The sequence below is a fragment of the Flammeovirga yaeyamensis genome (assembly GCF_018736045.1).
GTDB classification, from domain to species: Bacteria; Bacteroidota; Bacteroidia; order Cytophagales; family Flammeovirgaceae; genus Flammeovirga; species Flammeovirga yaeyamensis.
In genome coordinates this window covers 57,672-115,342 of the sequence record NZ_CP076133.1, presented here as the reverse complement: position 1 = coordinate 115,342, position 57,671 = coordinate 57,672, and the positions used below count along the sequence as shown (strand labels likewise).

Here is a 57,671-nt window from a genome sequence, read left to right as displayed (position 1 = left end):
AAGGACAAGCAGACAACTTGGCTTTAGAAAGTTGGGACAATGGTGGTTCTTGGGTACAATCTAGAACAACATTTGGAGTACAAGATGGACATGGAGTTCATGTTATTCCATCCAATCCAGCTATTGTTTTAATGGATGCTGCTTCTGGTTTCGGAGGAGGTAATCCTGCTGCTAATTCCAACTTATTGTACAAAGTAATTGATAAAAATGCACCGGATCACAATTGGCAAAGATTAGCATTTGGTACTTCAGCAACAGATAAAAAAGGATTACCTAAGAATCGTATTTGGCAATTCCATGCCGATCCGAATGATTACAAAAGGTTATATGTGATCACGCATACGGGATTATACTTATGTGATGATATTGTAAGTTTAATCAACACCGGAGCTCCTTATTTTAGAAAAATACATACAGGTTCGACTTTGGGAGCTGGTTTTTCTATCAATTCATCGAACACCAATGAAGTTTATTATAAAGATAATTCTGGAGTGTATAAAGGTACTCGTAATGGAAATGGGGAGTATTCTTGGACGCAAATGTCAAGATCATCAGGACAAACAAACAACTTACAATGGGGTGGTGTGGCAGTCATCAATAAAGGAGGAAATAAGTATGTTTATACTTACGAACGCTATAAAGGTATTGTAAGAGCGGACAATGGTGCTACTCAATTTGGAGCAAGTGCAGTGCTTTGGGATGCCGATCTATTTAATTACTTGGAAGAACCTGCATGGTACGATCCTGCACATCATATTATTCAAACAAGTGCCATGTATACCGATGGAGATGACCTGTATATCACTTACCATGTATGGGAAGATGTTCGTTGGGGATATGGTATAATGAAAGGTACAGTACAGAACGATGGTAGTGTGAATTGGCAAGATTGGACATCAGATTTACATTATAGTACGACAAAACAAATCAAGAAAATTGGTAGTAAATTATATGTCGCTACACAGGGATCCGGGATTTTTACAAGAAAACTGAACGGTGGACAAGCGGATGCTTTACCTCCAATAGATGAGCAAGGATGGGAAAGTCCTAACGCAAATCAATATTTTATTTTTAGTGATGCAGCCAAAGCTAACGACCTTTCATGGGACGCTTCAGGTAATGTTTTATCATCATTTAGTTCTGGTCAGGCTATTGAAGGAACCGAATCTCGTTATGTTGAAGGTTTGGATCAGTCGGTGGCTCCAGGTGCGGATCATTCATTAGTCATCAATTTCTCTAGCTTAAATGCAAGTGGTGGTACGCTAAACCTAAGTGCTTATGGTATTGGTGGTAGTTTAAGTAACATCAATATTAAGATTGGAAGTACAGACGGAGGATACCATGATGTATTGAACAATACCATTTCGGCCAACTCTTGGTCAGATATCTCTATTCCTTTATCAGGAGGAACTTTTGATGCCACTAATTTTAATAAGATTATTATTGAAAGATGGGGTGGAGGCGTAAGCAAATTCTATTTGGATAAGATTTTTATTAATGGTACCGAAGTATCTGATGGAACTGGAGGAGGAACTACACCACCACCGACAGGTAATGGTGATTGTGATGCTGTTTCTAGTGCAGGGAAACCAAATCCTCCATGTCAGGTTTGGGTAGAGTCTACTGGAGCGACAACTGCCAAATTACATTGGAATGATAATTCTGATAATGAAACTTATTTTGATATTCAAGCACAACTTGTAGGAGATAGCTACAGAGCATCAGGTATGCCTGATGGTGGAGCAAATGCTACTTCTGTAGATATCTCTGGATTAGTTGAAAATGGGACCTATACTTTTAGAATAAAAGCCGTTAATGGCAATGGTGGTTCTGTTTGGGTGGAAACGGATCAAGTAACGTTGGGAGGAGGATCTTCTAACGTACCGGTGACTGGGGTGACTTTATCAGACTCTCAATTGAGCATTGAAGAAGGCAATACGGATATTGTAGTCGCTTCTGTTTTACCAAATAATGCAAGTAATACCAATGTCACTTATTCATCAAACAACACTTCAGTGGCAAGTGTCAATAACTCAGGTTTAATTACCGCTGTTAATGCAGGTACGGCAGTGATTACGGTAACAACTCAAGATGGAGGTTTTACAGATCAAGTAAATGTCACTGTGACTTCCGCTTCAACACCACCAACTGGAAATGGAGACTGTTCTGCCACCTCTGGCGGGGGAAAACCGAATCCTCCTTGTGGCGTTTGGGTAGAAGCAACCTCTGCAACAACGGCTATACTTCATTGGAACGACAACTCTGATAATGAGACTTATTTCGATATCCAAGCTCAATTGGAAGGCGATAGCTTTAGAGCATCAGGTATGCCTGATGGCGCAGCCAATGGAACTAGTGTCGAAATCACTGGATTGACTGCAGGTGCGAAATACATTTTCAGAATCAAAGCAGTGAATGGAAGTGGAGGTTCTGTTTGGGTAGAAACCGATCAAGTACAATTATTCTCTGGAGGTAGATTGGCTGGACAAGAACATGTGTTTGATAAGATGGTGATTGCTCCTAACCCAAGCAATGGACAATTCACTATTCAAAGTGATACAGCAGGCACTGGGTTTATTGTAAATCAGCTCGGTGTGAAAGTAAGTGATGTCACATGGCAAGAGGGAAGTACCTCATTTAGTCTGTCATTAGCATCCGGAATGTATGTTTTAGTATCAAATGACTCGAATGAAAGGAAGAAATTGATAATTAGATAGTTAGAAATCGGGGCAGGGTTAATTCTCTACCCCTTTTTATTTAATTTTCTGAATCAAAAGAAAAATATCAAAAAATAAAAGTCCATAAAAGAGAGAAAAGACCACATTTGAATACAATCAGCAATTACCTTAAAACTGAAGTTTGACGAAGGGAGAATTTTTCCAAGAGTCAGATCAATAACTACACACATTATTACTTTTTACGACTGAATTTAAGGGCAGTTTAAATATCAAAACACTTTATTCTTATGAAATGGATGAACACTATAGCTATACTACTAATTTGTTCGATTAGTGTGATAGCCAACGATTTTGATCACGAAAAACCAACACCCTACATTAAGTATTTAAATACGTTGGATGGTCTTAGTACTTTCGATATCAATACGATTGATGAAGATCGTCAGGGAAGAATTTGGTTTGGAAATAAAGGCGGAGCCAAAGGTTTTGATATTTATGATGGAAAAAAATTCGAGAAATGGTCTACCGTAAAAAATAATTATTTGATAAAAAACGCCTTAAAATCACATCAAATTAAGAATGGTAAAATTTGGATTCTGTATCAAAATTTTGGTAACCAAGGTTCTTTAGCTGTTTTAGAACCTATTAAAAAAGAAGTGCATTATCATCACATTATCAAAGATCAGAAAGGAGAAGAAAAAGACTTAAAGCAAATTAAATTTATTGATATGTTCTTCACGAATAGTGAGGACGCGGTGTACTTACTGGACAATCAGAAAAAGTTATATAAGCTAACGCTTGATAAGAATGCAAAGCCTGAATTTATATCAGAAATTAACTCACCTATTGATGCTTCTAAAGCAAAATATGCTCAGACAAGTGTCTATGTGGATTCAAAAGAAACACTATGGCTTTCGCATGGTTTTAAATTATTCATGAAGAAAGAAAGTGATGTAAAATTTAAAATGATCCAATCGGATCACATGAACAAAGATTACATTATCAATAGGTTCTATCAGGACAATAATGGCAAAATGTTAATCCTTACCAATTTTGGTTTGTTTACTGTTCATCGAGGAGTGATGGTTCCCGTAATTAAAGACAGTAAACATCCAATTAATAAGACAAGAATTACAGCAATGTACCATGATGAACTGGGCAATTATTGGTTGGGAACATGGGACGGTTTGTACAGATCCGGTGGTTTAACAAAAACATCAAAGTTTGAGCTGATAGATAAGAATATTAAATCAAAGGTTTTCAATTGTATTACGGGTGATTCTTTTGGTGGTATTTGGTTCTCTGTAAAGGATTTTGGTGTGGGATACATCGATTTATACAATACTACTTTTGGGATTATTCGTAATAAAGATAAAGAAGGAAAGAGCAAGAATGTCAACTACTATTTTAAAGATTCAAAAAACAGAGAATGGATACTTACGAGTCAGGGTTTGAGTGTAAGGGATCTAAAAACAGGAAAGAAAGGGGAGTATAAAAAGCAACAGAAAGAATCGCATAAAACATTACCACAGACAGATGCCTTAGGTGTTTTCGAAACGTCAAGTGGTGAAATTTGGGTCTACTTTGTCAATCTCTATTTATGTAGAGTGGTGGGGAATGATGTAACCAACCTACATTTAGATTTCAGATACTTGAACATGAATATTGTGCGTAATATTTCGGGTATTGAAGAAGATGAAAATGGTGTTTTCTGGGTTTCTTCTGTAGATAAAGGTGTTGCCTCTTATAATCCAAAATCTTTTAAACTAGATAGTCAGCCTTACGATGAGTTTAAGAAGGGAAGTTTATCTATTGTTAAAGACCCACGAAGTAACAAAATGTGGTTTAGTACTTCGAAAAAAGGAGTTTTTAGTTTTGAAATTGATAGGAATAGTAAAGTAGGAAAAATCGAAAATTTCAAAGTAATAAACCAAGAAAATAAGGAGAATCTACCCATTCGTTTCTTACAATTTGATGAAGATTATACCTTATGGGGAGGAAATAGAAATAAGAAAGTTTTTTACAAAAAGGATGAGGAGAAAGAGTTTACTACTTTAGCTCAATTTGATCAGATAAAAGATCCTGTATTTAATAATATCAAGGTAGACGGAAGAGCTATTTGGATTGTAGGGGATCACTTAAATTATTTTGATCTTGATGATGAACACTTGATATCGTTTTCATCAAATAGCACTAAAAACAACTTATTTAGTAAATATGAGATAAATCAAAATCATAATGGAGATATATTCTTCTGTGGAAGCAATGGAGTATTATTTACCAATAAAAAGAACATCAAGTTCTCTCCTTATCAACCTAAAGTATTCTTTAATGGTCTTCAGGTAAATGGAGATTGGGTAGATGTGGGCGAAGAAGTAAATGGCAGGGTTTTACTTTCTACTTACCTAGATCATTCTAAAAAATTAGAGTTAGCTTATGCAGAAAATGAAGTGGCTATTTCTGTGAGAGGGATTTACCCACCTGCTCCTAATAAAATAACGTACAAGTATCGATTGAAGAAAGAGAACAACAAGGATCAAAAATGGCTGACAACTAAAAATGAGGACATCAATTTTGGTTCGGTAGTTCCTGGTACTTATGAAGTAGAGATTTTTGCAGAAGATCATCAAGGGAATGTATCGAAAAAGAATGTACTCTCACTAAAGGTGAAAAAGCCTTGGTGGATGTATCCAATAGTTTGGGTAGCCTTTATGATCTTGTTTATGTTGATAGGTATTATCATCTATAAATCTAAAGTGAAGCAACACAAAGAGAAAGCGAAACTTTTGGAAAATATTGTTCAGGAAAGAACCAAAGAAATTCAGATGCGAAATGAAGAATTGCATCAGCAATCTGAGGAATTAGAGCAACAAAGAGATCACTTATTTGAAGCTAATCAAACCATCTCAACAAAAAACGAACTGATCACTCAGAGTTTGAATTATGCTAAAACAATTCAAGAGACTATTCTTCCGATTGATGATCAGATGGAAAGTAGTTTTACAGATCACTTTGTTTATTATCGACCAAAAGATATCGTTTCAGGAGATTTTTACTGGATGGCAAAAGAAGAGAATAAGACCATTATTGCTTGTGTAGATTGTACAGGTCATGGTGTCCCTGGAGCGTTAATGTCGATGGTTGGAAATGCTGTATTAAATCAGATTGTTAAAGAGAAAAAAATCTTTTCGCCGAAAGTAATTTTGGAAGAATTAGATAGTCGAATTAAGAAAATCCTTAAACAAGAAAAAGGGTTTAATGATGACGGAATGGATTTATCAATTTGTTGTTTGGAGAGACAAGAACAAAAAATAAAACTGACTTTCAGTGGTGCGAAAAATGACTTGTATTATGCAAGAAGTTTTGAAAATGAAGTATCCGTAATCAAAGGTACCAAGAGACACATAGGAGGAAAAATTGCTTCCTCCAAAGAATTTGAGGAGGAGTCGATGTACTTCCTTCCTGGAGATAGAATTTACCTATTTACAGATGGAATTATTGATCTTCATAATGGGGAAAGAAGACGTTTTGGAAGAAAAAGACTAATTGAGTTAGTAGAAAATACATTAGATACTCCTGTTTCTATACAAGGAGAGAAAATTGTGAAACATGTAGAGGAATATTCTGAAAATCAATTACAAAGGGATGATATTACCTTTATGGCTATGGCATTGTAAATTCTTTTGATTTATCTAATATTCTTACAATTTACAATTCAAAAGACTTTTAGAACATCGAATGTCTATATTTAATATTAGGATTAATATCCTCAATTGGCTGGTAATTATTTTTGTATAACAATGTAGTTAAAGTTATGGTTATACGAGCGAATTATTGATGTACTTATCCAACATACTGAATTGAAATTATTAAATAAAATAGAGATAAAAGAAGCACTAAACGGCACAAATGAGTTTCCAAATGAAGCTGTACCCAAACATAAACTGAAAAGTATTGGTAGTTTTATTGGGGTGGTAATTGGTGAACATACCACTGCTACCGAATTTGTGATTGGGCCTTTATTTGTCTTGCACGGTGCCAGTGTTTCCGATGTGTTTTTAGGCCTCCTTTTAGGGAATTTAATGGCCATGCTTTCTTGGGCATTAATTTGTGCTCCGGTGGCTGTGAAGACCAGGCATACGATACACATTGAATTAAGAAGAATTGCTGGAACAGGACTTCTAACCATATACAATATCATAAAAGCAATGATGTTCTGTGTGGTTGTTTCCGCCACGTTAATCGTTTCCGCATCAGCAGTTGGGCCCTTTTTAGGGGTAACTCCTCCTGGACTTACCGATTTACACATTTCAAGTTTTAATTGGGTTTGGCTTATTCTTGCGGTAGGAACAGTCGTGATGTTTATTTCAGTTTTAGGATTTGATTATATCGTAAAGTTTGCCAATGTATTTGCACCATGGATACCATTGGTATTTATAGGATCGGGTATTGCCATTTTACCCAAATTGGGAGTACATAATCTCGAAGACTTTTGGAGGGTAGCCAATGAATCTATTTGGACGGGAAATCCGGTGACAAAAGAAACCAATTATTCGTTAATTCATATTTTTATTTTCTCTTGGTTATGTAATAGTACCATGCACTTAGGTCTATCTGATATGTCCATTTATAGATTTGCTAAAAAGTCCTCTTATGGATTTATATCTGGTTTAGGTGTATATATTGGTCATTTGCTCACTTGGTTATCTTCAGGAATACTTTGTGCAGTAGCCATTAAGCAAGGGAATAACAATCCATCACCAGGCGAGTTAGCCTATCTCGGAGCTGGTTTTACAGGGATCGTTTGTGTTATTTTTTCAGGATTTACATCTGCCGTGCCTACGATGTATAGAGTAGGTTTGGCGGTTCAAAGTTCTTTAAAAAGATTCAAGTTTTGGCAAATCACTTTATGCATGAGTATCATAAGTATTGTCTTGGCATGTTTCCCTGTTGTAGTAGCAAAATTGGATCATATTTTAGGTATAGGAGCATTAATTCTATCACCTTTGGGAGCCGTTATTTTTGCAGATCACTTTATCTTACCTAAGTTGGGTCTAAAAACATTTGGAGCAGAGAGGGATAAGATATACATCAACCCGCCAGTAATGAGTGCGTGGATTGGTAGCGTATCCATCAGTTATGTGATTTTTAATTTTTTAGGTTTAGATTATTACTTCTTTGTTGCCTTCCCTTGTTGGGTATTCTGCTTGTTCCTATACGTTGGCCTAACACATATCCAACAAAAATACATGGCTAAGAAACCAACATTTGATGTGTTTATTAATAACGATGATAAAGTGATGATGGAATAGTCATTTTTCCCTTGTATGTACGGACGTTGCACTGCAACGTCCCCACGTCCAATTAGCCTGTATCTCCCCTTACACGTCAAAGTTTCTCCTAACTATTGCTTATAATCAAAATATCATATACCCCTCCTTTGTACGGACGTTGCAGTGCAACGTCCCTACGCCCTATTAGCCTGTATCTCCCCTTACATGTCAAGGTTTCTCCTAACTATTGCTTATAATCAAAATATCATATACCCCTCCTTTGTACGGACGTTGCACTGCAACGTCCCTACGATCTGCCCGGCCAGAATAATCAGCCCATCACCACACAGAAAAAGGCTACCTCATATATCTGAGATAGCCTTTAGATAGATAGTAATAGTAAGTTATAGTTAATGTTTTATCCTGTCATCAAAGACATGCCTTGTCCTTGTTCTTTCAGTTTAATTCTGAATTGTCGAGGTGTCATACCTGTAATTTTCTTAAAGTTGATATAGAATACCGATTCAGATCTGAATCCGCAATCAACTGCAATAGCGAAGTTGGTTAACTTCTTATCCGTATCGCTAGCAATAATTTTCTTTGCTTCTTCCACACGTTTCTCGTTAAAGAATTCACTAAAGGATTTGCCAATATGATCATTTAACAAGCGTGATAACATATATGAAGGGATGCCTAAACGTTCAGAAAGCAATTTTTCGTTCAATTCAGTATTGATATGAATTTGTTCTACATCGATCAATTCGTTTAGCTTTTCCATGTAGCTATTCATTATCGTTTGGTCTGTCTTATCCATTTTCACCACCAAAGTATTACCTGATAAAGCCTTAGGGAATTTAAGTGCAAAATAAATGGTGATTAAGATAATACTACTATTGAATAAGATGTAGTTGATTTGAATGATATTCCAAACAAATTCAGAAGCATTGAGCGGAAATACGACTGTTCTATAAACAAATTGAAGTAAGGCGATATAAAATGTTACACCGATAAAAGACCCCAATACCTTTGGCCAGTGTAAATCGTTGGCTTTTTTGCTGTCATTTTTCTTTGGTTCTAAAGATTGGAACTTCTTGAAGATCTTAAAACCGATGACTCCTCTCCAAACCACAATACTACCTAGCAGCATCAAATGGAAAGGGGTACCGATAAAAGAATCATAAACGAATGTTTCAAAAGAAGCGATATAAAAAACGCCTGATATTAAAGCGATAGTGGAAGGAATAAAGTACCATGCCTTCTTCTTGTCAATTTTATCGCCAAATAATTCATCCAAATACCACAGAATTAGTGCAGGTTGTAGTAAGTCCAGCACATCAGAAACAAAAAGTAATTCCGGAAGGATAAACTTCACATCAGTATATCTAAAAAGATATTGAAATAGAATGTTGATAGACATTGTGAAGAAAACCCCAGACAAGATGGAGTTTGATCTTGATTTCTTTAAAAAACCAATAGCAAAACTCATTAATAAGCTTTGGACAAATGCCCATAAAAATAATACATTAGCCATAGTTTATTTAAATAGATTGTGTTGATGGTAATTGTTCACCATATGATAATTATTTCATTTCGATTATAACAAGAGAAAAAATGTAATCTACCTACTTGTTATGCTTAGTAGTTATCTAAATATCAGATTAATTTTTGAAAAGCACAAATTAAATGTATTAGATACACTAATGTGTGTTTTGCAGTTTTTTCTCTATTCCCAACATATATAATTCACTTCTAAAAATACTTTCAATTCTTTAAATAAAAGAAAATAGCTAGAAATTGAAAATTATAAATTATTGATAATAAATAAGTTAAAAATATATTGTCTAGTAGATAATTCATTTTTAAAGAAAAAAATCGGTAAGAAAAAAATAAGCGTAATTGTAACATATAATTTCACTTGTTTTTTGAAATAACAGTTTTGTCAAATTCTTTTCGTCAACATTTGGTTTAAGACGAGGTCAACTCTTCAATTTAAAAATGGTGGTCAGCCAGGTTTATTTCAACTTTAAACTAATTGTAAAATGATTATCAAAAAACGATTGTTTTATCTATTACTCTTGATGCTATGTTGGGGAACAACACAAGCCCAAGACAAAATGGTCTCCGGTGTTATTACAGACCAGAACAAACAACCCCTACCAGGTACTAACGTTGTCGAAAAAGGAACAAGCAATGGAACGATTTCAAACGCAGACGGTGAATTTTCTTTATTGCTAACAACAGAAAATCCAGTTTTAGAATTCTCTTATATCGGATTTTTAGAACAAGAAATTGTAGTAGGACAGCAAAAGAAATTTGTTGTTACTTTAGAAGAAAACTTAGACGAATTGGATGAAGTGGTTGTCATTGGTTACGGTACTCAGAAGAAAGAAAACGTAACTGGTGCAATTACTAAAGTCGGAAAGGATGCTATCGAAGGTCGTCCAGTAGCAGACTTCCAATCGGCACTTCAAGGTCAGGTAGCCGGTTTACAAATTACAGGTACGGATGGACAGCCAGGTGCGAACCCTTCTATTCGTATTCGTGGTACAGGTACAATTACAGGTGGTTCTGATCCACTATATGTAATTGACGGAGTGATATTACAAGATGGAGACGCATTCTCTACGATCAACCCAAGTGATATCGAGTCGGTAAACGTATTGAAAGATGCCTCTGCTGCAGCTATTTATGGTGCTAGAGCAGCGAATGGTGTCATTATTATCACAACAAAAAGAGGTAAAGTAGGTGCGAAACCACAATTTAATGTCAACATCTTTGGTGGTCCAAAAATGATCACAAACAAATTGGACATGATGAATTCTAGTCAGTATCAACAAGTAATGAATACTGTAAAGGATAATTCAGGTTTACCAAGAATACCGAATTTAGATGGTACCACATTAACTACAGATACCGATTGGCAAGACGAATTGTATCAAACAGGTTACCAACAAAGTTACGAAATCAGCGGTAGTACATCAGGTAAGAATGGGTCGATTTATGCATCAATCAACCATTTCGATGAAAAAGGTACTATGATCAATACTGGTTTTTCAAGAACATCACTAAGAATCAATAGTGATTTAACTGTTAAACGTTTTAAGTTTGGTAATACCATCTCTTACACAAGATCGAATTATAATTTAGGGTATATAGGAGACAGAGGATCGACTTTCTGGGCATTAGCTTATTCTCCTGCTGTAAAAGTGACTAACCCAGATAATTTAGGTGGTTATCAAGGGGCAGGTCCTGACGATGGTGATTACAATTTGATTCAACCTGTTGCTACTCAAAATTTATTGGACAGAAACAGAATTATCAATAGAGTAATTGCAAGTGTTTATGGTGAAGTGGAAATCCTTCATGGATTAAACTTCAAAACAAACCTTGCTGCGGATGTATCTAACTCTCATCATAAAATGTTTATACCGGAGTTTTATTTGAACGATACAGGTGAGCCTCCATATTTATTCCCTAGAGGTGCGGAATTAGATGAAGAAAGAAACGAAAGAACAATGTGGTTATGGGAAAATACATTGAACTACAAGAAAACTTTTGGTAAACACAATATTGGATTACTTGCTGGTTACACAATGCAACATAACAGAAGAAACTGGATGTCAGCATCAGTATACGGTGGTAACCTATCTAGCTCATTACCTATTTTGAATGGATCAAGTACTACGAAAGCAGATTCAAAATCACCATTATATGATAAGAACACTTTATCATACATTGGTAGAGCCATTTATGATTATGATGGAAAGTATATGGCTACATTTAACTTCCGTAGAGATGGTTCTTCAGTATTTACTCCTGAGAATAGATTCCACAACTTTATGTCAGGTTCAGTAGGTTGGTTAATTTCAAAAGAAAGCTTTATGGAGAACTCTCCATTCGATATGTTGAAGTTAAGAGCATCTTATGGTAGCTTGGGTAATGATCAAATTAACGAAAGAGCTACACAATCATTACTAAACTCTGTACCTAGATATGTATTTAATGGTGGTACTTTGGTACCGACTGTTGCTCCAGGTGGTCAGGTATTTAACCCTGGTTTAGTTTGGGAGAAGCAAGTACAAACGAACATAGGTATTGATGGTGCCGTATTGAAAAACCGTTTATCATTTACTGTCGATTATTTCCAAAAAGTATCTGATGATTTATTATTGGATTACACTCTACCAACCACAACTGGTTACGATAACGTATTCGTTAATGCAGGTGAGGTTCAAAATAAAGGTTGGGAGTTTACAGTAAATTGGGGTGATAAGAAAGGTGATTTCACTTATAACATTGGAGCCAATGCTACATTCATAAATAACGAAGTAACACGTCTAGCAGAGGGGTTACCTTTTATTACAGAAAAGAAAGGAGCCAACTGGGAGTTTACAAGAAATAGAATTGAAGCAGGTCACTCATTATATTCACTATATGGCTTTAAGACAGATGGTATTTATCAATCTCAATCAGAAGTTGATGCTGGTCCAACACCATATAATGATGTAGACACTCAGCCAGGTGATATTCGTTACGTGGATATTAACGGTGATGGTATGATTACTGATGAGGATAGAACATTTATTGGTGATGCCAACCAAAGTATAACTTACGGTATGAACATCAATTTAGGTTACAAAGGATTTGATTTTAACCTACAATTACAAGGAGTATATGGTAACGATGTATTCAATTCTACAAGATACTATACCCAAAGTTATCATAGAGATTTCAACATGACAACTGACGTGTTGAACGCTTGGACTCCAGAAAATAAATCGCAAACACAACCTAGAGCAATTGCACAACAGTTAGCAAATAACAATTTAATTTCAGATTGGTGGGTTGAAAAAGCATCTTATTTAAGAGTAAAAAACCTTCAGTTTGGTTATAGCTTAAATGATAGAGCATTATCGGCTTTAGGTGGCTTAACTAGATTAAGAGTTTATGCTGCTGGGCAAAACCTTTGGACAATTACCAACTTTACAGGATTAGATCCTGAAGTGCCACTAAATGGTATCCTTCCTGATGGTCCATACCCAATGTCACGTAGCTTCATTTTAGGTTTACAAGTTGGATTCTAATTTTTTGATGATCATGAAAAATATTTTTAATAAATCAATTGTGGCAGCAGGTGTATGTTTTGCCACCCTCTTTACAACATCTTGCGAATCGTTTCTGGACGATGCAAAGGTACAAGTGGATGTTGATTCAAATACATATTATAATAGTATTGGGGAAGCAGAAATGGCAACTAACGCTGTTTATACGCCATTACATTGGTACGGCTTATACAAACGTCACCGTTACTTGTTAGATTTCATGAGTGGTGATATGGAAACCACATCTGGAGCTGTGCAACTAATAGAATATGAGGACTTTAAATTTAATGCAAACACTGCTGAATTAATTCCGAAATCATGGGAAGCAAGCTATGCAGGTATCGCTAGAGCTAATGTGGTTTTAGATAAAGTGCCAGCAATTTCAGTGCTTCCAAATGAAGAAGAAAGAAAGGCTCATTATATTGGTGAAGCTCACTTTTTAAGAGCTTTTTACTACTTTAATTTGGTGACATTATATGGTGGAGTTCCTATTTATGATAAACCATTTGATGGTAATCTTTCAGAAGAATTCTTAAGACCTAAACGTAATACAGAAGCTGAAGTATACGCTTTGATTGAAACTGATTTAATTAAAGCAGAAGATATGTTATTATCGAGTTATACTGGTGATAATATTGGCCGTGCAACTTCTGGAGCTGCTCAAGCATTACTAGGTAAAGTATATTTATATCAGCAGAAATATTCTGAAGCTAGAGATGCTTTGAAGAAAGTAATTGATGGTGAGTATGCTGCTTATGACTTAGTTCCTTTCGAACAGAACTTTGTAAAAGATTTTGAGAACAACCAAGAATCTGTTTTCGAAATTCAGTTTATGGGTGGAATAGGTTCCCCTTGGCCAGATTATGATACTAACCAATCATCAAAAGCCAATTGGGTATCAACAGCCATTTCTCCATTCCAATTTGCGAATGCGATTCCTTCTCTAGAAGTTGATGGGTATTTTAATGATTATCCAGAAGAAAACGACATTCGTAGAACATATACAATTGCTAGAGAAGGTGATGAATGGTCTGGTGAAATTATCACGGCAAAACCTCACGAAGATAATGGATGGCATAACCGTACATCAGAACGTGATGCAAATTATATTATCGGTTGTCGTAAATTCGCTGAAGATAAGACCAACCCAGGTTTTAACCAATCTCCAGTAAACTTTAGACAAATGCGTTTTGCAGAAGTGTTATTAATGTTCGCTGAAGCTGAAAATGAAGTAAACGGTCCATCTGTAGATGCTTACAGTGCAGTAAACAGAGTAAGAGAACGTGCCGGTGTAGATAACTTCCCAACAGGCTTAAGTGCTTCAGAATTCTTTGTTGAATTAGTACACGAAAGAAGAAAAGAATTCACTTTCGAGTTCCAACGTTTCTTTGACCTTGTTAGATGGTCGAAACGTTCGGATGCGGCATCTTTACCAGAGTTTGCAAAACCTACTTATATGCCAGGTTTTGTAGTTGGTAAAAATGAATTGCTTCCAATTCCTGCTGTACAAATTCAGCAGAACCCTAACTTAACTCAGAACCCTGGGTATTAATCATAGGGGATGATTATATTGAAGGTGCTCATGAAAGTGGGTACCTTTTTTTATTCAATTTATAAAACCAAAGACTTTTAAAAAGTAAACTAACTACATTCCATTATCAAAAAAATCGAAATGAGATGAAAACTAGTAACTACTTACAAATTTTATTATTCTTTATCGCCTCTCCAGTCTTTGCACAATGGGTATCGATCAATCCAGGAGCAGGAGGGCAAGTACAAGATGTGGTATGTGATCCATCCAACGTAGGAACTTTGTATATACCTTCGGATATGGAGGGAGTCTACAAGTCAACAAACAATGGGGAGAATTGGCATATGACAGGAAAGTTGGTAAACAATAGAGTGTACAGCGTGGCCATAAATCCAGAAAATTCTGAACACATTTATGTGGGTACTTTAAATGGACTTCAAAGCAGTACTAATGGCGGTGACAACTATAAATTTGTGACCTCTTCTTTAGGAAAGTCTTTTGGGGAAATTAAAGTAAATCCCAATAATCCAAAGCAGATAATTGCAGGAGTGGGTTGGAGAGACGATTACGATTTTGCTCACTTTTTTGATGATACTATAGATGGATATATCGAAATATTAATCAGTAATAATGGAGGGGATAGTTGGGAGAGAAGAAAAGTGAATCCCAATCAAGTACCTGATAAAAACATATGGACAATATCATTTCACCCTAATCAAAAGGAAACTTGTGTAGTTGGGGCTTCCGATGGAATTTATATCTCTAAAGATAATGCACAAACATTTACCAAAATAGATGGGCCTGAAGAGGCTAAATTGTGTAGAGGAGTGGGTTTATCGCCAGATGGTGAGGTATTGTACGCGACATATGCTTACGAAGGGAAAAAGAGTTACCCTTTTGCGAAAACATGGAATCAAAGTCAATGGATCAAAATTGACAAAGGCAGTGGAGTGGATCTACCATTTATAAATTGGTGGTACCCTGAAATTGATCCTAGGTCGACAAAAAATGAACATAAACTCATTTTACCGGTGGAAGGGAGTAGGGATGGTCTATTTGAAGGAACCTTCTATTGGGAGAACGATTCCTTAGTGTCTTATGCTTATGAATGTATTTGGGAAGGAACGAAAGGATATGATTTCGGTTGGGATATGGCCGACCCCAATCCTCGATTTGCCCATTATACTCCCATCAAATGGCAAAGAGCCATTTGGAGTACTACCAACGAGAATTTCTTCGAAGGCGTATATTCTAATGACGGAAAGTATTTATGGAGGAATAAATATTCTAATCCTCATTTAGAACATATTGTTGACTTCCATGGAGAGAAATATCCAACCTACAGTTCAAAAGGAACAGAATCTACTTATACCTACGATATTTTAGTGCATAAGAATTATGTACTTCAGGCACAGGGTGATAACGGAATGCTGGAAAGTTGGGACGGAGGTAAAAGCTGGTCAAATCTACAGCATCGTCAAGATACGACGTTGAATTTATCAGATGTACAGTCGTGTGTACTCGCAAAGATAGATGGAAAAGACGCTGTAGTTATTCAAGCTACAGGTGGATATGGTGGTCGTGCAGTAGATGGAAAATTGTATTACAAAATACTAGAGCATTGCTCTCCAAAAGATAAATGGATATTTTTAGGAGGAGGACCAAATCATGCTTTAGGGTTGCCTGATGGTGTGTTTAGAGAAATAAACGTCGATCCAAACCACCCGGAAAGGTTATATGTATTTAGCACAAACTATGGTTTATATAGAATTAATAATCTTACGGATGCTGTAAAAGATCCGAATTATAAAGTAGAAAAAATTTCTAACGGTGTGGCTGATAAAGCCTTGACTTCAAAGTGTATTCAAGTCGATCCTAATGATGAAAACGTAGTGTATTTTACTGGAACAAGTGGTCTAACAGGTGTTTTCAAAGGAGTACTTGATAATGGCAATTGGAAGTGGAAACGCATTTACAAAGGGGGATCTTGGGAGTCTGAAATTGTCGCTTGGGATAGAGGTGGAAAAACCTATTTGGTGTACGAAGGAGAACCTTGTAAAGGGGGGTGCGATTATGTGGTGGCCTTATCAAAAGATGATGGAGAAACTTGGGAAAATATTTTCACAAAACCTCAGGCAATGGATTTACGAGGTAATAAAAACGATGAGTGGTATCCCCACATAAAAGAAGATTATGTATTCCAAAGCAAAGGTGGTATTGCAGCAACAGAGAATATGATAATAGCTAATTATTATAATCATAAACATCAGAATGGCTGGGGTGTTTTTATGGGAATTATTCAAGATGATGATAGTGTGATATGGACCGATATTACAGACAATTTACACTACATCGGATTAACAAGTAGTCGTATTGTTCAAAGAGAAGAGGACTATTATTTCTATATCAGCACGCCAGGTGCAGGTGCTTGGTTTAGAAAATTACCTATAAATAAAGACATCAAAGTAAACTAATCATTGTCTATTAATTTGATTTATTTATTATATGATAATCAGCGGGTTATGGTAAGTGAATTCATTTTTCTTTTCCTTTCGTTTTTTATGAATTTCTTCGTTTTATGAAAACGAAAGGCTTTCCATTTCACTTCCTTCTACTTTAGCATTATCAGTTTTGAACAGATCAAATGACTTTTAAGTAGTTGTACAACTACTTATATAGATTGAAAATCAAACTGACTTACTTAATTATATTAATCTGAGTTCGACAAACTCAGGTTATTACTTTGTTAGCAAACAAATGTACTTGTTAGAGTCACATAAAAAATGATGTAAAACTTATGAAAAAATTAAAATCGATATTATTACTAACTACTATTTTATGTGCTTCTACCTGCTTCGGGCAATGGGTTTCGATCAATCCCGGTGCAGGAGGGCAAGTGCAAGATGTGGTATGTGATCCCTCTACTCCCGGAACATTATATTTAGCCTCTGATATGGAAGGGGTTTACAAGTCTACCGACAATGGAGAGTCATGGCACATGACGGGTCAGTTGGCACAAAATAGAGTGTTTGCTGTAGCCGTTAATCCATCGGATCCGAATCATTTAACTGTGGGAACATTTAATGGTTTAAATACATCTTATGATGGAGGTAAAACCTATCATTTTGTAGAAAAAAGTATTGAAAATACCATTGCATCAACTCGTGTGGATCCACATGATAATAATATAGTTTTTGCAGGGTATGGATGGAGAGACGATTATAACTTTTTAAAGTTTATCAATATCGTAAAAGGAGGAGTGCCAAAGTACTTCGTATCTAAGGATAAAGGTAAAACGTGGGAGACCATTGTTTTAGATCAATTTCAATTAGAAGATAGAAATATCATAGATTTTGTTTTTCACCCTAAGAATAAAGGAGAGATTTATATCTCTATGTATGGTGGTATTCTTAAAACAACAAACTATGGTAAAGACTGGAAATTATTCCCATATCCTAAAAAACAAAGCGGTCACAGGGGTTTATGTATCTCTCCCGATGGTAGTGTACTTTATGGTATTTTTACTGAAAAAGGGAAAAATGGTTTGCTTTACTATACCTCTACCAAGAACATTAATTGGAAACTTGTTGATAAAGGAAATGGGGTAGCATTAAAACCATTAAAGTTCTGGTATCCTGAAGTGGATGTTAGATCAACAGAAAATCAACATAAATTAATTCTATCTTTAGAAGGTGATAGAAATGGACTTTACGAAGGCACTTTTAATTTTGAAAAAGGAAAATTAAAAGATTATAGCTATCAAATTATTTGGCAGGGACAAGGTGATTATGACTCGGGTTGGGATTATGCAGAACCTAACCCAAGATACGTTCACTACACGCCAAAATCATGGGATAGAGCTATTTGGTCAACAACTAATCAAACGATATTTGAGGGAGAAGATCAAAAAGGAAAGTATAAATGGAATAATAAATACTGTATTCCTCACGAAGAATTCAAAATACATCATTTTGGCAAAACTTTTCCAACCTATTCAAGTAGAGGTACAGAAAGTACATATACCTACGACATCGCAGTAGCAGATAATTATGTAATACAAGGACAAGCAGATAACGGATTAGTGGAAAGCTGGGATGGTGGTAAGTCTTGGACTAACATGTTCCATCGTCAAGGTGCAATTGCACTATCAGATGTACAATCTGTTGAGATTGCTCAAATGGGTGATAAGAAAGTGGTACTTGCACAGGCAACATCAGGTTATGGTGGTCACGCAAAAGATGGACGTATTTACTATAAAATTTTAGAACATTATTCTCCAAAAGACCAGTGGCATCTATTGGCTGGCGGTCCCGAGAATAAATTAGGAATGCCTGATGGTATTTACAGAGAAATCTATGCAGATCCTCACAACCCATTTAGAGTATATACATTTTCATCCAAATACGGCTTGTATGTGATTGATGATTTAGAGAAAGCTATCAAAAACTCGGATACTTATAAAGGAAGGTTGATTACGGGTGATGATCTAAAAGTTATCGATGGAGTAAAGACCATTCAGGTACATCCAAATGATCCGAATATACTTTATTTCACAGCATCAAGAGGTGACTTAGGAGTGTTTAAAGGAGTAAAAAAAGGAGATGAATGGACTTGGAATAAAATCTTAGATGGAGGCGATTGGGATGCAGAGTTAAGTGTATGGGCCAATAATGGTGTGACGTATATGCTTTATGAAGGGCCAACTGTAAAAGCAGAGTTAAATAATGCAGATTATCAAATTCTATTATCAGAAGATGATGGCAATACTTGGAAAGAGATTTTTACACCACAGATGGCCAAAGAATTTAGGTTAGAGAAAAATAAATCATGGTACAGCTATGTAGAAAGCAGCTATAAGTTTACCAGCAAAGGAGGTATTGTTGGTTTCGATAATAAGATTATCATCAATTATTATAATCATAGACAGCAGAATGGTTTCGGTGTATTTATGGGAACAATTCAGGCTAACGGAGAAATTAATTGGGAAGATATTACAGGAGATCTACACTTTGTGGGTCTTACATCTAGTCGAATAGTAAAATCAACCGAAGGGACTTTCTTTTACATAAGTACTCCTGGTGCGGGTGCTTGGTATAGAAAACTTCCCTAAAGAATGTGTGACGAAAATTAAGCCGCCTTTTAGGTGGCTTTTTTTATATCCTGAACTCCGATTTTTACTTTCTTTCTTCGTTTTTGAGAATCAAAAGTCTTCTAAATACATAAATAACCACTTTTGAGAAACAGACGAGTAATCAATTTTTTGAAATAGATATATGTTAAGCAAAGAAGAATTTTACAACAAGATCCTAGGAGGATGGTTAGGGAAATGTGCTGGAGGTATCTTAGGAGCTCCAATCGAAGGCTACAAGTGTTTTAACGAAATCGAGCTATCTGATAAGCTTTTTGAAACCAATTTTCCAAACGACGATCTCGATCTTCAGATCTTATGGTTAGACATGGTCGTAAAGAAAGGTCCTAAAGTAAGACATGCCGATTACACTTGGCATTGGGACAATCATGTGGACTTCCCTTGGAACGAGTATGGAGTAGCTACAAGAAACATAAAAACAGGTTTAGATAATCCGGATACGGGTAAACACAATAATCCTTATTGGAACGAAAGTATGGGGTCTCCTATTCGTTCTGAAATTTGGGGAATGTTGTGTGCCGGTAATCCGGAAAAGGCTGCTTTTTATGCAAAGATGGATTCACAAGTTGATCATCATGGATTTTCTGATGATGCGGAAGCGTATTTTTCTGCAGCAGCTGCCATTGCTTTTACAAACTCAGATACCAATTCAATACTTAAAGAGGCATTAAACTACATTTCAAAAGACTCTTTGATGTTCGATTTGGTGAATAAGGTGATGTACTGGCATGCCACTTTTGAAAAAGAGGTAGTGACAGGTAAAATTAAAAGTGTTTACGGTGATGCAGATTTTACTTCTGCTCCAATGAATATTGCGTATACTATTCTAGCTTTGGTGGAAGCACAAGGCGATTTTGATCACTGTATTGAAGCATTACACTATGGTCATGATTCTGATTGTATTGTTGCAACGGCCGGTGCATTGATTGGTATCATTAGAGGGGCAGACGAAATTCCTGCATTATGGAAAAAACGTATAGGAAATGCCTTGGTAGTAAGTCCAGAAATTACCGGCATCGATTGTCCAGATACGATTTCTGATCTAACAGAAAAGACAGTTCAGGCTGCCAAGTTGTTCCAGTTTGAAAATCAAGTGGTCGATTTTTCTGAAGTGGAAACGTTGGAAGTAAAACATCAACCGACATTTGCTTTACATACGGAAGTGACTAATTTCCCTAATTTCGAAAAGCAAACTAATGGTTCGGTAGAAGTAGTTATCGAAAACTTTGAAGAGGTGACTAAAACGTATTTTGTAGAGTTGGCATCAGATTATTATGAAGCTCAGAATGCGAGTATTATTGACGTGCCACCGTCTTCAATTGCTAAGGTAGAGTTACCATTAAACTTAAATGGTAAAAAAATAGAGGGAGTGGTTTCTGTAGGTTATACTATCAAAATCAATAAAGAGTTCGAATTCCAAAAAGGTATTCCTTATTATGGACAATGGAGAATGTTTGGGCCGTTTATTCAAGATGATGCAAGCTTAGCACCTATGAATAAGAAGTATCCAGATCATGGTTTACCGAGTATGCCATCGGCCACTTACATGAACCACGATTTACAATGTGCGAAGCAAGAGTATTTAACTCAGGATTATTTTAAAAACTTACCGAATGTAGATTTAAACGCTCAACCATTTGAAGTAAAAACAATTACTCCAAGTGCCATGACTGTCGATTTATCTCAGTACTTTTATGGTAAAGGTGAACGATCACTTTATTTACAAACTACAGTAAATACCAAAGAAGAAATCAAAAAGTGGTTATGTTTCGGTAACAGTAACTTTATTACAGTTTGGTTAAATGGTGAGGAAATCTTTAAGAATTCTAAGCAAATGAGAAGGTGGCCATCCACTTTCTACACAGAACTAAACCTTAAAGAAGGAGAGAATCTAATTGTAATGAGATTGGATGTGATCAACGATGATTTTGTACTTGATATCGGTATGAAAGATCACAAGGAAAGACATCCACATCAAACACAATGGGCGGTAGATTTAAACTTTTCTACCCATTCTGTAAAAGAAGAATTACTTGAAGTATAACAGACAATAGATCATGATAAGATTACCTAAAAGTGTAATTCTTATGTTCTGTATGGTTTGTGCTCAATACACTTGGGCACAAACCTTTTCAATAGGAGATAAGAAAAAGCTGAACAAAGATGTTATTGGAGTAAATGCCAATCTAACTAGCATTCAAAAACCTCAAACCAACAAGAAACTGATCGAGTCGATCAAAGATTTAAATATTAAATCAATTCGTTATCCTGGAGGAACGATTGGCAATTACTGGGATTGGGACAAGGGATGGCTAGATAGCAGTATACCTGATGAAGTAATGATTAAGTGGGTAGTAGAACAAAATCTCACCAAATCTAAGCAAAGATATACTGTTGAAGACTTCTGTGCACTGGTAAAAACAACCAATACAGAAGCTATATTCATGTTGAATATGCTTAGCAAAGATTTAGAGCATTCTATTCGAAACTTAAAGAAAGCAAGAGATTTAGGGGTGGATATCAAATATGTTGAATTAGGCAATGAAATCTATTTTAACCTTCCACTACCAATGAAAGTTTATCCTACTCCAGAAGTATTGGGCGATACTTGTAAAATTTGGATTGATGCCCTTAAAAAGGAATTTCCAGGGGTGAAATGTGCTGTTATTGGTACAAGTATCGAAAGAAGAGAAAGACATATCGATTGGTCGAACAGAGTGTTATCTAGATGTCCAAATGCAGATGCAATTACCTTCCATAAATATAGTCCAGCAAGTTTAAATGGAGCACAGGAAAGAGTAAATATCACTGCAGGCACAGAAGGACAAACTGATAGTAAAACTGCGACAAGACAATGGCCATCATCAGAAATATCGTATGCAGATTGGGAAAAATCGCTTTTAAAAGACGATAAGGCAAGAACCAATATGTGGGTAACCACCCAACACAATGCGGAAGGCTATAAAAAGATGAAGCTTAAAAAAGACCTTCCGATTTGGATTACAGAATTCAACATGAGGGATGATAATTCTATTGTATTAGGGAGTTGGGCCCAATCATTAATTGTAAGTATTTATTATTTAGAATACATGCATGCAAATGTTGAGGTGACGAATATCCATAATATGATCGGTGCATTATTTGCTCAAATTGATGCTCAAAATGATACCTATTCTAAAAAGCAATATCCTTTGACAGCAGGAGGAATATCAACTTCATTATTTGCTCAAGCAACAGAAGGGATGTCTTATAAAGCCCCCTTATCATTTGATAAAACACCAATTTTATTTAATGATAAAGACGAAGAATTTCTGGGATTAAAAGGGTATTCTTTCTTTGATGAAAATGGTAAAGAAAAATACATCATGATCAATTTTACTGAAAAAGAATTGGTAATGAATGCACCATCAACAATAAAAGGGAAATTATCAAACTCTTATACCACTGATTTAGCAAATCAAGTAGTAGGATGGGAAAGTGTAATGAATAAAAAATCTAAAATCAAAAAGAAATTATCTTTACCTGCTTTCTCCATTACTCTAATTCAATAATAACCAGATGTAGTTAGATCTAGGTTAGTAAATGAGACTTGTACGGACGTAGCAGTGCTACGTCCCTACGTCACTACGAACCATTTATCCATATAAAAACACCTTCAAAGATCGAGCTCCGTGAGCCCCTTTTACTAAAGATTGCTCTATATCAGCCGTCTTAGAAGGACCAGAAATAAACACTCCGTACCCATGGTTTTCTGGTTGAACGGTATCATAAGCTTCGTGCATATTCCATACAATATTCTTCTTTGAGAGAGCGATGATTAAGTGCTCCCCAATACACGTTAAAGCACGATGGGGTAGTTTATAATCATTTACCCAAATAGCACCATTTTCAGCCACTCCAAGTTCTCCTTTTAAAATAGAAAGGGAGATGTCTTTTAGTTTTTCTTCTTTTATTTTCTTTCTGTAAGGCAATTCACAAAACTGTGTAAATATCAATTGGTTATCATATCCTAGATGACTAATAATAGGAGGGAGATCTTCCAAGTTTTCACCATTAATTACTTCTACACCCAATTGATAAAGCATATCGGTAAAGTAATTTAAAATATCATATGATAACCCTTGAAAATAGGGGATCCTTGGCAGTTCGACTTCAGGTATTTTTGTGTGTTTAATAGTATCTAAAATACTTGATCTATTGTTCTTCATGTTTGTTTTGTTTCTTATACCAGTGAGAAAATGTATGTTTCGGTTGTGGTAGATCCCTGTCTTTTCCCCATGTGTTGAATGGATTATTTAAAATCATTTTAGGTGACTTTAATAAGGTAGTTCCAAGTAAGCTTACAATGTGAAAAGTTTTAGGATGTCCCATGACTTTACCTGTAATTTTCATGGACCATTTTTTGGATGGTGGAAGATGCCCCTTATCCCCAATAATCTGTCTCCATTTATATAATTGAGTATGTATATCAATTTTTACTGGACATACGTCTGTACATGACCCACAAAGCGTGGAAGCAAACGGTAAAGAACTGTATTTATTTAAGTCCTTTCCAGGAGAAAGTATTGCTCCAATAGGACCGGGAATACTATAATTATAACTATGTCCACCACTTCTTCTATATACCGGACAAGTATTCATACACGCCCCACATCGAATACAGTTTAATGAACTTCTGAAGTCGGGTTTACTAAGTTGTTTTGTTCTTCCATTATCCACCAGAATGATATGTAGTTCCTTTCCTTTTTTTGGTTTATGAAAGTGAGAGGAATAAGTAGTTATTGGCTGCCCTGTCGCACTTCTCGCGAGTAAACGAAGAAAAATACCTAAGTGCTTTTTCAATGGAATGATCTTTTCGATACCCATACTAGCGATATGTACTTTGGCTAGATTTGCCCCCATATCTACATTTCCTTCATTCGTACACACCACAAATCCCCCTGTTTCTGCCACAGCAAAATTGACTCCTGTAATGGCGGCATCAGCGGTAAGAAATTGTTCTCTAAGATGTTGTCGTGCAGCCTCTGTAAGGTAGGTAGGATCAGTTGCTCCCTTATCGGTTTGTAAATGTTGATGGAATAATTCACCAACTTCTTCTTTCTTTTTATGAATAGCAGGCAATACGATATGACTAGGTTTTTCTTTCGCTAACTGAACGATTCTTTCCCCTAAATCAGTATCAATTACTTCAATTCCCTCATTAGATAAATACGGATTGAGGCCACATTCTTCTGTAAGCATGGATTTGCTCTTTACAACTTTTTTAGCCTCATGCTTTATCAAAATATCTTTCACAATTTGATTATGATCCTCTGCATCTTTGGCCCAATGTACTTTTATGCCATTTTTCTTAGCTTGTTTTTCAAACTGTAGTAGATAATCATCTAAATGAGATAAAGTATGTGCTTTAATCTGAGCAGCTAGTTCTCTTAACGTCTCCCATTCTGGAAGTTGATGCACGGATTTATCTCTTTTTTCTCTGACAAACCAAAGTGTTTTATCATGCCATGTAACTCTTTCTGATTGCTTATTAAAAGCTTTAGCCTCGTCTGGGTGTGTTGATATTCCCATTGTAAATCATTTAAGCGTGAGTAGTAAGTTTTGGTGCCTTTTGTTCTGTTTTCTTTTTGATATCAGAAGAAAGAATTTGAGAAAGATGTATGATTTTAATATCAAGTTTTTGCCTTTGAATTAAACCCTCTAAATGCATTAAGCAACTCATATCTCCAGAGGTAATATATTCAGCACCATTATTCATATAGTCCTGAATTCTATCATTCCCCATACGAACGGAAACATCGCTTTCAGTAACGCTAAATGTACCTCCAAATCCACAACACTCATCTCTTCGGGATGGAAAGATTAACTGAATTCCATCGACCATTTTTAGAAGTTGTCTTTGTTTATTGGGAAGACGTTCTACTTTTTCAGAACAGCTTCCTAAGCGCATACCTCTTAAACCATGACAACTTTTGTGCAATGCTACTTTATATGGGAAATAACTTTCTAGAGAACGGACCTCTACGACATCATATAAAAATTCTGTAAGATCATACGTCTTGTCTATGACTTCTTTGGCTTCAGGAAATAGTTTTACACCATGTTCTCTAAGGTGTAAAACACAGCTTGCAGATGGCCCTACGACGACATCATATTTCTGGAAAGCTTCAAAGAAGACTTTAATAGAACCAATGCTATCTTTTTCACAGCCAGAATTTGCCATAGGTTGTCCACAACAAGTTTGTGAAGTTGGATATTCGACCTCACCAAATTGTTCCAATAGTTGTAGAGTAGCCATTCCAACTTCTGGATAAAGTTGGTTGACGTAGCAGGGTATAAATAATCCAATTTTCATTTCGTTTGTTCTTTACTAAGCATATACTTTTGATGTCCCCATTTTTACAACTTTAGCTTTATCTCTTTCCAATAAAAAGAGACAATAAATGTATTTTGATTTTAAACTTAATGGAGTGTAGCAAACAGAAAAGTCTATAGGAATTTTCTGTAGTTCTTTCATCAAATAAACACAAAGTAATATTACTTTATCTGTGGAAAGATTTACTTGTGATTTACTAATCTGAATATTTTCATCGAAAATAGGAGTGTAAAGAAAAATGAATTTGGAAGGTTTGTTTCGTTATGGACTGTTTGTAATGATAGGTCACTGGTAACATTACACACTATTCAATTGTATAATTTTTTTAGTTAGCACGATTAAATAAATATTGGGTGATAAGTCACAGATTAAAACTATAAAAAATTCTTAGAGACGCCTTCGGCTTAACACAAAGTACAGCATAGAGATGAGTATTTGTGCTTAAAGTAATTTGTTATATAACAATATGAAATATCATACATCTGTTTACAGTATAACAAATTGAATGGTAAACAAACATTAACAATGTAGATTTGGCACAACAATAAACACATTTATTAAATTTTGTACATTGCATTATATAAATAAGATATTGTATTTTAAGCTTAATAATTTTTTAATGAAAACGATTTTCATATTTACTTTTACTGTATTTTCTACTCTATTTTCTTTAGGTCAAACTACCGAAATTTCAAACGTCACCTTACAAAATTATATTAATGTCCATGGAAAAAAGATGGAACTCAATGGTGCAGGGGTAAGAACTAAATACTTTCTTCCAATGTATGTAAGTAGCTTGTATTTACAGGACAAATCAAGCAATCCGAATGATGTATTGTATAATGTAAAACATAAAGTGGTACAACTTGATATCATTTCTGACTTTGTGACAAAAGAACGAATTGAAGAAACAGTAAAAGAGGGTTTTGAATATTTTAGAAATTCTCTAGAAATTGATGATGAAATTAATATGTTCCTTGGTGTTTTTAAGGATGAAGTAGTAAATGGCGACAAGTTTCAATTTGTTGCGGAAGACACCCTCTGTAGAATAATAAAAAATAACAATGAGTTGCTTGTTATAGATAATATCAATTTTCAGAAAGCACTTTTTTCCATTTGGTTAGGAAATAAACCAATTAACGACGACTTAAAGGAAGAAATGTTGGGGAAATAAGAGTTTAGAATAACAAATGTAACCCTCGGACCTGCTATATTTTACTTACTGCTAAGTTATACATATAGCAGGTCTATACATAATAGATTATTTCAAGTATTATTTCTATTTTTATATATCTATAAAGTACTATTCTCTTCACAGTACCTATAAACTAAACTCAATAAAATGATCTTGAATAAAATAAACCTAAGCAGACTAATACTCATTTTCGTATCCATATTCTGTATGGCAACTTCTTGTGGATACTTTCCAATATATATTATTAATTCAACAGATACTGATTATAAAGTAGCTATTAATGAATTTTTTAGTAATAAGGATAGTGTTTTTAAAATAGAAAAAGTTAAGAAAGTTAAGTCGGATAAAAATATAGTTTTTTATGGGAAGACTTTTATGGACGGAAATATTGTAGATAGTATTTCATTAGAGTATTATGATGGAAAAGAAATGGTTTTCGAAGAAATGATAATAATTAAAGATTACGTTGAAAAAGGAGGACTCTTATATCTTGAGTTAACCAAAGAAAATGATACCTTAGGATTGAAAACGTATTATGAACCTAGATATACATCAAATGATCAACCTTTATAAATAATCAACTACGATACTCCTTAGGTGAAACTCCTGTCTTTTGCTTAAATAATCTAGAAAAATAATACACCGAATTAAAGCCCAATTCAAAAGCCACCTCTTTCACTTTTTTCTGATGCCCCACTAATAATTCTTTAGCTTTAATTATTTTTAGGTTTAGATGATACTGCAATGGAGCCAATCCAGTCAACTCTTTAAATGCTTTTCTAAAGTAGGAATAGGAAATGTTATTTTCGTCACAGAATTCTTGGAAATCCACTTCAGTGTACAATGCCTCTTGCATCTTAATTTTAGCTTGTTCTACAAGTTTTTCACCTTGTCCTAAATCATTTCTCTTTTTTGAAAGCTGAACAACATGTCCAATAATCTGAAGTATAATTCCACAACCTATTTTCTGATAACCTAAACGTTCCTCTTTTACGATATCAAATAGATCATGAAATAGAGAAGTGATTTGTCCTGATGCAGAGGTGGAAATGAGTTGGGTATTTTGAAATGTTTCTTGTTTAATGACATTGCCCATCCAATCACCATTAAAACCAATGTAATATTCTGTCCACCCCGTTTTTTTATTCGGTTGATAGCGGTGCCATTCACCAGGTCTTAAAAAGATAATGTTTCCCTTTTGGACTTCATATGTTGATTCCTTATTCTCAAAAATTCCTTCTCCTTCAACAATATAGAGTATTTGATATTCATGAAGAACTCTTCCTTTCTCCCATTTAAAAAAATACCCTGTAGGATGTTGAGGATCGGGATAAGCTTGCCCGGCTTCTACAGTAGCTTTTCCGACTACATTAATATATAGCCCCCAGTTTATATCCTCCTCACTAGGTATCAAATAGTTGTTTAAATCCTTCATATCTGCAATATATACATGATATTAATAGATATCAAATATCAAAATGTGCAAACTTTTTCCCAAAACGTGTATTTATTGTAACAAGTACATTTATTTCCTTTGTAAAAGACAAAATTACTAAAGCGATGAGCAATCAGACTATTATAGAAACGTATAAATTAGCAAAAGACGTCTATTCTAAATATGGAATAGATACAGATAAAGTATTGGAGTCACTTCAAAACTTGTCTATTTCTTTACACTGTTGGCAAGCCGACGATGTGGGAGGTTTTGAGACCAAAGCATCTTCGATTGGAGGCGGTATTCAGGTCACTGGAAACTATCCTGGAAAAGCCAACACAGTGGAAGAAATGAGAGCAGATTTGGAGAAAGTACTCTCACTTTTACCAGGAAATCACAAACTGAACTTACATGCAATCTATGGAGAGTTTAATGGCGAGATGGTCGATAGAGATCAGATTGAAGTAAAACATTTTCAGGGTTGGATCGATTGGGCCAAAAGAAATAATGTAGGTATTGATTTTAATGCTACTTGTTTCTCTCACCCAAAAGCGGAAGATGGTTTTACACTTTCTAGTAAGGACGAGGAAGTTAGAAAATTCTGGATCGAACATGTAAAACGTTGTAGAGAAATCTCCAACGAGATTGGTAAACAACTAGGACAACCTTGTATTCATAATACTTGGATTCCAGATGGTTCTAAAGACATGTGCGTAGATCGTCTTGGCCATAGAACTCTTTTAAAGGCATCTTTGGATGAAATTTTCGAAACGGAATACGATTCGAAATACATGAAGGATGCAGTGGAAAGTAAGTTGTTTGGTATTGGGAGTGAATCAATGGTAGTAGGATCATATGATTTCTATTTAGGGTATGCCATTAAAAACAACAAATTGATTTGTTTGGATAATGGTCACTTCCACCCGACAGAACAAGTGGGCGATAAGATCTCATCAGTTTTACAATTTGTAGACGAGATTCTTCTTCACATGACAAGAGGTGTACGTTGGGACTCTGATCACGTTGTTACTCTTAATGATGAATCTACGCTAATTGCTCAGGAAGTAGTAAGAGCAGGAGCATTAGATAAAACAAACGTTGGTTTAGATTTCTTTGATGCTTCTATTAATCGTGTAGGTGCATACGTTACAGGCTGTAGAGCTGCACGAAAAGCATTCTTATTGGCTTTACTTGAGCCAACAGATTTAATTAAAGCACATGAAGAAAAAGGAGAGAATTTCGAAAGAATGTTCTTACTAGAGCAAGCGAAATCGTTGCCTTGGGGTGCTGTTTGGGATTACTATTGTTTACAACAGCAAACGGCTTTAGACAGCGAAATTATTGATGTTGTTCAGGACTACGAAAAGTCACACCTTCTTCACAGAGGGGAAGTACTAGTGTAAAGGAGTACATTATGTTACAAGAAGCAATTGCCGTTTTTGATATCGGTAAAACAAATAAGAAACTGCTGATTTACAATCAGCAGTTTCAAGTAATTGATCACAAAGAGATCAAACTAAAAGAGAAAACAGACGAGGACGGAAGTCCATGCGAAGACATCGATTTATTGGTGATATGGATGGTTTCCTCTTTTTCAGAAAAACTACAATCATCAAAATATAGAATTGTTGCCTTAAACTTTTCTTGTTACGGTGCCTCTATGGTGCATCTTGATCAACAGGGAAACAGAATAGGCAGCTTCTACAATTACTTAAAGCAAACATCAGAAAATTTTTATCAGACCTTGTATCAAAAATATGGAGGGACTGATCTTTTCTCAGAACAAACGGCTTCACCAATTTTACAATTCCTGAATTCAGGTTTACAACTTTATTGGATGAAGCATCATCGACAAAACCACTGGGAAGAAGTGGCTCAATCGCTACATTTTCCTCAGTATTTGTTCTATAAATTTACCGGTTTACAAGCAACAGACATTACTTCAATAGGATGTCATACTGCTTTGTGGGACTTTAAAAAAGACGATTATCATCAGTGGGTGAGCGACGAAGAGTTGTCGTTTCCTAAGATCGTAAATAATCGATTTATAGGTAGCATAAAGAAAGAAATTACACATCAAGAGGTAAATGTTGGTATTGGTATTCACGATAGTACAGCCTCTATTCAACCTTACCAGAAGATAAGTGATGGTGCTCCTTTCTTGTTGATTTCAACAGGAACATGGGCAATCAATATGAACCCAAATTTCAATGGAGACTTATCATTATCTCAATTACAAAATGATTGTCTATTGAACATAAATACAGATAGAAATAAGATTCTATCGTCAAGGTACATGTTGGGAAGAGTACACGATGTTTATTGTGACTGTTTACGCACATCATTTGATCTTGAAGAAAGTTTCTATCGATTTATAAGATTTAATCAAGAGCATTATCAAAAGGCATGGGAAGAAATTAATCATGGAAACTACATTATTCAAAACCTGAATGCCTACACAGAAGAAGAAGCAAAATGTAATTGGCCCGAAGGTGAGTCCATCGAGTACTTGTATCATCAATTAATGTTAGAATTAACCTTAAAAGAAATTGATCAAGTGAAAGAAATAATGGAAGAAGGTCAGACTTACAAAAAAATATATATCAGCGGAGGGTTTGTGAAAAACGAAATCTTCACCAAGACCATCGCTACAGTGTTTAAAGAAATTGAGGTAAGTACACTGTCGTTAGACAATACGTCTGCCTTAGGTGCAGCTTTAATGGTAGTTCCATCACATTGGGAACAAACGATCCAATGCGATGAATTTAAGATAGCACCTTTAACGAATTTAGAACTTGATGTGCCTGTATTAGTGGACAGAGCAGGTATATCTATTTCATGATCTCTCTTTTTTAAAGATAAGCTCATGGTAAAGCATACTTAGACAGTAAAAAAAATAATAATTCATTTCAAAGTATGGTTCAGCCTCATAGTGTTACTATGAGGTTGTTTTGTTTTATTAAAAAAAGACCCTACCACATAAGTGATAAGGTCTAGTTCAACATCAGAAAGTTAAATATTCTAAGCTGCTTTTTCTTTTAATTGTGAACGATATTGTCTTGGAGTCATACCAGAATGTTTCTTAAAGTTCACATAGAAAACAGATTCAGATCTAAAACCAGAGTCCACTGCAATAGCGAAATTGGTCATTTTCTTATCGGCATCTTCAGCTATTAGGTGCATGGCATGTTGAACACGTTTCTCGTTGATGAACTCACTAAATGATTTTCCTAGATGGTCATTCAATAGTTTTGAAAGAAGGTACGATTGAATTTCTAGTTGTTCAGCCAATCCTTTTTCGTTTAACTCAGTTTCTAAATGTACTTTTTCAACATCAATAAGGTGATTTAAACGCTCAACATAATATTTATAAATTGAATTATCTTCTTGTTTGTCTTCTAATTTAATCTCAATAGTATTTCCAGAGAATGCTTTAGGATATTTCATTACAAAGAACATTGTCACCAAGATAATACTACTGTTAAAGATGATGTAGTTGAATTCGATCACCTGACGTATGATTTCTTGAGTAGGATTATCTGATGGAAGAACAATAGAATGGTAAGATAATAACAAGAAAGCTACCCAAAGACTTAAACCGATAAACATTAATAAAATGTTCGGCCAAAGTAAGTCCTCTTTCTGCTTATTTTTAGCAGACGCTTTAGCTAGTTTTAATTGTTTATACACTTTGTAAAAAACAAACGATTTCCACATGACAATACCTGCAAGTAATCCGATATGGAAAATCGAACCAATAAAATGACTAAAAGTAAATGGTTGGAAAGAAGTAATATAAGTAATAGAACAGATTAGTGAGATGACTGCTGGAGCAAAAATATAGTAATCCTTTTTGTTTAAGGTCTTACCAAATAATTCCCAAACATACCATAAGATTAAGCTTGGAAGCATAAAATCCAACATGTCAGATACAAACATAAACTCTGGCATATTGTGCTTTAAATCAGTGAAACGATTTAAGTATTGCAATAGTGTATTTCCACCCAAAGTTAAGAAGATGCCAGATAAAATATAGTTAAGTCTGCTTTTGTTTACAAAGCTTATAGCTACGGCTGTAAGCGTGCTTTGCACAAAAGACCATAAGAATAGAATTAGTGCCATAATTAATTTTTTTTTAGTGAAATCGTAGATTGAAATTCCCATGCTTAAATAAATTAAGCCATGTCTAGTTTATAGAGTGATAGTACTGTTCATTTCATACATTAGAGTATTTATTAAGAGTTTAAATTAAAATTGTTGGACAAAATTACTAGTAGTAGCGAAAGCAAATAGCTTATTATAGAAAGTTAAACGTTTTGTTTACGCTTATAAAGGTAGTTATCTATTTTTTTTAATCAAAATTCATTGCTTTTTATAATACGTTGTTTTTTACGGTTTTTGGAGATTGTTGAGTTAGATCTGTCATGTTGATTAATTATGTTGTACGGTTGTAATATGGATTATAGTGTGTAAAAAGGCAATTTATTTAGAACTTGATCAGTTTTTTTTGAAAATCCGAAGACTTTTAAATCCATATTTTTTTTTCTGTGGATTTCCAAATCCGATGAAAATTTATTCCACAAAAAATCTCTTCTTGTTCTGATTTATAAAATAGAATATAAGAGCATTTTCTATTGTTTTTCTTTGTATTGTAAGAAGATGTACAGGTCTTTTTACCTCTAATAATAGAAATGGATGAACTATGAAATATACAATTTTTTACATTATACTTTTTGGTCTTGTCAACTTAACGGCAAACGCACAGATATCGATTTCAGGGGAAGATGAAGGAGTGAAAATATTACCTGATATGGCAGGTTATAATAACAATACTACTAATATATTTAATCCTTGGTCTAACGATGCGAGAAGAAACACATGGGTAAAAACAAACTCTCCTTTAATAAGGTATCCGGGTGGTACAGTAAGTACTTATTGGGATCACCGAAAAGGACGTTTATTTGGTATGCCTGAAGGAAATGAGATTGATATTACCAATGATGATTTAAGACCTTTCGTTCAGAGGAAACATGTAATTAATTGGGTAACGACTTTTACAAGAGGATCAAACCCAATGTATGATCTCAAACTATTGTATGATGAGATGAATGGTGGTACCAATGTAATGTTTGTTTTAAACATGGTGACGCCGGGAGCTGATTATTATGAAAAACTATGGGGACGTTCTGTAAATCAATCTCCCGAAAGCGACGATTGGTGGGCAATGATGGACGACCGTTTTGCAAATGCCTTAGCTATGTTAGAACAAGCCGAGCAAAATGGAATTCCTGTAAAATATATTGAATTTGGTAATGAGTACTTTTTTGGAATTGGACCATCAGGAACAGGTTCCAATGGAGGTGCAGCTGTAGAACCTTATTCGGCAGGGTCTTCGAGCGATTCAAAAATGAGAGGAGCTTTTCCTGGTGATGGCGTCAGTTACGCATCTGCTGTAAATAATTGGGCAGCTAAATTAAAAGCATTGTATCCCAATGCTCGTTTGGCTGCGACAGGATCGGATAATAATTCGGATTCGCCATCTCGTAGAAACAGTTGGAATGAGAAAGTAATCACTCAAATAGACCGCGATTTAGTGGAAGCAGTTTCATTTCACATTTATGGAGGGGTGCACGAAGGAAGTGTTACTGAAGATGCTCATGAATTAGGACTTGCTTTAAAATCGCTGAAAGAATCTTGGGAATTCGATAGCCTTCGTTCTAAAATGCCAGACGACATGGAATACTGGTTCACAGAATTTGATTTATCGAGTAACAATTCTGCACAAGGTGAAAAAACTTGGGGCTTAGGTTTGGCGACTATTTTCCAGTCCAATAACTGGATGAAGAACGGTAATCTAGGTTTATTGGCCTTTCATCAATTTGCTGATGGAGGAAGTAATAACAGGTTAACAGGTTTTGGTAGAGCTTATGCCATGTATTCTTGGGCATCAAGATTTTGTACTAAAGCACAAAAACTACAATTTGATGGAACCACGGACTTAACCACCGGAATTGCCAATGTTCAGGGTTGGAAGTTTTCTAATAATCCTTCGAATAACGACAAATATTTAATTATCAATTTTTCTGGAGAAGCTCAAGATTTAACTGTCGTTCCTGAATTGGTTGGACAGGATTATCAAATAGCTAGCACTTGGCTTGGAAGTTTTAACGATGCCGATGTGGAAGATGGACAATTGGAGAACACGGTAAGTATGCCTGCTTTCAGTATTCTAATTGCAGAAACAGCTCCAGATAATCAATCAGCTAGAATTGGCGTATCTATTGATAATCAATCAATGGATAATGATCAAAAAGTGAATTTGGGTATTGTACCTTTAACTACATCAACATCAAAAGTGATCGAGATTTCTAATAATGGTCAGGAAGATTTAGTATTGGATAATGCATTGGTAACAATAATTGGAGATACAGATAATGAGGTCACTCTTCAGTTAGATCAATTGACAGGTAGTATTTCATCGGGAGCATCAGAAAGCTTTACGCTTGATTTTGAAGGGAAGTTAGAAGGCGCAAAAAACTTCTCTTTGGAGATCGTTAGCAACTCTGTAGCAAACGATAAATTCACCATTCTTTTTCAAGCCAATGTAGAGGAGCTTTCTCCTTCTTATACCTTATCATTAAATGCTAAGGATATTTTAAATAGCACCACTCATGACTTTGGAGACTTTACCAATGAAAGTGCTGCAATTAAGCGATCAATAGGGATAAAAAATACAGGTAATCAAGATTTAATCATCGATGTAAATGCTACCCAGCTATCGGGACATGCTGATTTTATGTTGGAAAAACTGCCTGCAAAGATCAAAGTAGGCACTACTGAATATGTAGAGCTTATCTATACTCCGAATGCTGTTGGAGATATTTCTTCTACTTTAAATGTGATCTTCGAAAACTACGATGATGATGTGGAGTTGACTTTCGAAGCGTCGAAAACTGATATTGAATACACTTATAAAGTGGAGTATAAATATAACGGTACAGTACTAGAAAATAATGCCACTATAGATCTAGGTGATTTAGAATACAATGGAGGTGAGGAAATAGTGAGCATTGAAATGAAAAGCTTAGGAAATACGACTATTCTTGTGGATCAAAACCAAAGTAAAATTGAAGGTTCGTTATATAATCTTCAAGCCTTACCAACTGATATTGACCCTAATAAATATAAGTTGATCATGGTGCGTTTCCGTCCTTTGAGTTATGGTAATTATGATGCCAAGTTAACTGTGGTGACAAATGCTGAAAATAATAGCACTATGGTCATTAATTTCAAAGCGGCTGTTATCAATAAGAACCCTTCTTTTGCACTATCTGTAGAAAATGAAAAAGTGGAAAAGGAGTTTGATTTTGGTGAATATGATGCTTCAGATAATGTAAAACATTTTGAAATTCTAAACGACGGATTTGTTGATTTAGAAATAAACGAAGTAAAGATTTCAGGAGAAGATAAAGATCAATTTATTCTAAATGTTGATGGCCTTAATAATGTACTCGAGCCATCTCAAAGTACTGATTTTTCAATAGAATTTAAGCCAACTCAATCGGAAGTTTCTGCGGAATTGAGCATCTCTTCTAATGTTGGATCGACTCCAAAAACATATACAATTAATGGTACGGGAGGAAATATTACCTCAATTTATCCAACCACATCTAAGGTGGATATTTACCCAACAATTTGGAAGTCAGGATCAACACTTCAGTTTAAGCTACCTCAAGAGGAATTGTACTTATCCGTTATTTCTGTGATAGGTGAAGAAATAATTTCTATAACTGGTAAGCTCTCTGATGTTCAAAAAGCCATTCAGGACATATCTTATTCACTACCTAAGGGACTCTACATTTTCCAAGTTCACTCGGGTAACGAGCATTTTGCCAAAAGAATAGTAAAACAATAATTGGCTAAAAACTGATAATAAATCGAATGTTATGAAAAAGATCTTCATTCTATTTGGGCTATTGCTGGGACATCTGGTTTATGCTCAAAACAAAAAACCCAATATTGTTTTTATTTATATCGACGATATGGGTTGGGCAGACTTAGGTTGCTACGGAAATACCTATCATGAGAGCCCAGCGATTGATGCCTTTGCAAAACAGGGTATTCGATACACCAATGCATATGCACCTGCTCCTGTCTGTTCGCCAGCACGAGCCGGAGTATTTTCAGGAATGTATCCAGCAAAATTAGGTATTACCGATTGGATGCCTGGACATTGGCGTCCCTATGAGAAGAAGTTAGCGGTGATAAATAGAACACAATATTTACCATTAGAAATAGAAACATTTGGCGAAGCGCTTAAAGATGCTGGCTATAAAACAGGTTATTTTGGCAAATGGCATTTAGGTGATGATGAGGAACACTTTGTAGACAAACAAGGCTTTGACGACGTAGTCATGTACCAAGGTGGTGGAAGACATTATAAACTGTCAGACAAATTTTACCCCAAACAAGAAATTGATGATGAAGTCTATTTAACAGATGCCCTTACCGATTATTCTTGCGACTTTTTGGAGAGAAATAAAGACGAACAATTCTTATTGGTCATCTCACATTTTGCAGTGCATATTCCTCTGCAAGCACCAGATAGTTTAGTACAACATTTCGAAGAAAAGCCAAAGACAATGCCGGTCAATAATCCATTGTATGGTGGCATGATCAAGTCGTTGGATAATAACGTAAAAGTAGTGTTAGATAAATTGGATGAACTCGGTTTATCGGAGAATACTTTTGTGGTATTGTACTCGGATAATGGAGGTTTATATCAACCCTATGATTTAAAATATCTAGAGTTCTGCGGTAATATGCCGGTGACATCAAATGCTCCTCTAAGAGGTGAAAAAGGCAATTTATATGAAGGTGGAGTAAGAGTACCAATGATGGCAAGATGGCCCGGTAAAATATCACCAAATACAGTATCAAATACTTCTGTAAGTGGTATAGATCTTTTTCCTACTTTCTTGGAATTAGCAGGTGTGAAGAAAGGCAATCGACCATTAGATGGTCAAAGTTTAGTGGCCACATTCTCAGGAAAAGATGTAAATCATCAAAGACCATTGTATTGGCATTACCCCGTTTTTCATCATGGAGATCCAGCTTCTTCTGTACGTATGGGCGATTATAAGCTCATCAAAAATTATGTAACAGAAGAGGTGGAACTGTACAACTTGTCGGATGATATTGGAGAACAAAACAACCTTTCTGATACCCATAAAAAGATGAAAAAGAAGATGTTGAAATCTTTAGAAACACATCTTGATAAAGTAAAAGCAGACTTACCTACAGACAATCCAAATTTCGATCAGGAGAAACGATTGGAATGGGGTGTACATCCAGATAAGCATGAAAAAAAAGCAAATAAATAATATTGTATTACTCTTACTGATTGTTTTTCCAATGTTGAAAGTAGAAGCACAAAAACTTCAATCAGAAAGTACAGAAGTCACTTTTGATATAGAAAGAGGAGGACGAATTGCCCAAGTTACCTTTAACGGGACACTTCTTTTATTCGATGGTCATAAAGAACTAGGAGGTTCTGTATGGTGGCCGGCACCTCAAACTTTATGGGGTTGGCCTCCTCCAAAAGAAATTGATTTGGCACCCTATAAAGTGATTTCTTCTTCTCCAAGTAAAACAACATTAGAAAGTCAGGAATGTGCTTCGATGGGGTTGCAATTAAAGAAAGAATATCGCCTATTGAATAAGCATCATTTATCCGTGACTTATGCTGCCAAGAATATATCTAAAGCGGTGGTAGATTTTGGACACTGGGAAGTTTCTAGAGTGCCAAAAGGCGGGGAAATAATGGTAAAAGTAGATCAACGTTTTGATGATAATATCCCATTAGCAAATGAAAAATACCTTTATATAGATCATCAAAAATTCGACAAGATCTATGATCCTAAAAATGAGATCATACATTTTAATATTGGTGATGAAGATTTAGAATTACCTTATAAAGGCAAAAATAAATTATTTATAGATAGTAAAGGTTGGGTAGCTTACTTGGTTGATAATGTACTATTTATCAAAGTGATTAAAAACGAACCTTTGGCAAGTATCACACCTTCACAAGGGGAAATAGAAATCTATGTTTCTCCTATTTTACCTATGGTTGAGGTCGAGCAACATTCGGCATATCAACATCTCTCCCCCCAAGAAACCTCCTCATGGACGGTCGATTGGTTGATGTATGAGGTCAACCTAAATGATAAAGAGTTATTACTCGAATTTATTGAACAAACGGTAGAGAACTTTAAAGCAACTAATTGATATGAAACAAGGTATAATCGTTTTACTTTTGGCCACCTTATTTTGGGAGTGTCAGCCAAAACCAAGCGAAAATTTGATGCTAAACCAAGAGGATTATTCCCAAAAAGTAAATCCTTTTATTGGTACAACGAACCAAGGAAACACAAACCCTGGAGCTATTTTACCATGGGGTATGGCTTCTGCACTTCCACATACAAAGAACTTTAGAGAAAAAGCCAACGGACCTGCCTATTATGAATATGGAGACGAACAAATTTATGGCTTTGGTAACGTCAATCTATCAGGTTTAGGTTGCCCTATTGCAGGATCTGTTCCTTTAAAATTATCAAGAGGAAATTTCGATTGGGAAATTGACAATTTTGCTTCTGGGTATTCAAAAGAGAAAGCACATGCAGGGTACTACGGAGTGTCATTAGATAAACATCAAATTTATGCAGAAATGACGGCCACACAAAGATCTACTCTGTATCGATTTAAGAATGAAGGAAAAGGAAAGAAGATCAATCTATTTTTAGACATGGGTGCCAATGCATCACATAGAAAAGGTGGTAAACTCAAAGTAGTCAATCCCAATTTAATCACAGGAGCACAATACGATGGTGGTTTCTGTGGTTTCCCTAAATCCACCGAAATTTATTTTGCGATTGAAGTAAACCAACCTTCAAATAAAGTAACGGTTTATCAAGACCAAAAGCCAACAGAGGACAAAGAAGCAGAAGGAAAAAAAGCAGGCGTTGTTTGGGAATTTGATAAAGACACTGAGCAAATAGAAGTAAAGGTGGGGATCTCTTTGGTTTCTGTTAAAAATGCATTAGAAAATCTGAGAAAAGAACAGGGAGATTACTCTTTCGAAAAAGTACATCAGTTAGCAGTTAACGAGTGGAATGAACAATTGTCTAAGGTAGAAATTGAAACTTCTAATGTCGATAACGAAACTATTTTTTATACCGCCCTGTATCATTCATTACTTCTTCCACACGTTGTAAGTGATGTAAACGGCGAGTATTATTCGAGAGAAACGGAGCAAGTTTTAGTAGCCAACGATTACACTAGATACAGTACTTTTTCCTTATGGGATACTTATAGAACACTACATCCTTTCTTGGCTCTTATGTATCCGAAAGAACAACGAGATATGGTGGTGACTATGGTCGAAATGTACAAGGAATGTGGACGTTTACCGAAATGGGAACTCTTTGGTTACGATACTTTTTGTATGGTAGGCGATCCAGCGGTTCCAGTAATTACCGACTCATTTTTAAAAGGGATTACCGATTTTGATACAGATTTAGCATTAGAAGGAATGTTGAAATCGGCTTTAGATACCAACGATAATTTAATTCGACCGGGTATCAAACAGTACATTAATCATGGATTTATTCCTATTGATGATCGAGGTGGAGATCCCAAGAAATTTAGTTGGACCAACGGTATTGTTTGGGGGCCTGTATCCACCACACTAGAATACAATTTAGCTGATTTCAATATAGCCCAATTGGCTAAAGCGATAGGTAAAAATCAAGTAGCGGAAACGTTCTATCAGAGAAGTCAGTCTTTCAAGAATTTATACGATCCTAAAACGACTTTCTTTAGACCTAAGATGAAAAACGGAGAATGGTTGGAAAGCTTCGACCCTACCGACAGATTTTTTGATATCCGTTGGGAAAGAAGTGGAGGTAAAGGCTTCGTAGAAGGAAATGCATGGCAATACAATTTCTTTGTGCCGCATGCTATGAACGAGTTAAAAGCATTAATGGGCGAAGAGGTTTTTCATAATAAGTTGTCGGAACTTTTCGAGAATGGAGAATATGATTTGACCAACGAGCCAGATATTACTTTCCCTTATCTATTTAATTATGTAAAAGGGAAAGAATCGAAAACTCAAGAATTGGTGAGGAATCAAGGAGATTTACACTTTACAAATGCCCCTGACGGTATTCCGGGTAATGATGATGCAGGTACGCTCTCGGCATGGTTAGTATTTTCACAACTAGGTTTCTTTCCAGATGCACCAGGCATTCCAACCTATCAGTTAACCACTCCAAAATTTGATAAAGCAATATTGCATTTAGATGATTATATTTATGAGGGAAAAACGATAGAAATTGTAAAGACGGGTAAAAACGAAAGATTTTTTAATCAAATCACAGTAGGTGATAAAACCCGAGATGAAATCTATCAATTGTCGCATTCGGAGTTAGTGAATGCCGGAAAATTGATCTTCCATACGAATTCTGGACAATTATCAGAAGTAGAGAATTAAGCTAGACATGAAATGAAAAAAAGAAATATAATCCTTCTTTCCCTTTTTATTGTGGGCTTGCTTTATGCTAAAACGGAGAAAGACAAAACAAAAAATAAATTGCCCAATGTGTTACTCATCTTAGCCGATGATTTTGGGTATGGAGATATATCAGCACATCAAAGTGACTCTAAAATTGAAACTCCAGCATTAGATAAACTGATCAATTCTGGCTTATCCTTTTCGAATGCACATGCTGCTTCATCAGTATGTACGCCATCAAGGTATTCCTTATTAACCGGACGATATTCATGGCGTTCTAAATTAAAAAGCGGGGTGCTATTTGGGTATGATCTTCCATTAATCCAAAATGAATACACCTTAGGTAAAATGTTTAAGGAGAAAGGGTATGCGACAGCATCAATTGGTAAGTGGCACCTTGGATTACCTTGGCAACTAAAAGAAACATCAAACTACAAGCAAAGAACACAAAAGAAGATCTTCTTCAATGTATTGGCCAAAGAAAAGGATGTTGATTTATCGGCATCATTTACAGACACTACTTGGCATCATAAAATTGGTTTCGATTACTTTTATGGCACAAGTGCATCTTTAGATATGCCTCCCTATGTAATGGTAGAAAACGGAGGATTAACAGCCCCTTTAACACATTCTATCAACGATTCGGGTCCAAGTGAATTGTATAATAAAGGAATTTGGAGAGGCGGACCGGCAGCAGAAAATTTTGATCATAATGATGTGTTGCCTGATATCGTTCAAAAAACTTCATCATTTATAAAAGAAAACAAAGACAAACCGTTTTTTGTGTACATGCCTATTACGGCTCCACATTCACCTTGGCTACCTGATGAAAAATTCAAAGGCAAATCCAATGCAGGTAAATACGGCGACTTCTTGTACATGGTCGACGACGTAGTGGCACAAGTCATGAAATCGCTCAAAGAAAATGGTGTTGATGAGAATACGATTGTGATATTTACTTCAGACAATGGAGCTCCACTAAAGAATATTCAGAAGTATGGAGGGAATGGACATCATGCAAATGCACATTTTAGAGGACAGAAAGGTGATCTATACGAAGGAGGACATCATATTCCGTTGGTGATGCACTGGCCTAAAGGTATCAAAGCAAAGCAAAAGTCAAACGATTTGATTGTACTTACTGATATACTTTCCACATTATCAGATATTATCGGAGGTGATGTGCCAGCAGGGCAAGCAGAAGACAGTCATAGTTTTGCTAAAGTCATTCATCAAGAAGCTGATTTTGAACCAAGGAAAACAGCCGTTTATCATTCCCAAGTGGGCCTATTTGCTATTCAATCTGGAGAGTGGAAATTGATAGAAAATTTAGGATCAGGTGGATTTTCTAAACCACGTTTTGTTGAATCGGAACCAAAGCATCCGAACAAGCAATTGTATAATTTATCTATCGATCCACAGGAATTCGATAATCGTGTCGTCGATACTCCAGAAGTTGCAGAAGAATTACAACAGTTATTGGACGATATTCGAAAACATCAGACTATAAACTAACAACCACTCATAATGCCACTCTTTTCTTTTGATAGGAGTGGCATTTTACCATCCTCTTATCATATCTAACCCAATACGAACACCTGCACTAATTCTTATTCTTGAATTAAAGAATTCGTTTTGATCATCCGTTTTATATTGATGTGTATCAGAAGCATAAGCTCCAACTAAATGAAACCGGAAGTTTTTATCAGGAAATGGATAATATTGTAATGCCACTTCTAACGTATGAATATTTGCAGTTTGCAGATCTGCATGATCACCATTGATTTTATCGATCATCCTATCGCTATTAAACTGAATGTTATCATAAATATATTTGATATATGGCCTAAACTTTTTGCCATAATACATCAGACGGATAGGGACAGATTGATAGATGGCATTATCAGTAAAATTGGGCATATTTTTCACATAAGCGTAATCCGTATCCAATTGCCAATTATTCCAACTCCACTGTATACCCAAGTTGATAGCATAAGGCGTCGAAGAAAAACTTTTTGATAAATCGTTGATCGTCGTATAACTCGCAAAGGTTTTGATTTTGTCATCCATCAAACGACCGTACCAATAAAAGTTATATTGTAAATTGATTTGCTGCCCTAAGGAATCCACATTGGCATTCACGATTTGCATACCTACTCTTTGTCCAGTTTTTGATCGGTATTCTGAGGTGACACCTGTTTTAAAAACCCCTAATTGATTACCAACAATCGAATACGTATATACATCGTTTGGGTTATAGGTTTGTTCCACCGTACCCACATTTAAGAAACTTCTACCTGCTTTAAAGTGCCATCTTCCATTATGGGTGGTATAGTGTACATTAGCATATAAAATATCATCATTCAAGTTGTTCATTCCCACTCTTGCATCGTTGGGTGAATAGAGAAATTGAAACCCAAAATACTGGTTGAATTTTCCTTCTAAACCGATTCTGAAATTAGAAAACTGAAATCGCTGATCGTTGTAATAAGGATCAAATTGTTCTTGATATCGAGTATTCTGGAAATCTAAACGACTATCTAATGTGAACTTCAAACTATCTTGAAAGCTTTTCCAACTTTCATTCAACAAGTTCTGTTTTGGATCATCAGAAGCGAAGGAAAGATGTAGGGAGGAAAATAAAATTAAACAGAAGGAAAGCAGCTTTTTCATAGGAGAAGGATGATAAAGTAAGAGGTAAGAAGCAAAAGGGAAGGAGTGGTCTCGTATTGATCACCACGGAATTCCGGAGCTTTTGATACGAGACCACTTCTTCTATTTAGAAACTTAGTTCCAAAGTTTTTTCAAATCGATCTCAGTCCAATCTGCAAAATATTCTGGAACTGGAATTTTGATCCATACCTTTTGATCGTTGATATCAAATACTGTTTGATAGTTAGTAAGGTCGGCATCTTGTAATGAAGGTTTTGTACAACCGCCATTTTCTTTGAAAGTACCATCTTCGTTAAACAATCTGATATCCATTAAATCACGAGTCATTTGAGCATCTACATGACCACGATTTTCAGCCAAACGATCTGTCATGTTTGAGAAACGTCTCATAGAGTTACTTACAGTTTCTCTCAAACCAAGACCCCAATCCTCGTTAAAGAATGTGTTAGCAACAACCAAAGTATCGTCTTTTGCACTGCGAATTCTATTACCTCCTAAAGATGAACCTTCAACAGATGCTGCATCGTTTTTATCAGCTAATGTGAAAATGATAGAAAGGCTATTCAACATACCATTGAATCTACTTTTCATTGATTTAAGATCTTTTGTTTCACTTAAAATATCAGTTAAAGTATTCAATAATGAAGGTCTTTCAAGGAAGACTAAAGAACCACCCATACTAGTACCATCATGAACATCAAGATAAACCCCATGCTCGTTCATGGCAGTAAAAGCACAGTACATGCCAGGCCATCCTGCAGTGGCTATTTTGTAAGAACCATCGTTGGGTTTTCTAACAGTAAATACAGTTGGGAATTTATTAAAAGCAGGGCTCCAATCGAGGTTACGACCAATGTACATTCCTCCATCTTTCGATTGCTCACCGTAAGAAACAATTGAAGTACAACCAGCAAAAGAATGAAGTTTCTCTTTGTAAATACCATATTCCATAATCTGATCTAGTAGCACTACGTCTTCTAAGCTCCAACCAGTACCTAAAGCTACACCATCGTAAAAGTCTTTTGTTCTAATTGTTCCAGTACCATATGCTCTATTTACCCAAAGGTCTTTAGCCGCTTGGTCTAGGTATCCATTTTCAATTTCTGGACGAACAACTAGGTCAAATGTTTGTTGCATAGATTCTAACATTAAAGCACCATATTGTTCACCCATTTCGATATTAGATCCTTCCAATACTGGAATCAAGAAGTTGTTTGCTTCATAAAGTTTACCCGCTTTGAATTCTTTTACTAGTTTCATTTTCTTTTCTTTAACAATGATAAAATAATTAATGTAACGTTCTCAGGTGAAGTGTTTTAAGTAGTATTCCCGATTGATTACATTACAAATATCTCGCTTTCTGAAGCCAAAGATTTGTATGAATTCTTTAAGCAGTTGTCAAAAATCGTCAGATTACTTTTTGATGAATAAAAGATAGAATAAAACTTGAAAGGCATAAAAAAAACGAGGCTTTCTCAAGGCCTCGTTTAGTCAATCTTAATACTTTAGAAATTCAATCCGGAAAGGAAAGGAATGGATTGAATTTCAATTTTGTGAACATCAAGTACTCTTTTGGAATATTATGTCACCGTAACCATTGGTCGAAAAACTATCTTCCTTTTGATTACATTACAAATATCGTTGATTGTTTCTTGTATGATTTACAAGATATCGTCATCTAGTTGTGTGATATCGTCAACTTATTATTAAAGACAAAAAAGCGAGCCTCAAAATGAAGCCCGCTTAATCAATTATCAATCTTAAATACTAAAATATATTATTTCCATAATTCGTTTAAGTCGATTTCTGTCCAGTCAGCAAAGAACTCTGGCACTGGCACTTTTAAGAATACTTTCTGATTGTTGATATCAAATACAGTTTGGTAAACTGTTAAGTCAGCATCTTGTTTTGCAGGTTTAGTACAACCTCCGTTTTCTTTGAAAGTACCGTCTTCATTAAAGATTCTGATATCCATTAAATCTTTAGTCAATTCAGCATCAATTTTACCTTTATTTTCTGCTAATTGTGCTTCCATGTTTGAGTATCTTCTTAAAGAATTACTCACTGTTTCTCTTTTACCAAGACCCCAATCGTCTACCAAGAAAGTGTTTACCACAGTAATTGATTCACCTTTTGGTAAACGCACTCTGTTACCATTTAACGACGAACATTCCATAGAAGCAGCACTATTTTTATCTGCAATCGTATAGATTGTCGAAGTACTGTTATTGATACCGTTAAATCTTGCTTTCAAAGCATCTAAAGATGGAGATTCACTCATAAAATCAGTCAACACATTAATAATCGATGGTCTTTCTAGGAACACTAAAGAACCACCCATACTAGCACCATCGTGTAAGTCAAGATATACACCTTTTTCGTTCATTGCAGTAAATGCTGCATACATTCCAGGCCATCCCATTGTCGCCATTTTGTATGAACCGTCGTTTGGTTTTCTTACCGTCAAAATTGATGGGAATTGTAAGAACTCTTCACTCCAGTCCATGTTACGACCGATATACATTTCGCCATCTTTTGAATTCTCACCCCAAGCAGCAATCGATGTACAACCTGCAAATGAATGAAGTTTACCATAGTAGTAACCAAATTCCATTACTTGGTCTAAGAAAACTACTTTGTTTAGTGGCCAACCTGTACCTTCAGCAACACCATCATAGAATTGTTTGGTTCTTACAGAACCTGTTCCATAGGCTCGGGTTACCCAAAACTGAATTGTTTCCTCATCTAACTCTCCAGCATCAATTAATTTTTGAACTAGTAGGTCGTAGGTCTTTTGCATTTCGTCTTTCATCAAAGCACCATATTGTTCTCCCATTTCTTCGTTGGAACCTTCAATAACGGGAACTAGAAATCCATTGGCTTCATAAAGTTTACCACCTTTATACTCCTTTATTAATTTTAAATCAGAAGATGAATTATTTTGTGCGATTACATTTGCAGAGAATAATAATCCAAGAAAAGCGAAGAAGTAATTTTTTAAATTTTTCATTTTCTTTTATGTTTTAATTAATGATAAATTTTGATTTGTAATTCTATCAGGAGGAGTGTTTTAACGTGTTTCCCGATTGATTACATTACAAATGTCAGGCTTTTGAAAATGAAAGAGTTGTACGATTTCTCTAAGCAGTTGTCAATTATCGTCAAACCAAAAAAACATTGATAATAGCCCTTACTATATGATTTCGAAGGATAGAATATTATATTAGTTATAGGATTTGATATTAAGATATATGGAAGAAAAATACATTCTCTCAACAACTGATACTAACCACCAAAGTGGCTACGAACAAATTGCAAAAGAACTTGGAGGTTCTTGGGATGGGGAAGAACTATTGATCAATAATAGTTGGTTAGAAGTAAAGGCCAATTCAATTTGTTTCTTAGAAGATATGTTTATTGATATCTTTAATCTCTACAGTAAGAAACCTATTTTAGTAAAATACAGTCCAGACGATGAGAAGCATTTTATTATTGTCCGTATCGGTTTTACCGGATCATTTTATAGCAAAGAACAAACAAAGAAATTTACCAATCTTGGTGTATTTATCTATAATTCTAGTCAGAAGTTTGAACTAGAGTTTCCTGTTGATGCACATTGTCAATGGATCACCTTGCGTTTTTCATTAGAACTATTCAACAGCTTTAATACACCAAATCCAGATTATAAACTAAAAACACTTTTTGATAATAAATCGCCATGGTTACAATATTTTTCTCTTGATGTAGAGATAGAGAACCATGTGAAAACCATTATTGCCAACGTAGAGAAGGATAAAAGAAGACACATTACTTTCTTCAGTAGATCGGCCGATATTATGGGAGCGATCATAGAGAAGATGGAGAAAGAGTCTTCTAAAATAAAAACCAATATCCATCCTGAGGATTTAAAGGCCATGATGCAATTGAAAGATACCTATCTTTCTGATTTTTCTGAACAACCTAATCTCACAGAATTAAGCGAAGAATACGGAATGAGTGTTTCGAAATTGAACCGTATTTTTAAATCCATCTTCGATCAACCGGTGCTTCAGTTTTATAATCAAATGAAAGTGGAGGAGGTACACCGTCAAATCTCTTATACCGATAAAAGCTTAACAGAAATTGCCTTCGATTTAAACTTTAGTCATATCGCTCATATGAGTAAGGTGTTCAAAAAATATTATGGATTTCCGCCTTCGGATCTGAGGGATAAAAAATAGGTGATTATTAATTTTGGAAATAATTATATCAATTAAAATTTATAAATACCCAAAAAGACATATTAAGTCCACCTAATTCTATTCTAGTTTATCAATTAAAAGTCTTTTAAGGTAGAGAAGTGAGAATTTGCGATAGAAAATTAAACATCGTCATGAGAATATTTTTTTATTTATCGCTTCTCACTTTTTTATTGACAAACTGTAATACATTAAAAAAGGAAAAAGCAACTGTTGCATCAGAAATGGACCGACCTAATATCATTTGGTTGGTAGCAGAAGATTTAAGTCAGCGTTGGGCCTGCTATGGAGACTCTTTAGCGTATACGCCTAACATTAATAAATTAGCCAACGGAGGTGTGGTTTATGATAATGCCTTTTCAGTGGCAGGGGTGTGTGCTCCAAGCCGATCTTCGATAATAACAGGTATGTATCCCACGACTATTGGAACACAACATATGCGTCAGAGTAAGAGTGTGATTCCAATGCCTGGATTCCCCAATTATAATGCAGTTCCACCATCAGAAGTAAAGGCTTTTCCAGAGTTACTTAGAGCCTCTGGGTATTGGACGGCGAGTTATAGAAAATTGGATTATCAATTTGGTGATCCGTTTACAATTTGGGATGAAGTAGTGGATTATCCATCATGGAGAGATCGATCGGAAGAAGACAAAGATCGTCCATTCTTTATCTATTATACATTTGAAATTACTCATGAAATCAATATTTGGCCAGACAGTACGAAAGAGCGTTTCTTTGAAGACTTTAATATTGATGTCAGTAAATTGGCTCCCGATGTACAAAAAAGACCTCCGTACGATGAGTCGAAAAAGGTGGCTTTAGAAGATGTGACTGTTCCTCCATATTATCCTGATAATGATATTTCGAGATCACATATTGCCCGTTTATATGACAATGTAAGTCGTATGGACGTACAGATCGGTACTATCTTGAAGCAATTGAAAGAAGATGGCTTGGAAGAGAATACCATCATTATGGTGACCTCAGACCACGGCGACTGTTTACCAAGAGCGAAAAGATGGATATACGATAGCGGTACAAAATGTCCATTGGTGGTGTATATGCCAGAGAAATATCAAAATGAGCATTTTCAACCGGGGACAAGAAATGATGATTTAGTGAGTTTTATCGATTTTGCACCAACAGTTCTAGAATGGGCAGGTGTCGAAAAGCCTACTTGGATGCAAGGTCGTTCGATGACCTCATCATTAATAGAACAACCAAGAGATTATGTATATGGTGCGAGAGATCGTATGGATAATCGTTACGATGTGAGAAGAACTATTCGAGATAAGAAATATAGATATGTGAGAAATTTCCAACCGGAGGTGAATTACAGTCAGCAAATTACTTTCTTAAATCAAATGCCTCTGATGCATCACTTGTTGGAACAGGACGAGAAAAAGAAATTAAATAGAGATCAGTCGTATTGGTTGTATCACCCTAAAAATGTAGAGGAAGAATTATATGACACAGAAAATGATCCTTATGAATTGAATAATCTTGCTGCTAATAAAGAATACAAAGAGGTTTTAGAAAGATTGAGAAAGGATCTTACACAATGGCAACAAGATACCAAAGATTTATATGAGTTGAACGAATATGATCAGGCAGAGAAAATGTGGCCTGGTGGAGTTCAGCCAAAGACACAAACTCCGAAATCGAAGATGCAAGATCAAAAATTGGTATTGACCTGTGTTACTGAAGGAGCATCGATTGCTTATCAAATAAATGATGACCAACGATGGCATATATATACTTCTCCAATTCAGTTAGAAAATATCACTCAGCTAAAAGCTAAAGCCATTCGATATGGTTATGATGAAAGTGATGAATTTTCTTATGCGGGAATACCGCAATAAAAAACGGACAAAAATGTACAAAACTCTCCTGCCTATGGTAGGAGAGTTTTTCTTCTATTTTAGAAATCAAATTCTTCTGATTTTCAAAATAGGACTATAGAACGGCATTTCCTTCTTTAGTTCGAAGGAATCTAAACGAATTAGCAATGAAATTTACACTACGAATACAAAGCGTATTATTCCTTTTTTTAATATGCCCTTTTTGGGTCTTCGCTCAAGAAGAACAATGGGGGGAGAATGACCGTTGGGAAAGTTTAAACCCTGGAGCTGGCGGACAGGTACAAGATATTTACTTTGATAAAAATGTGGAGGGCAGATTGTGGTTTTCCAGCGATATGGAAGGGGTTTACCGATCGGACGATTTTGGAGAAAGCTGGCAATATGTTTCTAATGATTTGAGTCATGGTATGGCCTTTTGTATTGAACAAGAAGCAGGAGGAGAAAAATTATATCAAGGTGGTTTATATGGGGCAAGTATTGCTATTAACCCCAATGCTGTCGATCCACACGATGTATCCTGGGAAATGATTGATATTACTAAAGGGGATGCGATTGCTGCTATAGCGGTATCTAGCGATTTTCAAACAGTTGTTTTGGCACCTTGATGGCAAAATAAAGACCCTCAAAAAGGACAGACCGCTATTTGTATACCTAGTCAGGGTTTAGGATCAGATAAGCTGAATGGAGAACGTATCATTTATTTATCAAAAGATAGAGGAGAGACGTGGTCGACTGTAAAATATGATCCAACAGATGGATATAGAAACGTATTTAGTGTGGCTATCCATCCAACCAACGATAATATATATATAGGTGCAGCCTCTGGAATCTTTGTCTCGTCTGATGGAGGAACTACTTTTCAGAGAATTACAAAACCATCAGAAGCGTTGAATCCTGCTGGATCTTCTTCGAATTTGAATAGTCGTCCAGATGGAGGATCAAGAGGTTTAGGGTTATCCCCTGATGGAAAATATATGTATGCGACCTATCAAACACAAGGTGGAGGTAGTTATGGTAACAAACGTTGGGCGGTATTTATGGCCAAACTTTCTGATACGGGAATTGAAGGTGATTGGATTAAAATAATGGATGAGTTACCAGCTAACGCTGAGTGGTACGACCCTAAAGTGGATCCTAGATCAACAGCAAAAGAACATAAAGTTGCAGTTGGTACTGTATGGAATAACAACAACAATAGAATTGGCCTATGGGAAGCCACTGTTAATTTTGATGATGCTGGTGATTTATCAAATTATCAATGGGATATGATTCTAAACCTCCCTAAAGACGGCAGATGTTTCGATTTTGAACCAAGTTGGGAAAACAGAGATCTTATTGTAAGGTCAGTAGATTATACCCCTACGACATGGAGTAAGCATCAAGTAGTCGCTATGGGAGGAATGAATTTATTTATTTCAGATGTGGATGTTCCTGAGTTCCCGTGTACAAGTTGGAAAGAAATATATGGTGAGGTGATCTATCATCATGATGACTTAGCCATGTCTCATGAAAGAGGTTTTTCATCGACGTATTGTTATGATGTGGATGCTTATAAAAGCTATATGATTCAAGGTTGTGCAGACCATGGAATTATGCAAAGTTTGGATCATGGTTATTCTTGGACGGCTCATAGAGGACCGAATGGTATTACCAATGCAATGTCAGTATTAACAGTACCTACCACGCCTGCTCTAGTACTTATTGATGCTAGAAAAGGGTATGGTATTCCTAGTCATAGTGCTGGTGGATTATATGCTAAAGAGATAAACTTAGATAATATCGGGTGGCCTGGTAACTGGAAACTAATTGGTGGAGGAGTGCCTAACCAAGTACAAACTACCAATGGATTACCTTCAAGAAATTACAGGGCAATGACCTACGATCCAAGCCTTGTAAAAAGAGTTTACGTAACGATGAGAGGCAAGAACTACGGTGGTCAAAACATAGAAGGAGGAATTTATGTTGCCGATGATATTGTTGCTGTATTTAATGGAACAGCTAATTGGAGGAAGATATCTTTATCATCTATGGGATACAAAGACTTTAGAGATATTTGGGTGGATCCGAATAACAATAAATATGTTTATGTTCGATCGGATGGATCAAATGCACATTTGTATAGAGGAGAAAGACAATCGGATGGTTCTTACACATGGACCAACATGGAAAGTAATGTTAGTGGAGCGACTGATTTATATGCATGGGATTTCAACGGTCAGACGTATTTGGTCGCAGCAGGAAATATCAATAACAAAAAGGGAGTATACCTTAATACAAACCCACAAAGTGATGATTGGAACGCTACTTCATCATGGGAATTTACAGGGTTAGATGTCGCTAAAACGTTAGAAATTCGTCCTCAAGATTGGTGGGAGAATCAGAACATTACGTTAAGAGGTTTGGCCGCTTTTGGAAATCATATTGTCATTTCTTCTGAAGTAAGCACACATAAAAAAGGTAATGGAACGTACTTGGGAGAGATTCAGGAAGACGGTTCGGTAGCATGGTCGGATTGGACTAGAGCTCCGGGTAACAACAGAGATATTGAAAACCCAATGTCTTTACAAGCAAAAGTAAAAATCGAAAACGATCGACCTTATTACTATGTAGCTTTAGCCGGGACAGGTCCTTGGAGGCGACAAATGGATGTAGAAGAAGTAGTTACTTGCGACTTTTCAGTCGATGAACAATCCTTATCATTTACAGAGGTAGGAGGGGAAGATCAATTAACAATTTCTTCTGTAGACGCATGGGATGTAGAATCTTTAAGCGATTGGATTACTGTGGAGAAGGTAGATCAGGTATTGAATATCACTGTAAAAGAAAATACATCAGGACAACATCGTTCAGCTGAAATTGTCTTGAAAGGTTGTAAAGATATTGTAGTAGATATTCAACAAAAAGGAGCAGTTGTAGAAGAGGAAACTCCTGAAGAGCCTGGAGAAGAAGAGGGTGAAAATGAGGAAGAGGAAAACGAAGAGGAAGAAACTCCAGATGAAACTGAAAGTCCAACTTCTATTGGTGGGCAGCATCAAACACTAACAGTTTATCCCAATCCTTTCACCTCTGAAATCAAAATCAAGGGATGTGGACAAATTCGTGTGTATATCTATAATTTGTATGGTCAGGTGGTCCATCAAGAAGACTATTCAGAAGGCAATTCGATTGATTTGAGCCATTTATCAAAAGGACAATATGTGTTGAAAGTGGTGGATGAGTATTTGAAAATAGTTCGCTGAAAAATATTTTAAATAAGGTCTGTAGCTTGATAAAAATATTGCAACAGACCTTTTTATTTTGAACGATTACTTAATCTCAAACCTTGTTCGAATCTCGTATCTCAGTTTAATTTTCTTTTCAGTATCTGCTTCGGCACTTTCGCCAGCACTCATCATCACATTGCTTCTTGCTGCAGCAGGTCTAAAATAAGCATTATCGTTATTTATTTCTTCAATAGATATGATAGAACCTAGTTCATTACCTAAGGTTTCTACTAGGTATTCCGCTTTTTCTTTAGCAGCCAATAAAGCTTGTTTCTTAACGTCTTTTCTAAAATTTGGAAGTTCTTTATTTTTCAACTCACCGATGTACATATTTTTAATGCCTTTACGGTCGACTGTAGAAACAATCTTGTTGATGACACTGAAATCGGTTAAACTTATTTCTAATTTTTTACTTACCAAGAACTCTTTTCCTTGGTGTCTCCAATAATTTCCTACTTCAGTAGATTTAATTTGTTCTTTTTTGATACCTATCGTTTTTAGGTCTTTTAATAACTGACTTTCAATCTCACCAATAGCGACTTTATTTTTGTAATCTTTGAATTCTTTTTTCTTTTCAAATTCCTCAATCCAGTACTCTGATATACCGATGACGAATACGAATTCATCTGCTTCGACAAACATTTCGGCACTTCCTGTGACTTCGATATATTTTGAATCTTGGGCTAATAAGTTGAATCCCATAAGGATGAATAAAGTGAATAATGATAATTTATTTCTCATGGTAGATTGGATTAAAGTGTGAATTATTTACCTCAAGGGTCGTATGCTTGAGCGTATAAAAAATGTAAACTACTGTATGATATTGACACTTAGAATAGTGTTTTTGCTAATTTTTTTAAGGTTTTATAACTGGTAGGTTGGTTTTTAATTATTTTAATATATCCGGCTTCTGAGGAATAATTTTTGATTAATTATTTATTTAGAGAGCCTTCTCTTGATTTTTAAAATGATCAAAATGAAAAGAAATGAAAGAACTAGAAAAAGTAATATTAGAGTATAAAAGAACCTTTTTAGAACTAAAAGAAATTACTATTAATAACCCTGAAAATAGATTCTTTGTAGACAATACTGTATTTTCTAACCCTTCACAAAATTGGGATAAAATATTAAGGGAAAACAATCTGCCTAATTTTGAAGACATTGAAAAAAAATTCGAAGTAAAACTTCCAGAAGATTATAGAGCTATTATGTCTATGTATTATGAAATTCCTAGCATTAATAGTAACGAGATGCCTATCTTATTTAATTTTGAGGAGATTTTAGAATTAGCATCATTTGATTCCGAACTATTATTAATGTTTAAGAATGAAGGAATGAATGAAGAGTATGAAGTTTTTAAAGATTCGTTATTAATTGGAGGTAAATTCAATGAATGTTCCTATTTAGTTTTTAATAAAAAGACAAGGACGTATGTACAATATGAATTGTATGACGGTACAACAACATATTATACTAGTTTGGCAGATTTTTATAATAGGTATACTGAATCATTGAATGAATATATTGAAGCTTATGCATAGTAAATAGTTTCATAATATTCTTTTCATTAGTCTGATAATCAATTTTAGTAAACTCATTGAGTTGACAGGCTATATTTTCTTAGCAGTTTTGTTTATGAGGACAGTTCTTTTGGATTTAAAAATTCACCAACAAGTGTTTAAAAATCATTTTAAATATGGTTTATAAGTTTTTTGGTCATGCTATATATAAATTATTAGGAATAAAAGCTGGATATACTTTTAATAAAGACACTAACAAACAATGAAAATAATAATACTTTTAGCAGTTTTTACAATTAGTCTGATTATAAAACATAATTACCAATGGAAGGTATTATCTAAAGAAGATAAATACTATTCTCAATTTTCATCGTACGAATCCTATAAAGAAAAGAACTTTAATAACCCTATGGATATTATGTTAACGATGATAAACTTAATTATGCCTAAAATATATTTTGACAATAAATCTAAGGTGAAAATGATTATAACATTAACTACACTAATTTATATAATTAGCCTTATAATTCTTTTACAAGAATTTTCTGATTTTAATATTAAGTAGATTATTCATTTCGACAAGAAAAATTGCCGAACGAAGCAGGGGTAGGCAATACCAACAATTAAATAGTGATTATAGAAACTAACATTTGACTAATAAAGTATTAATATTCAATTGTTTTTTTTGAACAACCCCATATCTAACACATTATCCCACATTGCATCCGTTTCACACTCCAATTCTTTCATAAGCAACCTCAATTTATTATCCATAAAAAATGGATAAAACCGAATAAAACAGACATTTTCTTCACTTCTATAAAGTTCTTTAAGTGATTCAGTTTCTATATTGTAATTGAAAATGAAGTATTGGTTTTGAAGCTTGCTTAGTAAAAATACTTCATCATTAATCTCAATGGCTTCTACACTATAATAATCATAGAGAAGGGAGATGTTATTGGATTGATAATGCTCTAAAACAACCTTTTCATAATTACCCTCTTCGAGTGTTTTCTGATTTGCTACATCAAAATGATCTTTGAGAAGAGAAGAAATATAAAAGTAATATCCTTGATTAGGAGATACTTTTTCTATTTGATAGACACTGTAAAAATCGGTAGAAGGTGATCCATCATAAAATTCAATATGAAGAAAATGGGCTTTAGCTAGTTCTTTTGAGTTTTCATCAAATAGTATGATAGCTGTTAAATGCTTAAAATAATCGCCTACAATATGTTGAGGTATTTTATAGGAGGTAGAATATCCATTAGAAGAAACTATTTCTCCTTGTGCTTTAATTGTTTTTGTGACTTTTTCATAGGTATCAAAATCCAAAGAACTTTCAGCTTGAATGTACACCTTATTATCTTGTATGTAGACGACTTCTCCTGCATCAATTTTTGATAGGTTTTGTGAGTATAAGATGAAAGGGAAGAATAGAAGCGATAAAAATATGTTAGTTAATTTCATAATTCATTACTTTAAGTGATAGAGTTCCATAATCTTCTTTTCACAGGTTTGCTCGTCAATTTTAATAAAATATTTGAGTTGCCAGGTTTGTGTTTTCTCAGCAGTTTTGCTTATGGGAGTATCCCATATTGGATAAACTCTAAAACCTCTTTTACCCTCTTTTGATCCTGTCGAAAGAATAGCTTTTTGTATTAAAACCGACTTTGGAAAGACAAACTGGCCTAATTGTTTATCATTTTGAACGTTAATGACGAAGAAATCAAGATTATCTTTTTCGTGAAAAGGGCGAATAGGTTGACCTTGATCTCTCTTCCAAAAAGTAACAAATTGTCCTACTTTTTTGGGAGTAATTTTCGCTTTTCTGCTTATGATAAGTTGATTGTTTAATTTAAATCGACAAGCATGATAATCCTTGCTTTCCTCTTCCCAAGTGATGTTGGAAATATCAAGTGATAAGTTATTATAAAGGTCAATCAAATCTTGGTTGTTGAAGTTTGTCATCTATTCTAAAATTAAAATACTTTTCGTTCAAGATATCCTAAATGTACCCATTGTTTACCTTTAAGTTCAAATAAAGAAATCTCACTTCCGTTATTACCTTTGATAATACCAATTATAGCATATTTATTATCATCTGAATAAATTGGTTTAGAAACTTTCAGAGGATAAGACCTCCATTCGTTATTTCTGTTATTGTATTTTCGGATTTCCTTTTTTAATAATTTTAATTCTTCATCGCTTAGTAAAGAAAGTTCTTTTAAAACAGCTTTGGTATGAATATTTTGACCTTTAGCAACGATAACTTTGTCGAAAAAATTCTCTTGTTTCCAATATGTTTTATCTGGTTTTTTAGTCTTTTGTATTAACGATTTTAAAAGAGTTGTATCATTGAACACATCACTTGCATGATTCATGTAATACAAATAAGAATCTATATTTTTGTCTTTAAGATTGAAAGTAAAAGGTTCTTCCAAAATAATATTCGATTTATCTTTTAATGCTTCATCTAATACATCTTGACAAAAACTTAGGGTTGGAAATAGTAGTAGGAGTAGTAGTAGTTTGGTTTTGATTTTGTTCATGGAGTATGCTCAGAAAAAGACACTTCACTAAGAGTTTTTTAATTTCAATATTTCTTTTTTTAATATAGGGATATCTTTTATAATAATACCCCATAACAATTCATCCTCTACAGAATCATATGCATGACTTATGATATTACGTAAACCTATTATTTTCTTTTTTGATGAAATATTATAGTTTGGATCAATTTCATAAAGTTTCTTTACTGCTTCTCCGATAATTTCGAGATCTCTTTCAATAGCTCTTTTG

General features: G+C 35.1%; 37 protein-coding genes (2 of these 37 cut by a window edge). 23 read left to right on the top strand and 14 right to left on the bottom strand.

The window, feature by feature from the left end; genetic code table 11:
* The 3 genes from KMW28_RS20930 to KMW28_RS20920 form a co-directional block, all read left to right on the top strand.
* A protein-coding gene (locus tag KMW28_RS20930) for a fibronectin type III domain-containing protein (RefSeq protein ID WP_169662409.1) crosses the window boundary here: on the top strand, positions 1-2,717 show its 3' portion. The gene continues 1,276 nt to the left of window position 1, outside the view; the window shows 2,717 of its 3,993 coding nt (coding positions 1,277-3,993); its start codon lies off the left edge, out of view; the stop codon is at positions 2,715-2,717.
* Positions 2,718-2,965: 248 nt separating this feature from the next.
* Positions 2,966-6,355 carry a SpoIIE family protein phosphatase gene (locus KMW28_RS20925; RefSeq protein ID WP_169662410.1) on the top strand — a complete coding sequence of 1,130 codons (3,390 nt, stop codon included), beginning with the start codon at positions 2,966-2,968 and terminating at the stop codon, positions 6,353-6,355.
* 183 nt (positions 6,356-6,538) lie between these two features.
* Complete coding sequence (locus tag KMW28_RS20920) at positions 6,539-7,990, top strand: purine-cytosine permease family protein (RefSeq protein WP_169662411.1); 1,452 nt, start codon at positions 6,539-6,541, stop codon at positions 7,988-7,990.
* A gap of 379 nt (positions 7,991-8,369) precedes the next feature.
* Here the strand turns inward: KMW28_RS20920 and KMW28_RS20915 are convergent, their stop codons facing one another.
* A complete protein-coding gene (locus tag KMW28_RS20915; protein ID WP_169662412.1) occupies positions 8,370-9,482 on the bottom strand; it encodes a helix-turn-helix domain-containing protein in 1,113 nt (370 codons plus the stop codon).
* A gap of 508 nt (positions 9,483-9,990) precedes the next feature.
* Between KMW28_RS20915 and KMW28_RS20910 the strand changes: the two genes are divergently transcribed.
* The 6 genes from KMW28_RS20910 (at position 9,991) to KMW28_RS20885 (ending at position 23,284) form a co-directional block, all read left to right on the top strand.
* Positions 9,991-13,035 (top strand): SusC/RagA family TonB-linked outer membrane protein, encoded by a 3,045-nt coding sequence (locus KMW28_RS20910; protein WP_169662413.1) that lies wholly within the window; start codon positions 9,991-9,993, stop codon positions 13,033-13,035.
* A gap of 13 nt (positions 13,036-13,048) precedes the next feature.
* Positions 13,049-14,605 (top strand): RagB/SusD family nutrient uptake outer membrane protein, encoded by a 1,557-nt coding sequence (locus KMW28_RS20905; protein WP_169662414.1) that lies wholly within the window; start codon positions 13,049-13,051, stop codon positions 14,603-14,605.
* Between the two features lie 125 nt (positions 14,606-14,730).
* Positions 14,731-17,058, top strand: a complete 2,328-nt coding sequence (locus tag KMW28_RS20900) for a WD40/YVTN/BNR-like repeat-containing protein (RefSeq protein ID WP_169662415.1) — start codon at positions 14,731-14,733, stop codon at positions 17,056-17,058.
* 323 nt (positions 17,059-17,381) lie between these two features.
* A complete protein-coding gene (locus tag KMW28_RS20895) occupies positions 17,382-19,694 on the top strand; it encodes a WD40/YVTN/BNR-like repeat-containing protein (protein WP_169662416.1) in 2,313 nt (770 codons plus the stop codon).
* Between the two features lie 163 nt (positions 19,695-19,857).
* Positions 19,858-21,777, top strand: coding sequence for an ADP-ribosylglycohydrolase family protein (locus KMW28_RS20890; RefSeq protein WP_169662417.1), 1,920 nt, complete (start codon positions 19,858-19,860; stop codon positions 21,775-21,777).
* A 13-nt stretch (positions 21,778-21,790) separates the two neighbouring features.
* Positions 21,791-23,284: a hypothetical protein gene (locus KMW28_RS20885; protein ID WP_169662418.1), complete on the top strand. Its 1,494-nt coding sequence runs from the start codon at positions 21,791-21,793 to the stop codon at positions 23,282-23,284.
* An 84-nt stretch (positions 23,285-23,368) separates the two neighbouring features.
* On the opposite strand, the gene KMW28_RS20880 is transcribed toward KMW28_RS20885, so the two are convergent.
* The 3 genes from KMW28_RS20880 to KMW28_RS20870 are packed head-to-tail and all read right to left on the bottom strand — an operon-like array spanning position 23,369 to position 26,088.
* A complete protein-coding gene (locus tag KMW28_RS20880) occupies positions 23,369-23,941 on the bottom strand; it encodes a LutC/YkgG family protein (RefSeq protein WP_169662419.1) in 573 nt (190 codons plus the stop codon).
* Positions 23,928-25,304, bottom strand: coding sequence for a LutB/LldF family L-lactate oxidation iron-sulfur protein (locus KMW28_RS20875; protein WP_169662420.1), 1,377 nt, complete (start codon positions 25,302-25,304; stop codon positions 23,928-23,930). The genes KMW28_RS20880 and KMW28_RS20875 overlap by 14 nt, the downstream gene beginning before the upstream one ends.
* Positions 25,305-25,314: 10 nt before the next feature.
* Entirely contained in the window at positions 25,315-26,088 is a 774-nt protein-coding gene (locus tag KMW28_RS20870) for a (Fe-S)-binding protein (RefSeq protein ID WP_169662421.1), read from the bottom strand.
* Positions 26,089-26,728: 640 nt separating this feature from the next.
* On the opposite strand from KMW28_RS20870, the gene KMW28_RS20865 reads away from it, so the two are divergent.
* Positions 26,729-27,283, top strand: coding sequence for a chalcone isomerase family protein (locus KMW28_RS20865; protein WP_169662422.1), 555 nt, complete (start codon positions 26,729-26,731; stop codon positions 27,281-27,283).
* 228 nt (positions 27,284-27,511) lie between these two features.
* Entirely contained in the window at positions 27,512-27,877 is a 366-nt protein-coding gene (locus KMW28_RS20860; RefSeq protein WP_169662423.1) for a hypothetical protein, read from the top strand.
* 4 nt (positions 27,878-27,881) lie between these two features.
* Here KMW28_RS20860 and KMW28_RS20855 read toward each other — a convergent pair whose 3' ends face one another.
* Positions 27,882-28,739, bottom strand: a complete 858-nt coding sequence (locus KMW28_RS20855; protein WP_169662424.1) for an AraC family transcriptional regulator — start codon at positions 28,737-28,739, stop codon at positions 27,882-27,884.
* 125 nt (positions 28,740-28,864) lie between these two features.
* On the opposite strand from KMW28_RS20855, the gene KMW28_RS20850 reads away from it, so the two are divergent.
* Positions 28,865-30,142 carry an L-rhamnose isomerase gene (locus tag KMW28_RS20850; RefSeq protein ID WP_169662425.1) on the top strand — a complete coding sequence of 426 codons (1,278 nt, stop codon included), beginning with the start codon at positions 28,865-28,867 and terminating at the stop codon, positions 30,140-30,142.
* Positions 30,143-30,153: 11 nt separating this feature from the next.
* Complete coding sequence (locus KMW28_RS20845; protein ID WP_169662426.1) at positions 30,154-31,581, top strand: FGGY family carbohydrate kinase; 1,428 nt, start codon at positions 30,154-30,156, stop codon at positions 31,579-31,581.
* A gap of 179 nt (positions 31,582-31,760) precedes the next feature.
* On the opposite strand, the gene KMW28_RS20840 is transcribed toward KMW28_RS20845, so the two are convergent.
* The gene (locus tag KMW28_RS20840) at positions 31,761-32,861 is read right to left on the bottom strand and encodes an AraC family transcriptional regulator (RefSeq protein WP_169662427.1); all 1,101 of its coding nucleotides are present in this window, start codon (positions 32,859-32,861) and stop codon (positions 31,761-31,763) included.
* 580 nt (positions 32,862-33,441) lie between these two features.
* Between KMW28_RS20840 and KMW28_RS20835 the strand changes: the two genes are divergently transcribed.
* Genes KMW28_RS20835 through KMW28_RS20815 form a run of 5 tightly spaced genes read left to right on the top strand, consistent with a single transcriptional unit; the run spans position 33,442 to position 42,828 of the window.
* A complete protein-coding gene (locus KMW28_RS20835) occupies positions 33,442-36,654 on the top strand; it encodes a choice-of-anchor D domain-containing protein (RefSeq protein WP_169662428.1) in 3,213 nt (1,070 codons plus the stop codon).
* A gap of 31 nt (positions 36,655-36,685) precedes the next feature.
* Positions 36,686-38,122 (top strand): sulfatase, encoded by a 1,437-nt coding sequence (locus KMW28_RS20830; RefSeq protein ID WP_169662429.1) that lies wholly within the window; start codon positions 36,686-36,688, stop codon positions 38,120-38,122.
* Entirely contained in the window at positions 38,100-39,029 is a 930-nt protein-coding gene (locus tag KMW28_RS20825; protein ID WP_169662430.1) for a DUF4380 domain-containing protein, read from the top strand. Before KMW28_RS20830 ends, KMW28_RS20825 begins: the two co-directional genes overlap by 23 nt.
* Position 39,030: 1 nt before the next feature.
* Entirely contained in the window at positions 39,031-41,292 is a 2,262-nt protein-coding gene (locus KMW28_RS20820) for a GH92 family glycosyl hydrolase (protein ID WP_169662431.1), read from the top strand.
* 12 nt (positions 41,293-41,304) lie between these two features.
* Positions 41,305-42,828, top strand: coding sequence for a sulfatase family protein (locus KMW28_RS20815; protein WP_169662432.1), 1,524 nt, complete (start codon positions 41,305-41,307; stop codon positions 42,826-42,828).
* Positions 42,829-42,873: 45 nt separating this feature from the next.
* On the opposite strand, the gene KMW28_RS20810 is transcribed toward KMW28_RS20815, so the two are convergent.
* From KMW28_RS20810 to KMW28_RS20800, 3 genes are all read right to left on the bottom strand, one after another.
* Positions 42,874-43,986, bottom strand: a complete 1,113-nt coding sequence (locus KMW28_RS20810) for a porin family protein (protein WP_169662433.1) — start codon at positions 43,984-43,986, stop codon at positions 42,874-42,876.
* A 114-nt stretch (positions 43,987-44,100) separates the two neighbouring features.
* Positions 44,101-45,246: a C45 family autoproteolytic acyltransferase/hydolase gene (locus tag KMW28_RS20805; RefSeq protein WP_169662434.1), complete on the bottom strand. Its 1,146-nt coding sequence runs from the start codon at positions 45,244-45,246 to the stop codon at positions 44,101-44,103.
* Between the two features lie 517 nt (positions 45,247-45,763).
* Entirely contained in the window at positions 45,764-46,996 is a 1,233-nt protein-coding gene (locus tag KMW28_RS20800) for a C45 family autoproteolytic acyltransferase/hydolase (RefSeq protein ID WP_169662435.1), read from the bottom strand.
* Between the two features lie 241 nt (positions 46,997-47,237).
* Here KMW28_RS20800 and KMW28_RS20795 point away from each other — a divergent pair, with 241 nt between their 5' ends.
* The 4 genes from KMW28_RS20795 (at position 47,238) to KMW28_RS20780 (ending at position 53,325) form a co-directional block, all read left to right on the top strand.
* Positions 47,238-48,206, top strand: a complete 969-nt coding sequence (locus KMW28_RS20795; RefSeq protein ID WP_169662436.1) for a helix-turn-helix domain-containing protein — start codon at positions 47,238-47,240, stop codon at positions 48,204-48,206.
* A 152-nt stretch (positions 48,207-48,358) separates the two neighbouring features.
* Positions 48,359-50,086 carry a sulfatase-like hydrolase/transferase gene (locus KMW28_RS20790; RefSeq protein ID WP_169662437.1) on the top strand — a complete coding sequence of 576 codons (1,728 nt, stop codon included), beginning with the start codon at positions 48,359-48,361 and terminating at the stop codon, positions 50,084-50,086.
* Positions 50,087-50,232: 146 nt separating this feature from the next.
* Positions 50,233-50,691 carry a beta propeller repeat protein gene (locus KMW28_RS20785; RefSeq protein ID WP_169662438.1) on the top strand — a complete coding sequence of 153 codons (459 nt, stop codon included), beginning with the start codon at positions 50,233-50,235 and terminating at the stop codon, positions 50,689-50,691.
* Positions 50,692-50,862: 171 nt separating this feature from the next.
* Positions 50,863-53,325: a T9SS type A sorting domain-containing protein gene (locus KMW28_RS20780; protein WP_169662439.1), complete on the top strand. Its 2,463-nt coding sequence runs from the start codon at positions 50,863-50,865 to the stop codon at positions 53,323-53,325.
* 66 nt (positions 53,326-53,391) lie between these two features.
* On the opposite strand, the gene KMW28_RS20775 is transcribed toward KMW28_RS20780, so the two are convergent.
* The gene (locus KMW28_RS20775; RefSeq protein WP_205958115.1) at positions 53,392-54,090 is read right to left on the bottom strand and encodes an SIMPL domain-containing protein; all 699 of its coding nucleotides are present in this window, start codon (positions 54,088-54,090) and stop codon (positions 53,392-53,394) included.
* Between the two features lie 245 nt (positions 54,091-54,335).
* On the opposite strand from KMW28_RS20775, the gene KMW28_RS20770 reads away from it, so the two are divergent.
* A complete protein-coding gene (locus KMW28_RS20770; RefSeq protein ID WP_169662440.1) occupies positions 54,336-54,890 on the top strand; it encodes a hypothetical protein in 555 nt (184 codons plus the stop codon).
* Positions 54,891-55,541: 651 nt separating this feature from the next.
* Here KMW28_RS20770 and KMW28_RS20765 read toward each other — a convergent pair.
* The 4 genes in view from KMW28_RS20765 to KMW28_RS20750 are tightly spaced (at most 27 nt apart) and all read right to left on the bottom strand, a layout consistent with a single transcriptional unit that may run on beyond the window.
* Entirely contained in the window at positions 55,542-56,339 is a 798-nt protein-coding gene (locus KMW28_RS20765; RefSeq protein WP_169662441.1) for a hypothetical protein, read from the bottom strand.
* Between the two features lie 6 nt (positions 56,340-56,345).
* Positions 56,346-56,840, bottom strand: a complete 495-nt coding sequence (locus KMW28_RS20760; protein ID WP_169662442.1) for a MepB family protein — start codon at positions 56,838-56,840, stop codon at positions 56,346-56,348.
* Between the two features lie 11 nt (positions 56,841-56,851).
* A complete protein-coding gene (locus KMW28_RS20755) occupies positions 56,852-57,421 on the bottom strand; it encodes a hypothetical protein (protein ID WP_169662443.1) in 570 nt (189 codons plus the stop codon).
* Positions 57,422-57,448: 27 nt separating this feature from the next.
* Positions 57,449-57,671 carry the 3' portion of a HepT-like ribonuclease domain-containing protein gene (locus tag KMW28_RS20750; protein ID WP_169662444.1) on the bottom strand. It continues 116 nt past the right edge of the window, so 223 of the gene's 339 nt are visible here — the last part of the coding sequence; its start codon lies off the right edge, out of view; it ends in the stop codon at positions 57,449-57,451.

Bases quoted from the DNA above. Each gene is read 5' to 3' on its own strand.
- KMW28_RS20785 (WP_169662438.1), top strand. From the start codon at position 50,233: ATGAAATTTACACTACGAATACAAAGCGTATTATTCCTTTTTTTAATA.
- KMW28_RS20765 (WP_169662441.1), bottom strand. From the start codon at position 56,339: ATGAAATTAACTAACATATTTTTATCGCTTCTATTCTTCCCTTTCATC.
- KMW28_RS20840 (WP_169662427.1), bottom strand. From the start codon at position 32,861: ATGGCACTAATTCTATTCTTATGGTCTTTTGTGCAAAGCACGCTTACA.
- KMW28_RS20865 (WP_169662422.1), top strand. From the start codon at position 26,729: ATGAAAACGATTTTCATATTTACTTTTACTGTATTTTCTACTCTATTT.
- KMW28_RS20770 (WP_169662440.1), top strand. From the start codon at position 54,336: ATGAAAGAACTAGAAAAAGTAATATTAGAGTATAAAAGAACCTTTTTA.
- KMW28_RS20820 (WP_169662431.1), top strand. From the start codon at position 39,031: ATGAAACAAGGTATAATCGTTTTACTTTTGGCCACCTTATTTTGGGAG.
- KMW28_RS20845 (WP_169662426.1), top strand. From the start codon at position 30,154: ATGTTACAAGAAGCAATTGCCGTTTTTGATATCGGTAAAACAAATAAG.
- KMW28_RS20795 (WP_169662436.1), top strand. From the start codon at position 47,238: ATGGAAGAAAAATACATTCTCTCAACAACTGATACTAACCACCAAAGT.
- KMW28_RS20825 (WP_169662430.1), top strand. From the start codon at position 38,100: ATGAAAAAAAAGCAAATAAATAATATTGTATTACTCTTACTGATTGTT.
- KMW28_RS20915 (WP_169662412.1), bottom strand. From the start codon at position 9,482: ATGGCTAATGTATTATTTTTATGGGCATTTGTCCAAAGCTTATTAATG.
- KMW28_RS20860 (WP_169662423.1), top strand. From the start codon at position 27,512: ATGGCAACTTCTTGTGGATACTTTCCAATATATATTATTAATTCAACA.
- KMW28_RS20880 (WP_169662419.1), bottom strand. From the start codon at position 23,941: ATGAAGAACAATAGATCAAGTATTTTAGATACTATTAAACACACAAAA.
- KMW28_RS20815 (WP_169662432.1), top strand. From the start codon at position 41,305: ATGAAAAAAAGAAATATAATCCTTCTTTCCCTTTTTATTGTGGGCTTG.
- KMW28_RS20760 (WP_169662442.1), bottom strand. From the start codon at position 56,840: ATGACAAACTTCAACAACCAAGATTTGATTGACCTTTATAATAACTTA.
- KMW28_RS20910 (WP_169662413.1), top strand. From the start codon at position 9,991: ATGATTATCAAAAAACGATTGTTTTATCTATTACTCTTGATGCTATGT.
- KMW28_RS20895 (WP_169662416.1), top strand. From the start codon at position 17,382: ATGAAAAAATTAAAATCGATATTATTACTAACTACTATTTTATGTGCT.
- KMW28_RS20800 (WP_169662435.1), bottom strand. From the start codon at position 46,996: ATGAAAAATTTAAAAAATTACTTCTTCGCTTTTCTTGGATTATTATTC.
- KMW28_RS20900 (WP_169662415.1), top strand. From the start codon at position 14,731: ATGAAAACTAGTAACTACTTACAAATTTTATTATTCTTTATCGCCTCT.
- KMW28_RS20835 (WP_169662428.1), top strand. From the start codon at position 33,442: ATGAAATATACAATTTTTTACATTATACTTTTTGGTCTTGTCAACTTA.
- KMW28_RS20810 (WP_169662433.1), bottom strand. From the start codon at position 43,986: ATGAAAAAGCTGCTTTCCTTCTGTTTAATTTTATTTTCCTCCCTACAT.
- KMW28_RS20775 (WP_205958115.1), bottom strand. From the start codon at position 54,090: ATGAGAAATAAATTATCATTATTCACTTTATTCATCCTTATGGGATTC.
- KMW28_RS20855 (WP_169662424.1), bottom strand. From the start codon at position 28,739: ATGAAGGATTTAAACAACTATTTGATACCTAGTGAGGAGGATATAAAC.
- KMW28_RS20885 (WP_169662418.1), top strand. From the start codon at position 21,791: ATGATAAGATTACCTAAAAGTGTAATTCTTATGTTCTGTATGGTTTGT.
- KMW28_RS20905 (WP_169662414.1), top strand. From the start codon at position 13,049: ATGAAAAATATTTTTAATAAATCAATTGTGGCAGCAGGTGTATGTTTT.
- KMW28_RS20890 (WP_169662417.1), top strand. From the start codon at position 19,858: ATGTTAAGCAAAGAAGAATTTTACAACAAGATCCTAGGAGGATGGTTA.
- KMW28_RS20805 (WP_169662434.1), bottom strand. From the start codon at position 45,246: ATGAAACTAGTAAAAGAATTCAAAGCGGGTAAACTTTATGAAGCAAAC.
- KMW28_RS20875 (WP_169662420.1), bottom strand. From the start codon at position 25,304: ATGGGAATATCAACACACCCAGACGAGGCTAAAGCTTTTAATAAGCAA.
- KMW28_RS20870 (WP_169662421.1), bottom strand. From the start codon at position 26,088: ATGAAAATTGGATTATTTATACCCTGCTACGTCAACCAACTTTATCCA.
- KMW28_RS20850 (WP_169662425.1), top strand. From the start codon at position 28,865: ATGAGCAATCAGACTATTATAGAAACGTATAAATTAGCAAAAGACGTC.
- KMW28_RS20830 (WP_169662429.1), top strand. From the start codon at position 36,686: ATGAAAAAGATCTTCATTCTATTTGGGCTATTGCTGGGACATCTGGTT.
- KMW28_RS20790 (WP_169662437.1), top strand. From the start codon at position 48,359: ATGAGAATATTTTTTTATTTATCGCTTCTCACTTTTTTATTGACAAAC.
- KMW28_RS20925 (WP_169662410.1), top strand. From the start codon at position 2,966: ATGAAATGGATGAACACTATAGCTATACTACTAATTTGTTCGATTAGT.
- KMW28_RS20755 (WP_169662443.1), bottom strand. From the start codon at position 57,421: ATGAACAAAATCAAAACCAAACTACTACTACTCCTACTACTATTTCCA.